Origin of the sequence: Leucobacter sp. CX169, assembly GCF_017161405.1 — a bacterium.
Classification (GTDB): domain Bacteria; phylum Actinomycetota; class Actinomycetes; order Actinomycetales; family Microbacteriaceae; genus Cx-87.
The window spans coordinates 1,437,774-1,492,352 of the sequence record NZ_CP071051.1 but is presented as its reverse complement, the minus strand read 5'-3'; the positions used below and the strand labels follow the sequence as shown (position 1 = coordinate 1,492,352).

The window sequence follows — 54,579 nt, the reverse complement described above, 5'->3', positions numbered from 1 at the left end:
GGCATTTCTCAAGAAGATACGTTTCGAAAGGTATGCGGTGCGTTCCAATCGTCGAATGAAATGGGTCGCGGCACCTGTAGCGCTCTCAGCAGCGCTCGTGCTCGCGGGCTGCACCCCCGAACAGCAGCGGGGATTCCTCCCCGGCTCTGAGGGTGTGACGAACCTAACTGATGGCATCACCGGCCTCTGGGTTACGTCATGGATCGTGCTGCTCCTGGTGGGTGTGATCACCTGGAGCCTGATCATCTGGGCAACAATCGCCTACCGGCGGCGCAAGGGCCAGACCGGACTCCCGGTCCAGCTGCGCTACAACATGCCGATCGAGACCTTCTTTACGGTCGTCCCCGTCATCCTGGTGTTGGGCTTCTTTGCCTTCACCGTGCAGGAGCAGGTGAAGATCGAGGCGCGTAACCCCGCTCCGGAGAACGTCGTCGAGGTATTCGGCAAGCGTTGGGCCTGGGACTTCAACTACGTGAACGACGATGTGTTCTTCTCGGGTGTTCAGGTCCAGACTGACGAGGCGGGTTCGGCTGAGGCCGACACCATGCCCGTCCTTTACCTCCCCGTAGACAAGACCACCGAGATCCGTCTTGAGTCGCGCGATGTCATTCACTCCTTCTGGGTGGTGGAATTCCTCTACAAGAAGGACATGGTTCCCGGTAAGACGAACTACATGTCGTTCACGCCGACGAAGACCGGCACCTACATGGGTAAGTGTGCCGAGCTGTGTGGCGAGTACCACTCGATGATGCTCTTCGAGGTCAAGGTTGTTGAGCAGGACGAGTACGACGCCTACATCAAGAGCCTCCGCGATGCAGGCAACGAAGGTCAGATGGGCGCGGACTTGAACCCCAACCAGAACCTGACCGGCGCCATTGTGTCGGAGACTGAAAGCCACGAGGGATAGTAGAGAAATGAAGAAGGGTAACGTTCTCGTTTCGTGGATCACCTCCACGGACCACAAGGTGATCGGATACATGTATCTGATCAGCTCGTTCATCTACTTCCTGATCGGTGGCCTCATGGCCCTGATCATCCGGGCGCAGCTGTTTGCCCCGGGTCTTGAGGTCGTTGCAACGAAGGAACAGTACAACCAGCTGTTCACCATGCACGGCACCATCATGCTGCTGATGTTTGCGACGCCGCTGTTTGCGGGCTTCGCGAACGTGATCATGCCGCTGCAGATTGGTGCTCCCGACGTCGCCTTCCCGCGACTGAACGCGTTCGCCTACTGGCTCTACAGCTTCGGTTCGCTGATCGCGATCGGCGGCTTCCTCACCCCGCAGGGCGCGGCCTCCTTCGGTTGGTTCGCCTACACCCCGCTGTCCGGAGCGACGTTCTCGCCCGGTGTGGGCGGCAACCTCTGGGTGCTCGGCCTCGGCCTGGGCGGTTTCGGTACGATCCTCGGTGGCGTGAACTTCATCACCACCATCATTACGATGCGCGCCCCGGGCATGACCATGTGGCGTATGTCGGTGTTCACCTGGAACACCCTGGTCACCTCGATCCTCGTCATTCTCGTGTTCCCCGTGCTCGCCGCAGCGTTCTTCGCTCTGGCTGCGGACCGAATCTTCGGTGCCCATAACTACGGCATTGAAACCGGTGGACCAATCCTGTGGCAACACTTGTTCTGGTTCTTCGGACACCCCGAGGTCTACATCATCGCGCTGCCGTTCTTCGGCATTGTGTCCGAGATTTTCCCAGTGTTCAGCCGCAAGCCGATCTTCGGCTACAAGACGCTGATCTACGCAACGATCTCGATTGCTGCGCTGTCGATGACGGTGTGGGCACACCACATGTACGTCACCGGATCCGTCCTGTTGCCCTTCTTCTCGCTGATGACGATGCTGATCGCGGTTCCGACCGGTGTGAAGATCTTCAACTGGCTGGGAACGATGTGGCGCGGCTCGCTCACGTTCGAAACCCCGATGCTCTGGTCGATCGGATTCCTGGTCACCTTCGTATTCGGCGGCTTGACCGGTGTCATCCTGGCTTCGCCGGTGCTTGACTTCCACATCTCCGACACGTACTTCGTGGTGGCGCACTTCCACTACGTGGTGTTCGGCACGGTCGTGTTCGCAATGTTCGCCGGCTTCTACTTCTGGTGGCCGAAGTGGACGGGCAAGATGCTCAACGAGCGCCTCGGCACGATTCACTTCTGGCTGCTGTTTGTCGGCTTCCACACCACGTTCCTCGTGCAGCACTGGCTCGGCGTCATTGCGATGCCTCGCCGCTACTACACGTACCTCCCCGAGGACAACGTGACCTGGATGAACCAGCTCTCGACCGTCGGTGCGATGATTCTCGGCGCTTCGATGATCCCGTTCCTGCTGAATGTGTACTTGACGCACCGCAACGGCACGAAGGTCACGGTCAACGACCCGTGGGGCTTTGGCCGCTCGCTCGAATGGGCAACGTCTTGCCCGCCGCCTCGTCACAACTTCACCTCGATCCCGCGCATTCGCACGGAATCGCCGGCGTTCGACCTCAACCACCCCGAGGTCAGTGGCATCAAGCAGGTCGGTCACGAAGAGAGCGAGCACACGCTCGCCGGTCAGAAGTAAGGCAACGGAGATCGAGTCATGAAGTCTAATATCGGTATCCTTCTGATCCTCACCGCGTACTTCGTCCTCATCGGAGCGGTGTACACGGTCTGGAGCATCCTCGCCACCGGCCACACCGAGTGGGCAGGCAGCACGGCGATCTTCCTCTCTGGCGCACTGACCGCCTTCATCGCGGGCTACCTCATGCTCGGTCAGAAGAAGGAGAAGTGGGACCTCGTTGAGGACCGTGTTGACTCCGACATCGACGACGGGGACCCTGAGCTCGGCGAGTTCAGCCCCTGGAGCTGGTGGCCGATTTCGCTGGCATTCGCTGCAGCACTGGTGTTCCTCGGCATTGCCATCGGGTTCCAGTTCTGGCTTGCCTTCCTGGCCCTCCCGCTCGTGATCGTGTCGGTTGTCGGCTGGATCTACGAGTACTACCGCGGACACTTCGCCCGCTAGGCATATGGGAATCTCAATTCGACGCGGCCAGCTCGAAGACGCCAAGGCGCTCTTCGAGCTGGCTCGCCAGTATCACTCGGGGCGCGAGCCGATCGGACGCGATGAGTTTGTCGTCGCGCTCGACAACGTGCTGCGCCACCGTGATCAAGAGACGAACGTGCTGTTTGTCGCCGTTGATGGTGAAGAGGTCGTAGGCTACTCGCTTTTGACCGTCTCACGTCTCTTGCACGCGTCAGGCCTCGCCGGTCACCTGCAGGAGATCGTGGTCAACGAGGCCGCTCGAGGGCACGGGATCGGCGATCGGCTGATTCAGGCGAACGAGCATTACTGCATGGGTCGCGGGGTGCGTCAGCTGTCGGCGTCCACCGCCCGCATGGGCTCGTTCTACAACCACCGAGGCTTTGCCCCGGTGGGAGAGCACTACCGCAAGGTCCTCGACCTCGGCTAGTACGCAAGATCTCTACGAAGGCCCCGGCTCGCGCCCACCGCGCGGATCGGGGCCTTCGTGTTTCCTCCCGCAGTCACTCCGACCCGCTCCCGTTGCAGCTCGCGGCAGTGTGTCGTCGTAGACCCTGACGGAGCAGCCTGCCGAGCAGCACGGGGGACTGATTGAGCTCGGAACCCGGCCCAATCCGCGGCGCGCGCCAATTCGAATGCGGCGGAACGGCGATCGGGCCGGTGTGAGTGGTGGTGGCTCGAGCTACTCGGCGAGGGAAGCACTCCCGGGCCGTGCATCCTTGCTCAGGTGCAGGATCGGGTACGGGCGTCCGTCTCCGTCGACTTCGCTGCGGCCGGTGCGCACGAAGCCCTGCCCGAGATAGAAGTTGAGCGCGCCGAGGTTCTGCTCGTTCACGTCGACCCGGGTCACGCCATACTGACTCGTGGCTTCGGAGAGGAGAGCCGTTCCGACGCCTGAGCCTCTCGCCTCGGCAGCGACGAAGAGCATTTCGAGGGTGCCCGGCGATATCCCGGCGAACCCCTGCGGCGCCCCGCCGCGCTCCAAGACGATGAGCGTCACGGCTGGCAGGTAGGTCGGGACGAGGTCGGCGTCGATGCGCGCGAAGTCGGCGTCGTCGAGGAAGTCGTGCGTCGCACGAACGGAGCTTCGCCAAATCTCTCGGAGTGCGGGGAACTCCGATGGGCCGCGGCTGGGACGAATCGTTGAGGTCTGGTCCTGACTGATGACGGGCATAGATTCATTCTCGCAGCGCGAGGCAGGACGTAAAAACGGATCGGGCCCCGCAGGAAGTAATTCCTGCGAGGCCCGATCCGTTGACGCGGGGGAGCGGACTAGTGTCCGTGGCCCTCCTGCTCGATTTCCTTCGGCGTAACCGGAGCGATCCGATCTTCGAAGAACCAGCGGCTCATGCCTGCGCGGAGTCGCTTCGAGAAGGGGATGCGGCCGTCCTGGTTCGGGCGGAGCATCAGCGGTGCGTAATCGTTGTAGCTCACGAGACGCCAGTTCTCGTACTCGTCGAGCTTCTTGTGCACCTCGACGAACTCGCCACCGGGGAGGCGAACGATCCGACCCGACTCGTAGCCGTGCAGAGCGATCGAACGATCCTTCTTCTGCAGGCCGAGGCAGATGCGCTTCGTGATCAAGTACGCGATGATCGGGCCGAAGATCAGCAGGAACTGCAGACCGTGGATCACGCCTTCCATCGAGAGCTGGAAGTGGGTCGCCATGAGGTCCGAGCTTGCGCCGGCCCACATTACTGCGTAGAACGTCACGCCTGCAGCGCCGATCGCGGTGCGGGTGGGAGCGTTGCGCGGGCGATCGAGCAGGTGGTGCTCGCGTTTGTCTCCCGTGACCCACGCCTCAATGAAGGGGTAGGCAGCGACGACGACCAGGAAGAGACCGATGATGATCAGCGGGATCAGCATGTTCCACGACCAGGTGTAGCCGAACCACTCGGTCTCGAGCCCCGGCGGAATCAGGCGGAGCATGCCATCGGCAAAGCCGATGTACCAGTCAGGCTGGGTGCCGGCCGAGACCGGTGAGGGGTCGTACGGTCCGTATGCCCAGATCGCGTTGATGCTCACGAACGAGGCGATCAGCATGATCACACCGAAGACGATGAAGAAGAACCCACCCGCCTTTGCCGCGTAGACCGGGAGGACCGGGAAGCCAACAACGTTCTGCTGCGTCTTTCCGGGGCCAGGGTACTGCGTGTGCTTGTGGATGACCACGAACACAAGGTGCAGCGCCACGAACAGGATCACCATGGCGGGCAGCAGCATGATGTGCAGCATGTATAGGCGACCGACGATGTCAGTGCCCGGGAACTCGCCGCCGAAGAAGAGGAACGAGAGCCAGGTGCCGACGACCGGCATCGACTTGATGATGCCGTCGATGATTCGGAGGCCGTTGCCCGAGAGCACGTCATCAGGAAGTGAGTAGCCGGTGAAGCCTTCAGCCATCGCGAGGACGAAGAGGACGAATCCGATGACCCAGTTCAGCTCGCGGGGCTTGCGGAATGCGCCGGTGAAGAAGATCCGGAGCATGTGCAGGCCGATGGAAGCGACGAAGAGCAGCGCAGCCCAGTGGTGGACCTGACGCATGAGCAGGCCGCCACGCACCGAGAACGAAATATCGAGCGTCGACGCCATGGCGCCGGACATCACGATGCCCTTCATCGGGACGTACGGACCGTTGTAGACCGTCTCGATCATGGTCGCCTGGAAGAACAGCGTCAGGAAGGTGCCCGAAAGCAGGATCACGACGAAGCTGTACAGTGCGACCTCGCCGAGGAGGAAGGACCAGTGGTCGGGGAAGACCTTGCGGCCGAACTCCTTGACAGCTACGCCGATCTTGGTGCGCTCGTCAATGTAGTTTGCGGCTGCCGAGGTGAAGCGGGAAGTGCCGCTTGCCTGGGTGGTGGTGGTATCGGTGCTCACTTGAGACGCTCCCAGTAGCTCGGGCCGACGGGTTCGTGGAAATCGCTCTGCGCGACGAGGTAGCCCTCGTCATCCACCGTGATGGGCAGCTGCGGCAGCGGACGCTTGGCGGGGCCGAAAACGACCTTCGCGCCGTCCGACACGTCGAACTGCGACTGGTGGCACGGGCACAGCAGGTGGTGCGTGTGCTGCTCGTAGAGCGCTACCGGGCAGCCGACGTGGGTGCAGACCTTGGAGTACGCGACGATGCCGTTGTAGGACCAGCTCTTCTTGTCCTCGGGCTCGTTGAGATCCTCGGGATCCAGACGCATCAGGAGAACGATGGCTTTCGCCTTCTCGTCGAGGATGTGGCCACCCTCATTCAGGTTCTCCGGGATGACGTGAAACACCGAGCCGATGGTGACGTCCGCCGCCTTGATGGCGATACCGGAGGGGTCGCGGGCAAGGCGTACACCCTTGTCCCACATCGTGTGCTTGAGGACCTCGACCGGATCGATGTCCTGCGGGGCAAGGCCGCGCAGGAGAACGACGCCCGGAATGGGGAAAGCCAGGAGCGCACCGATGAGGCTGTTGCGCACGAGCGAGCGACGGCTGAAGCCGGACTCTTCGTTCGCAAGCGTGAAGACCTCAGCGGCCTCCGCGCGGACCTCGGGGGAGCTCGGCACGGGGTGACGTTCGTCGACGGACTCGTGGTCCGCCATAACGGCCTTGCCCCAGTGCACCGCGCCGACGCCGAGGGCGAGCAGCGCGAGGGTCATGCCGGTACCGACCAGCATGGTGTGCAGGCGAATCGCCTCAAGCTCACCGGTCTCAATCGGGATGAACATGTACGCCAGAACGGCGGCCAAGCTACCCACGATCGAGACGTAGAACAGCGTGTAGACAACGCGCTCGGCGCTCTTGTCTTTCTTCGGATCGAGGTCCGTTACACGCTTACGGTGCGGGGGCAGCCCCGGGTTGACTGCGGCATCGGGGGAGATGACCGCGGTACCAACCGCGCTGTCACTCCCACCGTGGCGCTGAGCGGCGACAACGGCGCCTTCGCTACCGTTTTTCGCTTCCTCTGCCATGTTTCTCCTTGGTTACTGACTCTGTCGTCGTGCGTACGTGATCGGCGCTAGTTGGACTTCGCGGTCACCCAAACGGTGAACGCGATGATGATGCCCATACCGATGACCCAGATAAAGAGACCCTCAGAGACGGGGCCAAGAGATCCAAGCGTGAGGCCGCCGACGGACGGCTTCTGCTCGATGTACTGGAGGTACGTGATGATGTCGGACTTGTCCTGCGGCGTGAGGTTCGCGTCGTTGAACACCGGCATGTTCTGCGGGCCGGTGACCATGGCCTCGTAGACGTGCGTCGGAGCAACGCCCTGCAGCGACGGAGCAAATTTGCCCTGCGTCAGTGCGCCACCGGCAGCAGCAACGTTGTGGCACATCGCGCAGTTGATGCGGAACAGTTCGCCACCGGCAGCGGCATTGCCGTCTCCCTGCAGGTACTGGGTTTCGGGAAGGCCGGGTCCGGGAGCCAGCGAGGCGACGTACGCTGCGAGCTGCAGTGTCTGGTCCTCGGTGAACTGCTTCGGCTTGACCATGCCCTGCGGGCCTTGGAAGGCGAGCGGCATGCGGCCGGTGCCCACCTGGAAGTGCACCGATGCGGCGCCAGCACCAATCAGCGAGGGGCCCTCTTCGGTGCCCGCTGCGCCCATGCCGTGGCAGGTAGCGCAGTTTGCAGCGAAGAGCTTCTGGCCCTCGTCGATCGTGGACTGTGCGTTGAGGTCGATCTCAGCCGTAGCTGACGTCTGGCTGAAGCCTGCATATGCAGCTCCGGTGACCAGGAGGCCGACCGCGACGAGCGCGACGGTTGCGAGAGGATGCCGGCGACCCGACTTCCGGAGGTTCTTCTTGGCGCGAGCCATGATGTCGATACTCCTGACGCTACTTGATCATGTAGATGACGATGAACAGGCCGATCCACACGATGTCGACGAAGTGCCAGTAGTAGGACACGACGACGGCGCTGGTGGCCTCCTTGTGAGTGAAGTTCTTGACCGCGTACAGGCGACCGATCACCAAGAGGAAGGCGATCAGACCCAGCGACACGTGAATGCCGTGGAAGCCGGTGGTCATGTAGAACGCGGAGCCGTAGGCGTCGGAGTTCAGCGTGATGCCCTCCGACACGAAGGTTGCGTACTCCCACGCCTGGCCGGCGACGAAGATCGCACCCAGCACGAAGGTGAGGTAGAACCACTCGACGGTTCCCCAGTTGCGCATGCCACGACCCGTGGCGTGCGGCTGGTTCCGCTCGGCAGCGAACACGCCTGCCTGGCAGGCGAATGACGACGAGACCAGGATGAGCGTGTTGATCAGCGCAAACGTGAAGTTGTGCTTCTCAGTCTGGACTGCCCAGAGCTCAGGCGCCATGGCCCGCAGTGTGAAGTAAATGGCGAACAGGCCGGCGAAGAACATGACTTCGCTACCCAGCCAAACGATCGTGCCGACAGCGACGATGTTGGGCCGCTTGACCGAAGGCACGGCTGACTTGGTATTCATAGTGGTCGTTGACACCCTTCCATTATGGCTGAAAGTTCGGTGTGTGTTTCGCACCCGAGCGCGGCGTGGCCGAACTTCATCCCTGAGAACCTCACCAGACTACCGTGCTTCGCGACATTGGGCGTCCGCCTCGCGCCCCGGCGTGGTGCGGAAGGCTCGATATGATGGCGATTATGATTTCGGAACTGACTTGGCCTGTTGTGCTCACCACCTTGCTTGAGGGTGCAGACCTGAGTGTGGCGCAGGCGGAGTGGGCGATGTCAGAGATCATGACGGGCCAGGCATCCGGCGCCCAGATCGGTGGGTTCCTCACCGCGCTGAATGCAAAGGGAGTGACGGTCAACGAGATCGTCGGATTCCGCGATGCCATTCTCGAGGAGGCCGAGCCGATCGGCCTGGATCCGGTGGCGCTCGACATCGTTGGGACCGGTGGCGACCGGTTTGGCACGGTGAACATCTCAACGATGGCTTCGATTATCGCGGCAGCGGCGGGCGCACCGGTCGTGAAGCACGGCAACCGAGCCGCAAGCTCACAGTCTGGTTCGTCGGATGTCTTGACGGCGCTGGGGATCGACTTGGGTCTGGACGCGGCGTCTCTGCTGCAGGTCTACCGAGAGACCGGCATCGCGTTTGTGCACGCCGCGCGGTTCCTGCCCGGCTTCCGGCACGCAGGGCCGGCCCGCGCGGAGTTGGGCATCCCGACCGTGTTCAACTTCCTCGGCCCGCTCTGCAACCCTGTCCGGCCCGAAGCGTCGGCGGTGGGCGTGGCTGATGCCGAGCGTGCCCCATTGATCGCCGGCGTGTTTCAGCTTCGCGGCGCGGCGGCCCTCGTGTTCCGCGGCGACGACGGCCTCGATGAACTCACGACGACGGGTCACTCGCACATTTGGGAGGTCAGTCGCGGCGCGATGACTGAGCATGATCTTGACCCGCGCGACCTGGGGTTGAAGCGAGCCAAGATGCAAGACCTCCTGGGAGGAACGCCCGAAGAGAACGCTGCGGTGGTGCACCGCGTGTTCGCGGGGGAGCTCGGCCCCGTGCGCGACATTGTCCTGCTGAATGCCGCCGCCGGTCTCGTGGCCTTCGATCTTGTGGCTGATCCCGCGTCCGCTGAGCGCGGGATCCTTGAGCGCCTGCAGGAGAAGCTCAGCGTAACCGCTGACGCGATTGACTCGGGGAAGGCTGCTGCGAAGCTTGCGCTCTGGTCTACGTCTACTCAGCGCGCCGCCGCCGCCGCGCACTAGCCATGGCGAAGGCGCAGCAGAAGTCACCCACAACTCCGGCGACCCGCGCCCTCGACCAGCTGGGGTACCCGTATACAGTTCACACCTTTGTGCACGATCCTCGGGTCCGCAACTACGGTGACGAAGCGATCGCCGCTCTCGGCGTGCCCGCGCAGCGACTGTTTAAGACGCTGATCGTGCAGGTCGATGGACGACAGGCTGTTGCGATCCTGCCGGTGCCGCGCAGGATGCAGCCGCGAAAGGTTGCGCTCGCACTCGGGGCGAAGCAGGCAGAGCTTGCGGACCCGGTCGTTGCTGAGCGTCGGACTGGGTATGTACTGGGCGGGATGAGTCCCTTCGGGCAGCGTTCGAAGTTGCCGATGGTGGTCGACGCCTCGGTACTCGACGCTGAGACGGTGTTTGTCTCGGGCGGCCGACGGGGAGTCGACATCGAGCTTCGAAGTGCTGATCTGGTGTCAGGCTGTTCCGCCGTCGTCGCCGCAATTACGATGGGTGACACGGACGATCCTGTCTGAGTGGTGGGGGAGTGGAGGACCTCGTGAGGTTGACTTTCAGTGCATCTCGCACACTGCCGGCGTCCGCCGAGCGCGTGTGGGAGCTGCTCACCGAGCCAGAGCAGTTTGCGGTCTGGTTCGGCACTGACCAGGTCGCGGTTCCGCTTGATGAGCTCGAGATGGACGTTCGCCCCGGCGGGAAGATGCGAGCGACGATGCAACTTCCGGGTGGCGGTGAGATCCGGTGGCGGGGAGTGTACGTGGAGGTGCGTGCGCCGGAGTTTCTCTCCATGGGGCTCAGTGACCAATCGGACGACGATCTCGGCGTGCCCATCGAGTTCTCGTTGGACACGGTTGTTGGAGGCACTCGCCTCACGATCGTGCAGGATCGTGGCGGGTTTTCGGACGAGCAGGTCGAGCGGACGATCGCCGGGTACGGCTCATTCCTCGAAACAATGGACCGAATGCTCGCCAGCGGCTGATCCTCTCGCGCTTGCGACCGGGCCGAAGTAGTCTGGGCCTCCATCGAGTGGCAGGAGGCGCATCGTGGGCGTAGCGGGAATTGGCGGCATTTTCTTCAGGAGTGCGGATCCTGAGGCTCGGACTGCTTGGTATCGCACGCATCTGGGAATTGAGGCGGGTCATGGCGGGATCTGGCAGCAGGAGGCGGGGATGACTGTGTTCGCACCGTTCCCTAACAACTCTGACTACTTCGCGCCCGATCAAGCATTCATGCTCAATCTCCGCGTGACTGGCCTGGAAGAGATGGCGGCGCGACTTGAGGCTTCGGGCATTCCCGTTGAGCGCCGCGAGGAATGGAACACTGCCGAATACGGCAATTTTGCGCGCATTCATGACCCGGAAGGTCTGCCGATTGAACTATGGGAGCCGCCTACTGCCGCTCCTGCCTAGGGGAGATGAGTGAGCCTGCGGAGGGTTGGTCGGCGGGGCAACTGGCTCAGTGAGGTCGCTAGTTATAAAAGCTATAAAGGTTCGCCGCGGAGCCGGGGGTCGCGACAGCGCAAGCTCTTCGCGTGCGGTGGGTCCACTTGTGTGACAGTCGGATTCGACCACGCGGCGATTCCGTGTGGGTGAACGAGTGGCCTCGGTTGCACAATGTCAACGCTGGTTGCTGGGTCGGGAAGCGGCGCGAAAGCCTCAAGCTGACATAATATAGATTATCAGCGTCGCCCATGGCGTCCATCGACCGGTACGTCGAACGGTATCTTCGCAAGCGTGCAGCGCAGCAATCATTCATGCAACGAGTCCAGGTCACGCGAACCTCGGTTGATCCACGCACCGGCGAAATCCGGGAGCGTAAACGATGGATCAAGCGCCGCAAGCAGCACTACACCGGCGGCTCAGGCTTCCTCGTCGTCAATGACGGCAGCGCGGCAGCACGCGACGTCGAACGCCTTGTCCGCTGGTGGCTGGTCGAATCCGGACACGAGCTCGAAGAATTCACGATGTACGACAAGTTGCACGCAAAGCATGACGAAGTACGGGCTGACCTGGGAGAATAGCATTCTCGCGCAGCACGGTACTCCGTTCGGCTCCCTCTTTCGCTACATCGACATCTGGGTGATCTCTCCCCTGGTCGAGCCGCTGCATTGGCGGCATCACCCGCATGAACGCGTCTTCGAGCCATTCCACCGCTGCGGCTGCCTCCGCTGGCGCGCGCTCATCGTCGCACTGCTGCACCTCGACCGCGAGTAAAAGGCCGGCTACTTCTACACAAAGGCCGGCTACACCCCTAGCGATCGCCAAAAGGCCGGCTACTCCCCCGCATCCCGAGGCAAACAGCCGCTTGCGGCTGTGCGGCAGCGCCTTTGTCGGTGGTCCCCACTAGGATGCGCGCGAAATGCGTAAACCCCCGGTCAGCTGATGTTTCTTCCCAGCATTTTCGCAGCCGCGCGAGTGGCGCTGGGCTTGTTATATAGCGCATACTCGTGGGTAGCTCGTCACCCACTGATATGTGACTTTCAAAGGAGAAACCCTCATGGCAATTGCTCGCACCGTCCGCCCGCTCGTGCTCATCTATGGCACCGTCGAAACCTCCCGCGAGCTTCGCAAGAAGCCCGAGAACGGCGGCGACATCTACGCCACCGAGTTCACCGTCAAGCAGCCCGGCGGCGCGCTCTTGTCCTATTCGATCTACGCCAACAGCAGCGCCCCGCACCCGAAGATCGGCAGCTTTGTTGCCGCCGAATGCTCCATTGAGGAGTCGCGCAACTTTGGTGCATCCCTCTCTTACGAGCGCCCCGGCGAGAACGCGCTCGATCTGATCGCTTCGACCCTCACCGCGGCCAAGTAGTCATGCCAGACGAAATGATTCTTGGCGGCTTCGCGATGGTCGCGTTCACGCTCGTGCTCTACGGCGTCGCGATCCTGCTGCTAGCGCTCTCGATCCGTGCGGACCGGAAGCGTTCGCTGGCTCGATCCACTGCCCCGGTGTTGCCGGTGATGCCCTCGGTGGCGTCCCCTGATCGGTCGCGCGGTCTCTAGTGGATCCCGCTGATGCGCCTGTTGCGGTGGCTGATCGCGCTATTGCGCTTGCTGAGACTGGTCTTGTCGTTGGTGTCATCGGTATTGCGCTGATCGTGTTCCTGCTCGCTGTGATTGCGGTGCGTCACCTGTGATCGAGGTTGCTCTCTCGTTCGTCGCCGTGCTCGGAGTAATCCGGGCCTGGCAAGTCTTCCGGGCGGTGATTGATTCGTGAGTACCACGGATGCACTCGCCTGGGTGCTCTCCGCGCTTGCGGCGGGCGTGGTCGTCGGTCTTCTGGCCGTCATTACAAAGGTTGGGAGGTGAATATGTACAAGCTCGTAGGAGAAACGATCGATCTCGGCGCTGCCCTCGGCACCGCTGCGACGAGCATCACGACCCAGGTCAGCGCGGCTCTGCCCGCCGCTCTGGGTGTCGGTGCCGCGATCATCGCGGTCACCGTCGGCTGGAAGATCTTCAAGCGCTTCGTGCGCGGCTAGGTCGCTGGCTGCTGCGGGGGGTTCGGGCTTCGGCTCGGCCCCTCGCTCTGTCCCACAGTGTTGTTGGAAAGGGAGTGCGTTGTGCGTCGTGTGCTGATGATGATGCTGGTGGCTGGCCTGGTTATGGTCGGTCCGGCGTCCGCTGCGTCCGCGACGCAGGGCCCTGCTGCGCGGGTAGCTGTTGAGGATATCCCCCGGAACCCGCTCGGTAATCTGCGCGATTACATGTTGACGGTGACCAAGCAGTTTCTTGGAATCCCGAACCCGGGTTCTGACGTGGTGAACCCCCGAGATTTGGCCTATGCGCGGGCAAAGGTGCAGGGCGCGTCACCCGCAAAGCTCGCGAAGTGGATGGAGTACTCCATGCTCAACTCGCCGACTAATGCCGCCATGACAGCGCAGGATTACTTCGACAGGAACCATGATTGGCAGACTCCGATCACCACTGACCCCAAGACCGGGGAGAAAAAACTCAAGGTCCAGGCAACGAAGCCGGGCAACTTTAAGAAGCTCGCCAACGGGTCTATTCAGGTCATCGCTGCTTCCACATTTATCCCCGTGATCGGTAACGCTGGAAGTAATCTTGTCGGCGGCTGGATGGGTTTTGAAGACGTCAACAGCGAGTGGTGCGAGGCAACCGCTGATCCGCAGGGGTTCTTTGACACTGCTTTTTCCTCAGTATTTGGCCTCCTGTCAGGTCGTGACTGCTCGATGTTTGGCCTCGCGGACGATTACACGCCCAACGGGGATGTAGACGGTAAGCAGTGGGGCGATATGACGCTGGGCGCGGTCAAGATCGGATACTTCGGTTCCGCGCTGAAAGACGGACGTACTTACTACTGCTACACGCAGAATCAAAACTTGCCCGCTGGTAAGTACTTTTTCGATAAGAACGGCAAAGGCAAAGGTGCCTCGATTTGGCATACGACGGGCACGCCGGGGAGCACCATTTGTAAGACTGCGTTCCCGGCCTATACGGGAGACAAGTACGCTTATTCACCGATTGATGCGGTGTTCGCACAGATCACTGACCCGTCGAGTTGGTACGTGGCGGCAAGCGCGGGGGTGCCCGAGGCCGATCGACAGACGATGGTCGAGAATGAGCAGGATCCCGAGCGTGTTCTCGAGTGCGTCATCACGATGACGGATGGCACCGTCGTTAAGTCTGAGGGAGGGTCCTACCGGGAGTCTGATGGTCAGATCTCGCCTCCCGCATGCCCCGCGGTTCCAGAGGGCAAGGTTCCCGACTCAATTAGCGTTGGTGAGAAAGACGGTCAGAAGCTTTACGACGAGCCGGTGACGCCCGAGTACAAGGATTGGGCTACCAAGTATCCGGAGTGCGGCGAGGGTGCCTGCCTCCTGGATTTGTCGGTCAAGAGCGGCACCAAGTTGGGTGTTTCGTGCTTCACGATCCCGGAGCCGTGTGTTGATTGGTGGACCGACCCTAACCGCGCTGACAACTTTCAGTGCACCTACGGTGCCCACGCCCTCGATGACGAAGAATGCGCCGTGTACGCGGGCATCTTCAAGCCGGGCCGGGTCCAGGTCGGCGCCCCCTATTCTGACCCGATGACGGGCGAATGGAACGGCGGGTCGTCTGCCCCTCGGCTCGACGGCCAGGCCATGAGCCAGGGCATTCAGAACCCCGCGTCGACGCGTGCGTGCACCGGGCTGAATACCACCGGGTTTGATCCGGTCGCGTTCGTGATGCGTCCCGTGCAGTGCGCGCTGGAATGGGCGTTCGTGCCCCGTCCGCTTGTGGTTGAGGTGGAGCTATCTGGCGGCGAGGTCGCGTGGGAGAAAAAACCACCTGCGGTCATCGCTGGGATTGTCGGTAACTTCTCGCTTGCTCCATCGGCGTCCGGATGCAGCAAGTCTGTGACGATTTTCAGCGGCCAGTTTCAGCAGTCGATTACGCCCATCGACGCGTGCGCGGGTAGCACCCTCGCGCCTGTAGCGACGATTTCGCGCGTAGTGACGAGCGCGGGCATGGTTGTGCTCGTGATCGTCGTGTTGCGGCGTCAGGTGGCCGGCATGATCGGGTACGGGTCGGGCCAATGATCCTCGAATGGTTGGTCAAGGTTGCCGTTGGTCTGTGGCAGTGGATCGCAGACCTGTTCCCGGATTGGGATGCACCCGCCGAGCTCACGAATGCTGACGGGATGATTGGCCAGATTTTCGCGCTCGGCACGGGACTTGAGCCGTGGGTGAACTGGTCCTTGATCGGCGTTCTCGGTGCAATCCCGTTAGCGGTTTGGGTAATTGGTATGACGGTAAAGATGGTGCGTGTGCTGCTTGCTCATGTCCCGTTCATTGGAGGAAACGGCTGATGATTTCAAAGCATGGTCTGGCGGAGCTCGATGAGCTGTTTGAGTTGCCGGTGGAGGCTGCCACGGCAGCCACCCGGCAGGGTGGCGTAGTGGCGGCCGTTCCGGCAACTCCACGGCTGCTCGTACCCGAAAACCCCGCATTGAGCACAAAGGGCATTCTGCGGCGTCGGAGTGCACCGATCATGGGTTACGTCGGCCTCAACGGGCAGGGCAAGACGTTTTCGATGATCCGCGATTCGCTTCTGTCGCTAGCGATCGGTCGCCGGGTGCTTTCGACCGTGACGATCCTCGACCCCGCGACAGGTGAGCCGCACCCAAATTTTGAGCGGTTCACTTCCTGGGAGCAGCTGCACGATTTCCGCGACGGCGACGTGCTCCTGGACGAAATCACCGGCATCATGGATGCCCGCGACTCGGGCATGCCGAAGCACGTTCGGCGGTTGCTGCCGCAGATGCGTCGCGCTAACGTCATGGTCCGCTGGACTGGCATTGACTTCGACAACACGGACCGCCGCCTGCGGCAGCTCTCCCAAGCTGTCGTGCGCTGCCGGGGTCACTTCCCGAATTCCAAGCTGGTGCGGGGTGAGGGTGTGCGGGACGCGGTCTCGATGTGGGCGCCGAATCGGGCGTTTGTGCTGACTACGTTCGATGCTCAGACGCTTACCGATTCGGGCGACGCTCGCGCGTTGACCGAGGATTCCGAACGAAAGCGCCGCGCCAAGGTTTTGAACCGCGAATTTGTGTGGGGTCCCAAGGACCTCACGTTTCAGTGCTACAACACGCTGGACTCGGTTTCAGCGGTCGATAATTCGTGCCGAGTGTGTGGGGGTAAGCCGGTGGAGAAGACTTGCCGGGGGCACTAGCGGCGGCGCAGCCGTTCGCGGGTCGCGTCACGGTCGGCGTCTTTTGCCTCGGAAAGTGCCTGGTTGTGGCGCTTCATCCAACCCACCTTGAAGCCCGCTTCGTAGCCCTCGATGCGTCCTTGCTTTCGCCCGGTAATTCGTCCGCCGATGATTCCCGCAATCGGAAGAACCACGACTACGGCAAGTGCGAGAAGAAACATTTCCACGGTGGGGGTCATGTTCGCGATTCTATGACTAGGCTGAGGGCAAAGAGAAACGCCCGCCGGTTCAGGGCGAGCGTTTCAGATACCGACATAGGAGGTCGGCAGAGTTGAGTCTAACGCTCTCGCGCATCGTCAGCACGGAGGACATTCGTTCCGCTGTCTCGGCGATCCCGAAGACCGCGCAGACTTGGCAGGGTGCCGAGGGTCCGCGCCTCGAGATGACATTCGCCGCGGGCATGGTTCGCCTGTCGCGTCGTGATCGCTCGCTTGCGGAAAAGGCACATGAGCGCCGAGTGGCTGCACGGTTCAAAGAAACCGGGGATCTCCGCTCTGCACTCGCGTATTCTCCTGGTATGACCGGAACCCTTCGCGCGGAGATTGTCGCGTTCACTCGCCAGGCCCGCTCTCGCATGGTTCGGACATTGTGCACGCTCGATTTCGCGCCGTTGTTCCTTGAGGGCCACCAGCCCGCGATGGTCACCTTAACGCTGCCCGGCGCCTGGGAAGTTATCGCACCGGACGCACGTACGTTCAAGACGGTCATAAAGCGCTTCAAGGATCGATTCGAGTACTCCTGGGGACGCTCGATTGTTGGTGTTTGGAAGATGGAGTTTCAGCGGCGGGGTGCTCCCCACCTCCACATCCTTATGACTCCCCCGGCTGGCCGCGCTCGCGGTACCGGCGAGACCTTCAAAGAGTGGCTGGGGCTCGCCTGGGCTGGCGCTTGCAAGACTGCTGAGCTGCTCGGCCCGATTGAGGCAGAGAAGCACGTCAACGCGGGAACGGGTATCGATTACGACCGGCACGGCCAGTGGGCCGACGCTAAGCGCATCGCGATCTACTACGCCAAGCACGGCCTGTTCGAGGCCAAGGAGTACCAGAACCAGGCCCCCGCCCTCTGGGTCGAGCAAGGGTCTGTAGGTCGCTTCTGGGGCTACTGGGGCCTCAAGTCGTCGGGCAGCACGATCGACCTGGACATGCGCAAGGTCCGCCACGATCCCTCCCCCGCAGATGCAGTCGAATCCGTGATTGAAAAGTGCGCTGCAGCGGGTATCGAAGTGACTGACGCTGTCAAATCGTTTGCTGAATCGCGAGTAAACGACGGATTATCAGCGTAATGAGGTTGCGGGTGTGTTGAAGGCAAGAGCTCGGGTTCTGCGTGCGATTCCGCAATCACGCAAGCACTTGTAGTGATCTCGGAACGCCTTCACGTGGACCGTCACGATGGCGACGACAGGCCGTTGCAACTTCAGCTCAAGAGATCAATTCGACCTGCGGCCAGTCGGTTTCGTTCACGAGGTGAAGCTATGGGCCAGACGCTAACCGACGAGTGCTCTCGTCGCCTGCACGAGCACCGACTCGACTGGCCGAAAATACGCCCACCGACCTCGCTGTTCGCGCGTAACCAGTCCTGCCTCCACGAGTTGTTTCATGTGGTGAGAAACCGTTGGCTGCGAGAGGCCCACTGGTTCCGTGAGATCGCAGACGCACATCTCCCCCATGGCGCTCGCGGAGATCAACGAAAGTAGCTTCACGCGTGTTGGGTCGCCGAGCGCCTTGAATACCTTTGCGAGCTGGTGTGCGGTTGCATCGTCGACAACCCGGTCGAACTGGGGTGCGCAGCAGCTCGCATTCGCGGCGTCTGTGGTGGCGGTGCTCGTGAGGCTCATGGCTTCCATTCTGCACCCTATATTGACAGTTGTCGATACGATGGGCAGAATTGGCACATTGATAAACGTCGATAGATGGAGATTGGGATGCACCCAGTAGTCGTGATCGGTGCCGGACCGCAGGGACTGGCCGCCGCCGCACACCTTCTCGAGCGCGGGATCGAGCCGCTCGTATTTGAGGCAGGGAGCGGGCCCGCCTTCGCGGTGTCGGAGTGGGCCCATGTGCGTCTCTTCTCGCCGTGGCCCGAGCTCATTGATGCTGCCAGCCAGCGCCTCTTGGCTCGGTCTGGTTGGAAAGCCCCGACCGAGGGCTACCCGACGGGCGCGCAGTGGATCTCCGAGTACCTGGCGCCGCTCGCTGCAGCGCTGGGTGATCGCGTGCACTATGGCGCGCGCGTGGTGGGTATTAGCCGGAAGGGACGCGATCGTTCGGTAGATGCCGGCCGTGCGGATCAGCCGTTCACCGTTCACCTTGAGCATGCCGACGGAACGGGTGAGCGACTCGAGGCAGGCTCAGTTATCGACGCCTCCGGGACGTGGGGCACGCCAAGCCCCGCAGGTGCGGACGGCCTGTCGTCGCGCGGTGAGCGGCAGGCCGCTGCACGAGGCATGCTCAGCTATCAGATCCCGACGATGGAGCGTGTTCGGGCCCTTGCGGGGCGCCATGTCGTTGTCGTGGGAAATGGCGCATCGGCAAAGACGGCGATCACCCAGCTCGCCCGTGTGGTGAAGCAGGAGCCGTCCACACGCGTGAGCTGGGTGCTTCGGCGCGGTGTCGTCGGCAACACCTTTGGCGGAGGGGCAGCGGACGAACTCCCCGAACGCGGTGCGCTTGGCGCGCTTGCGCAACAAGCGGTCACCGCCGGTCAGGTGACGCTCGTCACCGGATTCCGCACCGAATCGGTGCTCGTCGACGATGCGCGAGCCACTCTCGTAGCCGAGGATGACAGAACGCTTGACCCTGCAGACCAGGTCGTCGTCCTCACCGGTTTCCGTCCGGATCTCTCCTTCCTGTCCGAAGTTCGACTCGGACTTGACCTTCGGCTCGAGGCACCCGCGAAGGTTGCCGAAGAAGTGGACCCCAACTTGCACTCCTGCGGCTCGGTTCGCGCGACCGGAGCTGCCGACCTCGCGCACCCGGAGGCGGGACTGTTCATCGTCGGAGCAAAATCCTACGGACGCGCACCGACGTTCCTGGCGCTAACCGGGTTTGAGCAAGTACGCAGTGTCGCGGCGGAGCTCGCCGGCGACCATGAAGCGGCGCGGCGCGTCGACCTTGTCCTCCCCGACACCGGTGTGTGTGGCGGCGCAGGCGTGTTTGATGCCCCGGAGAACACGAGCACGGCGGATTCCTGTTGCGCCCCCTCCCCCGCCGTGCTGACGAACGCGTGCAGCAATTGAGTCGGGGGCGCCTGCTCATCGTTGGCGGCGGCCAGTCCGGACTCAGCGCTGCCCGCGTCGGTCGTGAACAGGGTTGGGAGCCAGTTGTCCTCGAGGCCGGCGCTTCGCCGGTCGGATCATGGCCGGCTTACTATGACGGGCTCACGTTGTTCTCGCCCGCCCAATACAGCGGGTTTCCCGGGTTCCCCTTTCCCGGCGATTCCACTCGCTATCCCCGTCGGGACGAGGTTGTTGAGTTCCTCAAGGATTACGCGTCTTGGCTCGATGTCGACATCCGAACCGGTTCCCGTGTCGCCACAGTCTCGGCGGATACCGATGGGTTCACCGTCACGCTGACGGATGGCAGCACGATCGCTGGAGACGCACTCGTCGCGGCCAGCGGCTCCTTCTCGAACCCGTCCATTCCGACTCTTCCCGGAAGCGAGTTGTTCGAAGGCAGCATGTTGCATGTTTCCGAGTACCGGGTTCCAGAGGCCTTTGCAGGTCAGCGCGTCATTGTCGTAGGCGCGGGCAACTCGGCTGTACAGGTCGGCCATGAACTCACACAACATTCTCGAGTCACTGTCGCGACACGAGACAAGTTCCGGTTTCTCCCGCAGGTCATCGCTGGTCGGGACCTACATTTCTGGCTGCTCGGACTCCGGTTTGACCTGCTGCCGAAGGCCCTGCTGAAACGAGTGCTGCGCGGCACACCTGTCATTGATCGGGGAACGTACCGTGCCGCATTGGACTCGAACGAGCTCAGCCATCTCGCGATGTTTACCGCGTTCACTCCTGACGGGGTGATCTGGGCGGACGGCAGCCGCGAGCAGGTGGACACGGTGATCTTTGCCACTGGTTATCGGCCGCACCTCCCCTACCTGCAGCAGATGGGCGCTCTCGATGACATTGGCCGCCCGCTTGAACGCCATGGCATTTCAACCACTCATCCCCGCTTGGCGTATCTCGGTCTCGAACTGCAGCGATCATTCTCCTCGAACACGATTCGAGGGGTGCACCACGATGCGGAGTATGTGGTGAGCGCGCTGGGCCGGGGAACGCATCGGCCCAGCGGTCTAGTCATTCAGGAAGCAATGAGGTTATCAGTGCTTCGATCCTCGTCTTGATCTCGTCGCGGATCGGGCGTACGGATTCGATCCCCTGGCCCGCAGGATCCTCGAGTACCCAGTCCTCGTACCGTTTCCCGGGGAAGAACGGGCAGGCGTCCCCGCAACCCATCGTGATGACGACGTCTGAAGCTTGCACTGCCTCGGTCGTCAGCACCTTGGGCTGCTCGGTCGTGATGTCGATGCCTTCCTCAAGCATCGCTTCAACCGCGGTGGGGTTGATGTGTTCGGCGGGCATTGACCCGGCGGAGCGAACCTCAATGGCATCGCCGGCGAGGTGCCGGAGATACCCGGCGGCCATCTGGGAGCGACCAGCATTGTGGACGCAGACGAACAGGACGGACGGTTGGGAAGTAGTCATAATGGGGCTCTCTTGTTAGTCGATGGCCAGAGTGGTGAGAAGGTGCTTCACGCGGGCGGCGATGTCGTCGCGGATCGCTTCGGCGCCGTCACGTGAGGCGAGCGCGGGATCTCCCACGACCCAGTCTTCGTAGCGCACGCCCGGAATGACCGGACACACGTCGCCACATCCCATCGTGATCACGACGTCCGCCGCGCGGACCGCATCATCGGTGAGTGGCTTTGGAAATGCTTCATCCGCGGGATTGCCACTATCGATCTCGGCGAGGAGCGAACGAACGTGCGGGTGCACGTCGGCCGCCGGCGCGGATCCTGCCGAGCGTGCGACGACTCTCCCCTTCGCGTACTGATTGACGAGGGCGGCCGCGAGCTGCGACCGACCCGCATTCGCGACACACACAAACAGCACCTGCGGCACGGAGGATGCAGGGTCTCGAGCCAGGTCCGCCAGGCGCTGCCGCGCGAACCGTTCGGTCAATGGGATCATGTGCTGCGTGAGTTTGGCCGAGCGGACAAGTCCGGCGTACGACTCGCGGACGATCGCGACAACGAGATCGCGGCCAAGCCCAGTGAGCTCGTTTGCGAGCTCGGAGGCGAGACGAGTCACTCGAGCGTCCATCGTGCGGAGCGCCTCTGCCCGGACGGCAGGATCCTCCTCATCGACCTGCGGCGCATCCGGCGTAAACGAATCGAGCAGCGACGTCACCGCGCTCTTTCGCGCCGGCGTGATCCGGTACCACACCCAGGTTCCGCGCCGCTCGGACAGCAGCAGTCCGGCGTCTCTGAGTGTTTTCAAGTGGTGGGAGACGGTCGGTTGAGATACGTCGGTGAGCTCGGCCAGGTCGCAGACACACGACTCGCCGCGAGGGTCAGTCGCGATGGCCGAGAGCATCCTCAAGCGCAACGGGTCAGCGATCGCCTTCAGTGTCCCGGCAACAGCGGTTGCCGCGGTGAGGCCCATCGCATGCTCGACCGCTGGCGCGCACACTTCTTCAACGGTTTCAGCGAACGGTGTCGTCATGATGTCCTCGATTCAGTGGCGTACGGATCGGTGTGGAACCACGCACGCGCTGCCCAGAGTGAAACGTAGACAAGTCCCACCAAGATCGGTACCTCAATCAGCGGCCCCACAACACCGGCGAGAGCTTGTCCACTTGCCGCGCCGAAGGTACCGATGGCGACCGCGATCGCCAGCTCAAAGTTGTTGCCGGCGGCGGTGAAGGCAAGTGCCGTAGAACGGGCATAGCCGAGTTCGAGGCCTTTCCCAAGGAGGAGACCGGCGAACCACATCAGAGCGAAGTAGACCAGCAACGGAAGCGCGATCCGTGCGACGTCGAGAGGGTTCGCAACGATTGCGTTTCCCTGCAAGGCGAACAGCAGCACGATCGTGAAGAGCAGTCCGTATAGTGCCCAGGGGCCGATCTTCGGGAGGAAGGTGCCCTCATACCAGTCGCGGCCCTTACGCTTCTCGCCGATCCAGCGGGAGGCGAAACCCGCGACAAGTGGCACACCAAGGAATACCAGCACGTTGAGCGCGATTTGCCAGACCGACACTTCGAGGCCTTGAGTGTCGAGTCCGAGCCAGCCGGGAAGCACCGTGAGATAGAACCAGCCGAGCAGCGCGAACGCGAATACCTGGAACACCGAGTTGATCGCGATCAGCACCGCTGTCGCCTCACGGTCGCCGCAGGCGAGGTCGTTCCAGATGACGACCATCGCGATGCAGCGAGCGAGCCCCACGATGATGAGACCGGTACGGTACTCGGGGAGATCTGGCAGGAACAGCCAGGCGAGCGCGAACATCACTGCAGGGCCGGCCACCCAGTTCAGCAGCAATGACGAGATAAGCAGGCGCTTGTCTCCCGTTACGGCCGCGACCTTGTCATATCGGACCTTTGCCAGGACCGGGTACATCATGACGAGCAGGCCGAGCCCGATCGGTATCGAGATACCACCGACCTCAAGACTTGCGAGGATCCCGGAGAGCGCAGGCACGAAGCGGCCCAGCAGGATCCCTGAGACCATCGCGAGGCCGATCCAGAGGGGCAGCCATTTGTCGAGCGTGGACATCCGCTTCGGGGCGAACCGAACCGGGGAGGATTTCAGTGCCGTGTTCACGAAAGCAGCTCCTCGATCTTGGCGGCGTAAACCGGCTTGGGATGCGCGCCAATCAGCACGTCGACCCGCTCCCCAGCGCGATAGAAACCGAGTGTCGGAATCGAGCTCACGCCAGCCGCTGTTACTGTCGCGGGGTTCGTGTCGGCGTCGACCTTCACGATCTTGATTCGGCCGGCGTATTCCTCGGCCAGCTGATCCAGGATTGGGGCGATCGCTTTGCAGGGCCCGCACCATGCGGCCCAAATGTCTACGATGACGGGCAGCGCAGACTCGAGCACCTCCCTTCTGAATGTGGCATCGGTGACGTGGATGATGCTCATGCGGAGGCCTCCAAGATCAATGACGCGGCACGGTCGGCCGTCGTGAGGTTTGAGAGATAGTGCTGCGCATCTTGCGCTGCGGCGCAACCGGTGCCCGCCGCGGTAATCGCCTGCCGGTAGGTGTGGTCTACCAAGTCACCCGCAGCGAACACGCCGGGCAGGTTGGTGCGAGTTGAGGGGTGGGCGACAAGAACGTAACCATCCGGATCAATGTCGACTTGCTCGGCTACAAGCTCAGAGCGGGGGTCGTGGCCAATTGCCACGAATAGGCCAGTGACTTCGAGCGTCCGATCTGCACCGGTAACAGTGTCGCGTAGCTTCAGGCCGGTGACTGATTCCTCACCGATGATGGCGGCAACTTCGCTATTCCAGGCGACGTCAATCTTGGGTTCTGCGAGCACTCGCTCGGCCATGATCTTCGAGGCACGGAACTCGTCGCGCCGGTGCACGAGCGTGACCTTCGCGGCGAAGCGCGTCAAGAACAGTGCCTCTTCCATCGCCGAGTCGCCACCGCCGATGACTGCGACGTGCTTGTCACGGAAGAAGAAGCCATCGCAGGTTGCGCACCAGGAAACGCCATGACCCGACAGTCGATCCTCATTGGGGAGCCCGAGCTTTCGATAGGCCGAGCCCATTGCGAGGACGACCGCAGGAGCTTGAAACACGTCCCCGCCGCCGGTGCGAATCGTCTTCACCGGCTCGTTGAGTTCAAGGCTCGTAGCGTCGTCGTAGAAGATTCGTGCGCCGAAGCGCTCGGCCTGCGCGTGCATCGATTCCATGAGGTCCGGTCCTTGCACGCCGTCGACGAAACCGGGGAAGTTCTCCACCTCCGTGGTCGTCATCAACGCACCGCCGGCGGTCACTGATCCAGCGAGAACGACCGGAGCGAGTCCTGCACGGGCGGCATACACCGCAGCGGTGTAGCCGGCAGGTCCGGACCCAACGATGACGAGTTCAACATTTTGTATCGACATGTGTCTATATTGACAATCATGGATGCAGATTGCAAATGAACAGTTCGCGACGCCTCTGCCGGGGAGCGGCCCGCTCCGGTTGCAGCGGCGGGTTCCTGCGGGTGGGCTACTGTGCGTCAGCGCCGACGTACGCCGCGAGGTGTTGCGCCGTCAGCGTTTCCTGCTCGCGCACGAGCTCCTGTGGCGTCCCAGAAAACACGATGTTGCCGCCGTCGTGGCCGGCCCCCGGCCCCAGGTCGATGATCCAGTCGGCGTGCGCCATGACCGCCTGGTGGTGTTCGACGACGATGACGCTCTTGCCGGATTCCACGAGGCGGTCCAGCACGCCGAGCAATTGTTCGACATCAGCGAGGTGCAGGCCGGTCGTTGGCTCGTCGAGCACGAAGATCCCGCCGGCCTCACCGAGGTGGGTCGCGAGCTTTAAACGCTGACGTTCACCGCCGGACAACGTCGTGAGCGGCTGCCCGATCGTCAGATATCCGAGCCCGACGTCGGCGAGCCTGGCGAGGACCTTGTGGGCGGCGGGAATGCGCGACTCCCCCTCAGCGAAAAACTTCTCCGCGTCTGCGACAGACAGTGACAGCACCTCACTGATGTTGAGCTCCCCCAGCCGATAGTCGAGCACCTCGGCCTGGAACCGCTTCCCGCCGCACTCCTCGCAGACCGACGCGACGCCGGCCATCATGGCGAGGTCGGTGTAGATGACGCCGGCGCCGGAACACGCCGGGCACGCACCCTCCGAGTTCGCGCTAAAGAGTGCCGGACGCACGCTATTTGCCTTTGCGAAGGCCTTGCGGATGGGCTCGAGCATGCCAGTGTACGTCGCCGGGTTGCTCCGCCGGGAGCCCTTGATCGCACTCTGGTCAATCAGCACGACATCGTCTCGGCCGGCGATCGATCCATTGATCAATGAGCTCTTTCCCGAGCCCGCGACGCCGGTGAGTACGGTCAGGATGCCGAGTGGAATATCGACGTCCACATCCTTGAGGTTGTGCGTGTCTGCGCCGCGGACTTCCAGGGCACCGACTGGCGTGCGGGTCACGGTCTTGAGGGTCGCTCGATCATCGAGATGGCGGCCGGTGAGGGTTCCGCTTGAGCGGAGTCCATCGACGCTTCCTTCGTAAACGATCTCTCCCCCGGCGGTCCCGGCCCGTGGCCCCAGGTCGACGACATGATCCGCAATCACGATCACTTCGGGCTTGTGCTCGACGACGATCACCGTATTGCCCTTGTCACGAAGCCGCAGGAGGAGGCCGTTCATGCGCGAGATATCGTGCGGGTGTAGACCAATCGTCGGTTCGTCAAAGACGTACGTCACGTCGGTGAGCGACGATCCCAGGTGGCGGATCATCTTGGTGCGCTGCGCTTCTCCCCCGGACAGCGTGCCCGACGGGCGATCGAGGCTCAGGTAGCCCAGGCCGATCTCTACGAACGAATCAAGGGTCGCGGACAGTGCCTCAAGTAGCGGTGCGACGGACGGCTCATCGAGCCCGCGAATCCATCCCGCGAGGTCGCTGACCTGCATCGCGCACGCGTCAGCGATGCTGACCTCCCCGATCTTGGAGTTGCGTGTCGCCTCGGCGAGTCGAGTCCCGGCGCACTCCGGGCAGGTCGTGAAGGTGATTGCCCGCTCGACGAACGCGCGCACGTGCGGTTGCAGTGACTCGACGTCCTTGCTCAGCATGGACTTCTGCATCTTCGGGATGATGCCCTCGAAGGTCACGTTGATTCCGTCGACCTTGATCTTGGACGGCTCCTTGTAGAGCAGGTCGTGTAGCTGCTTCTTGGAGAAGTCTCGAATGGGCCTGTCCATCGGGAAAAAGCCTGATCCCGAGAAAATACGTCCGTACCAGCCATCCATGCTGTACCCGGGAATGCGTAGCGCGCCCTCGCTGAGGGACTTGCTGTCGTCGAAAAGCGCGGTGAGGTCGAAATCGGTGACCGAGCCCATGCCTTCACAGCGCGGGCACATGCCTCCGGTGCGGTTGTACGTTGTCTTGACGGCCTGCGATTTTCCCTCGCCCTTGTCGACCGTGATCGCCCCCGAGGCGCGCACGCTGGGGACATTGAACGAATAGGCCTGGGCAGACCCGAGTGGCGGCTTCGCTAGACGACTAAAGATGATGCGGAGCATTGCGTTGACGTCGGTGACTGTTCCGAGAGTCGACCGCGGGTTCGAGCCAATACGTTCTTGGTCGACGATAATCGCGGTCGTCAGCCCCTCAAGCAGGTCGACGTCGGGCCGCGACAGGGTGGGCATGAAGCCTGGGTCTGATGCAGGAACTGGTGACAGTTCTAGTTAGGCCGCGAGGGCCAGGTCGTTGTTCATGATGGTCTCGAACTCGATCGGCGTCAAACGGCCCAGACGGACCTGGCGACGCCTGCGGTGATAGGTCCGCTCGATCCAGGTCACGATCGCGATGCGTAGCTGTTCGCGCGTGGCCCAGGAACGTCGGTTCAGGACGTTTTTCTGCAGCAGGCTGAAGAACGATTCCATTGCCGCGTTGTCGCCGCAGGAAGCGACTCTGCCCATCGATCCGACGAGATTATGGACGGCAAGTTCGCGGCGCAGTTTCCTGCTTCGGAATTGCGATCCTCTGTCTGAATGGACGATACAGCCGTTCACGTTTCCGCGCATCCGGACGGCGTTGCGGACAGCTCGGACCGCGAGTGATGCCTTCATTCTCGAGTCGATCGAGTAACCCACGATCCGACCGCTGAAGGCGTCTTTGACCGCGCAAAGATAGAGCCGACCTTCGCTCGTTTTGTGTTCCGTAATGTCGGTCAGCCAGAGCTGGTTCGGCCGGGACGCCACGAACCGGTGACGCTCACGCCCGTGCTCGTCGATGACGACGCAGAGATCGTCGTGAACGGCGGGGCCAGACTTCTTGCCGTTCTTGCTCCGCTTCTTCCCGAACACACTCCACCAGCCATTCGATGATGCGATCCGCCACGCGGTCCGATCCGACATCGCCTGGCCCTCCTCGCGGGCCTCGTCGGCGAGGAGCCGATACCCGAACTCCGGGTCGTCGCGGTGCGCGTCGAACAGCGCGTTCGCCCGATACGCCTCCTCGAGCTCCCGGCTTGTCACAGGATCACGTAGCCAGCGGTAGTAGGGCTGGCGAGCGAGCTTCAAGACCCGGCACGACACCACGACAGGGATTCCGTCGGCGGCGAGCTCGCTCACGAGCGGGTACATCATTTTCCCGGCAGATGAGCCTGGGACAGATACGCGGTCGCGCGACGCAGCACCTCGACCTCCTGCTCGAGGAGGCGATTGCGCTTACGGAGCTCGCGCAGCTCGGCGGAATCCTGCTTCGTCTCACCCGGCTGTTCGCCGGCTTCGATGCGGGCTTGACGCATCCACTTGTCGAGAGTTCCGACATGGACGCCGAAGTCCTTCGCGATCTGCGCGAGGGAGACGTCTGGGTCGCGGTTCTGCGCGACCCGGACGACGTCGTCGCGGAACTCCTTGGGGAACGGCTTGGGCATGATGACATCCTTCCAGGCCAGCCCTCTCGGCTAGCCATGTTTGATGTCACCAGTTCCTGCATCAGACCCCCTTGCACGAACGCGCTATACGTCTCGTTGATCATGCGCTGAGACTCCGCCGCGATGGTTCCGAACACCAGCGAACTCTTGCCCGAGCCAGAGACTCCGGTAAACACCGTCAGCCGGCGCTTCGGGATCTGGACGCTCACGTTTTTGAGGTTGTTCGTCCGTGCACCGACGACCCGAATGAGGTCGTGCCGATCAGCTGCGTGGGAGGAATCGGGGGTGCCTGCGCCGGTGGTAGCCATAGTGGCTAGCTTACGGCTGTGCGTCCCAGCATGAGGAAGGAACGTGCCACCAGGAGGGAGCCGCCGGCCCCAGCAACCTCGCCCGCGAGCAGCAGCAATTGCGAACGCTCGAGCCCTGATGGCGTCACAAACAAGGCAATGCCGACGAGGAGCAGACCGCCCAGCAGTGCGAGACCGCCAAACGTGACCAGGAACAGGCTGGCGACTCCAGAAGCCGGCCGGGTGGCTGCCGCTCGGGGCGCGAGAAGCGTTGCCACGGCGAACACTGCGATTGTCAGCGCGAGTGCGCCGATAATATCGCTGGGTCGGTGCCAGCCATAGGCCAGCAACTGCCACGAGGCGGCTGAGAGTACGAACGCCCCGATTACGGCTACTAGGCCCCGAAGGCGGGTCGGCACGGCGAGAATGAGCCCGCCGAGCAGTGCCGCGAAAACGGTCATGTGCCCGCTGGGGAATGTATTCGGAGCGTCGAGCTCAAACAGGCCGGGTCGGTCGAGAACGCGCAGCTTCAGGATCTGGGATGCGAGGATCGCCGCACCCGGCGCAAGGGTGGCGAGTGCCGCGCGACGCATGCCATGTGCCGCCAGCGCGACTCCACCGACGAGGATGAGCGCAACCAGCGCTGCCGGCGCTGACACGAGGTTCAGCGGCGCAGGCGGGTCGGTCGAGAACGTTGCGGCGCCGAGCGCGCTCGCCTCGGCTGCCTGGCCGATCGTGCTCTGCACCGCGAGCACGTACGCGCCCGCTCCCCCGATGCCGGCAACCAACGCGACGGCGAACGCGCGTACGCGAACTCGTCGGCTGCTCGAAGGCGCCAGCGTTGTGCTCACTCGGGGCACCCTTCAGGTTCTGTGGTCATCGAGTTTCGAGCGTAGCGCTGGCGCATGTTCTCGCCCTGAGTGCGGACTTGGAGCTCGCTCCGAACCACCCAGGTAACGATTTGGCTACGCAGAAAACCCCTGATCGGAGCGTCGTCTCTCCGAAAATTCCGCGGAAATCCGGAGTTCTCACTTTGCTCCCCGACAGGCCAGTTGTTAGCGTGGGGCGTGGCTTCACCGCCACACCACCAGTCCGCGACACTGCGCCGATGTTGACATCGGAACGCGTCGTATGGGCGCAATGGACGAACCAGCTCCCATAGCCGGTTCTGCCGTGCAAGTGGAATCCGGATGACCATGCGCGAGATCCGTGCATCCCGGATGACCCGCACAGCGAGTTCCCGTTGCTCCCCGGGCGAAACACTGCAGCAAGGCCTCGTTTGGCGTTCTTGCTAAGGAAAACACGTGACCCTGGATACCCATGCCCAGGCGGGCACAAGTACCGCCATTTCTGCACCACCCACTCCAATCGATGAGCTCGGTCAACCGATTCCGGCCGTAGCAGTCACCGGACTCTTCAAAGTCTTCGGGAAGCGCCCGAAGGAAGCGGTCCGGCGCCTGCGCACCGGTGTCGCCCGAGAGGATCTCGGCGCTCTCGGTACTGCCGCGGTCATCGACGCATCGTTCTCCGTCAAACCGGGCGAGATATTCGTCGTGATGGGTCTGAGCGGATCAGGGAAATCCACCCTCATTCGAACGCTGAACGGGCTGAATGAATCGAGCGCTGGTTCCATTCGAGTGTTCGGAACCGAGGTTGTCGGCCTCGGCGCCCGCGAGCTGCGGGAACTCCGCCAGCAGCGCGTCTCGATGGTCTTTCAACACTTCGCCCTGCTCCCCCACCGCACGGTCCTCGACAACGCCGCATACGCCCTCGAGGTGCAAGGGGTGGCGCTCGCCGAGCGCCACGATCGTGCGCGTCGCGTCATTGAGCGCGTGGGCCTGTCCGGTTGGGAAGATCACCTCCCCGGCGAACTGTCCGGTGGAATGCGTCAGCGCGTTGGCCTCGCGCGGGCCCTCACCGCCGACACCGACATCCTGCTGATGGACGAGGCGTTCTCCGCGCTTGACCCGCTCATTCGCCGCGAAATGCAAGAGCAGCTCGTCGAACTGCAGCAGGAGCTGGGAAAGACGATTATCTTCATCACCCACGACCTCAACGAGGCAATGTTTCTCGGTGATCGCATCGCAGTCATGCGCGACGGACGCATTGTGCAAGTGGGAACTCCGAACGATATTCTGACCGATCCTGCCAACGACTACGTTGCTCAGTTTGTGCAGGACGTCGATCGCGCACGCGTGCTGACCGCTGGGGACGTGATGGAACCGCCTCGCGCCGTGGTGCCCGCGACTGCCGGCCCACGGGCCGCGCTTCGAATTATGCGCGACCTCCAGACCTCAGCGTGCTTCGTCACGAGCGGGCGCCGGCTCGTCGGCGTCGTTCGCGATAGCGACATGCTGCGGCAGGTGCGCGAGGGCGAGGCCGGCCACATGCGGCTCGTTCGAAAGGCGCCAGCGGTCGTCAGCCCCGGCGACTTCCTCGCAGAACTGTTTGAGCTTGCGGCCGAGAATTCGCTGCCGGTCGCCGTTGTTGACGAGGACGGACGTTTCGTCGGGGTGATCCCCCGCGTCACGTTGCTCGCCTCCCTCGCGAACGTATCCACGCACACGAGCGAAATCGACATCGTCGAACCCGCGGCGACGATCTCGCCTGCCATCATCACCGAGACACTGCGAGAAACCGAAGCGCAGATGCTGACGCCGCTCGAGGGAGACGCACGATGAATGACTTCCGAATTCCGCTCGGTACCTGGGCAGAGACCGCGATCGATGCCGTCATCGACTTCGCTCAGCCATTCTTCACACTGCTGCGCACGATATTCCTGGGCATCTACGATGCCGTCGCGTGGGTGCTCCTGAATCCGCCGTTCTGGGCAGTCTTGCTCGTGCTCGTCGCGTTGGCCTTCTTCCTCAGGGGATGGAAGTTCGCGCTCGGCACCGCCCTGAGCTTCGCGCTTATTGTGGGCGTCGGGCAGTGGGAGAACGCGATGGCAACGCTCGCCCTCGTACTGGTCGCAAGCGGCATAGCCGTGCTGATCAGCGTGCCGCTCGGCATTCTGGCTGCCCGAAACGACGTCGCCTCTCGCATCATCCGGCCGATCCTGGACTTTCTGCAGACCATGCCGGCATTTGTGTACCTCATCCCCGCGCTCATCCTCTTCCGAGTCGGCGTGGTCCCCGGCATCGTGGCGACGGTTCTGTTCGCGATGGCGCCCGGCGTTCGATTCACCGAGCTCGGCATTCGAGGGGTCGACCGTGAGGTCGTCGAAGCTGGCACGGCGTTCGGCGCGAGTTCTGGCAGGATCCTGCGCCAGATTCAGTTCCCACTGGCGTTGCCCAGCATCATGGCGGGGATCAACCAGGTCATCATGCTTGCGCTGTCGATGGTCGTCATCGCCGGCATGGTCGGTGCGGGCGGCCTGGGCGGAGATATCGTGCGCAGCCTCACGAGCCTGAACGTCGGGCTGGGCTTTGAAGCCGGACTCTCCGTCGTGATCTTGGCCATAGTCCTTGATCGCATGACGGCGTCGCTGGGCGATCGAGTCGGCAACATCAGCCGACGTGCGCCAGTCAAGCCGCCCGCTGCGAACGCAGTAGCCACGACCACCACAGCCTGAAATCCACACTGAAAGGAACAGAATGAAAATCACGAAGTTCACGAAGTTTGCCGCGATTGGCGCCATCGGCGCGCTGGCGATGACCGGTTGTGCGGCGGCTGCGCCCACCGGAGCCCAAGACCAGGCTGAGCCCATCAAGATCGCCGTCTTCAACGGCTGGGACGAGGGCGTCGCCGTCAGTGAGTTGTGGAAGGCGGTGCTTGAGGAGAAAGGCATTCCCGTCGAGCTTGAGTACGCCGATGCTGCCCCCGTCTTCGAGGGCCTCTCAACCGGCGACTACGACGTCACGATGGACGTCTGGCTGCCGCTCACCCACGCAGACTATCTCGAGCGGTACGGCGATGACATCGAGAAGATCGGCGTCTGGAACGACGAAGCCGCGCTCACGATCGCGGTGAACGAGGACTCCCCGATCACCTCGCTCGAGGAGCTCGCTGCCAACGCGAAGACGTTCGGCAACCGGATCGTGGGGATCGAACCGGGTGCGGGCCTCACGACCGCGACGCAGGAATCGGTTATTCCTCAGTACGGCCTCGAGGATATGGAGTACGTCACTTCGTCGACGCCGGCCATGCTGAGCGAGCTCAAGGCCGCGACGAAGAACAACGAGGACATTGTCGTGACACTGTGGCGCCCGCACTGGGCCTACGACGCGTTCCCGATGCGTGACCTCGAAGACCCGAAGGGTGCACTCGGCGACGCTGAGGAGCTGAACATCTTCGGCAGCAGCGCCTTCTCGGCCGACCACCCGGAGGTGGCGGGGTGGTTGGAAGGCTTCACCATGGACTCGGAGCTACTCTTCTCGCTCGAGAACGCCATGTTCAACGAGGCTGATACCGACAACTACGGCGAGATCGTTGCGACCTGGATCAGCGAGAACCGCGAGTGGGTTGACACCCTGACTCCGTAGTCAGCTCGCGGCATTCGCCGCGGTGCGCTGTGGACCGGCGCCGGGGACGAGAGTCACCGGTGCCGGTTTCGTGCACCCGCCTGCACGCCCCAGAGCACGACTGCCGCGGCGGTCGCGACGTTCAACGAATCGACGCCGTGTGCCATCGGGATCGTCACGACCGTGTCCGCGGCCGCGAGCGCGCGCGGGCTGAGCCCCTGCCCCTCGGTGCCAAAGAGCAGCGCAAGTCGCTCAGGGCTGTCGTTCACAAAATCGGCGAGGTCCACGGCGTCATCGCTCAAGGCAAGCGCCGCGACCGTGTATCCAGCGTCTCGTAGCAGCGGACTCGCCTCGTTCCACAAGGGCAGGCGCGCCCACGGCACCTGCAGCACCGCGCCCATCGAGACGCGAATGGACCGGCGATACAGCGGATCGGCGCAGCGCGGGCTGAGCAGCACGGCGTCCGCGCCCAGGGCAGCGACGGAGCGAAAAATCGCGCCAACATTGGTGTGATCGACGAGGTCCTCGAGAATCACCACGCGCCGAGACGAGGCGAGAAGATCCGCCACTGAACGCTCGTCTGGACGGTGCATCGAGGCGAGCGCCCCGCGGTGCATATGAAACCCGGTGAGCTCCTCGAGCTGCGCGGACTCCCCTACGAACACCGGGACATCGGGGAACGCCTCGAGCAAGGGTGCGACCTGCGGAATCCACTCTTCGAGCAGGAGGAGCGACCTCGGCTGGTGCCCCGCCCTGAGCGCCCGCTCAATGACCTTCGGCGACTCCGCGAGGTACAGGCCCTCCGCGGGTTCGCGCACGCGGCGCAGCTTGACGTCGGTGAGGCTCGTGTAGTCGGCCAGCTCTGGGCGGTGCAGGTCGGCGATGCGCTCGATTCTCATACAGCGGCCTCGTGCGTCTCAGTTGCAGCATCGGGCTGGGCAGGATCCGCCTGAGCCATGAATTCCGTGACCCACTCCGCTGCGTCTCCTACTGCCTCGTAATGGACGAGGTGTCCGACTCCGGGAGAGATCTTGAGCTCAGCCCCGGGGACCCGTCGTTGCAGCTCGAGCTGCGCGCGAAGTGGGGTGAGATCGTCCCGGTCACCCGTGATGAGCAACGTGGGCATGGTGAATGCGTCGGAAAACTCGCCGACCGTATGCGAGACGGAGGCGCGAAAGGCCTCGAGCAGCGTGCGCTTGTCAGAAAACTCGCTGAAATACTGATTGTGCTGCTCGTGAATCCAGTTGCGCAGCTCGGGATCTCGGGTCTTCGCCATGGTTTCGCTCATCACACGGACCATCAGGCGGTTGGCGAGGAGGGCATGCCCCGCGCGCTCGGGAAGCGCGTCGCCGAGCCGGTAGTACGCGATCGCGCCCTGGGTGAGGATCCTGCGTGGCCCCTCGAGGGCCGGCGTAGAAATTGGGTTGATCAGGATGAGCCGGCGCGGGGCGAGGCCGCTCGCGACTGCGGCGGACACGACGAGCGACCCGAAGGAGTGGCCCAGTACCGAACTTCCCTCAGGCGCGACTGCGTCAGAGAACGCGCGTAGCCACTCCGCGTAGGTCTCGAGCGTGTGCTCGCGTCCGGGAAGCGCTGGGCTGCGCCCGAAACCGGGAAGGTCGGGGACGATGACGCGCGCGCCCCGCAGGCGCTCGGCGATCCCCTGGAGCCCGTGATGATCGCCGCGGAAACCGTGCACGAGCACGAGCGGTTCCCCCGCTGGTTCGCCATACTCCCAAGCGAAGGTGGGGGCGCCGAGGACGTCGATCTCAATCTCGCGGGGGCTACTCACTCGCCGATTCTATCGAGGAGCGTCGCGCCGCGGCTGTGGGCGCCCCGGTGCTGTGGGCGGTGCCGGATAGCATCGAAGTATGTTGAAAGGAACGCGATGACCGCGAAGCTGCCCCTGTGGGCCGAACGATTGGCCGTATTCGACACCGAGACGACCGGGATCTCTCCCGAGCACTCCCGAGTGGTCAGCGCGACGGTGGCGCTTTTGGGTGCAAATGGCGAAGTGCTTGAGCGCTACGACTGGCTGCTTGACCCGGGAGTAGATATTCCCGCGAGCGCGGCCGAAATCCACGGCATCACGACCGAGGTCGCGCGTGCCAACGGCACCGATGCAGCGGTGGGAATCGCCCAGATCGTGGCCCAGCTTGCCTCGATGGGTGAACGCGGTTTCCCGATTGTCGCGTACAACGCCCCGTTTGACCTCACGCTGGTGCGCGCCGAGGCCGCGCGTCACAGCGTCGCCTGGCCGGCGGCCCTCGCCCCGGTGCTTGATCCCCTCGTGATCGACAAGCAGGTCGATCGATACCGCAAGGGAAAGCGTACGTTGACGGCCGCCGCGGAGCACTACGGCGTGTCGCTCGAGGCTGCGCACGACGCGGGAGAGGACGCAATTGCCGCGGGGCGGGTGCTCCAAGCCATCGCTACCCGCTATGCCGCGGACCTCCCCGAAGAGCTCACCGCGCTCCACGACGCGCAGGTGACGTGGGCCGCCACGCAGGCGGCCGGGCTGCAGGAATACCTGCGGCGGGTGAAAGATCCAGCGGCGGTGGTCGAGGGCGGCTGGCCTCTTCGTTAAGGGAAGGTCGGCGGCCGGGCGGACGTCGCCTGGCCGCCGCGGGGTTGGCGATTCTCCCCTGTCGTACCGAGCCTCGAAAGCAACAAACGGGCGGCCCCCGAAGGGAACCGCCCGTTTGCGAAACCTGCTGGCTTTAGGCGCCGAAGCCTTTGAAACGCTCGTTGAACTTCTCGATGCGGCCGGCCGAGTCCATGATGCGCTGCTTGCCCGTGTAGAACGGGTGCGACTCGCTGGAGATCTCGACGTCGATCAGCGGGTAGGTCTCGCCGTCGAGCTCGATGGTCTTGCTGCTGCCCAGGGTCGAGCGGGTCAGGAACGTTGCGCCCGATGCGAGGTCGCGGAAGACGATCGCGTTGTATTCGGGGTGAGTTTCGGTCTTCATCGGGATCCTTCGAGTTGTGACTGCGTGATGGAGCTGAGGTGCGCGGCGCGCACGGAAGTCTTGAAGCGCACGGGCGCCAAATACAGAGTTTAGCAGATTACGCGAGCAAATTAGTCGCGCGCCACGGCCGAGTATCGACCGTTGCTCATCGTCAGGGCAAAAGGCAGACCGAATGTCGCCTCAAGCGTGTCGGCGGTGAGGGCTTCGGACAGCGGGCCGTTCGCGGTGACGATCCCGTCACGAAGCATGAGCACGTGCGTGAAGCCCGGCGGAATCTCCTCAACGTGGTGAGTCACCATCACCATGGCCGGTGAACTCGGCGACTGGGCAAAGCCAGACAACGCTTGCATCAGTCGTTCGCGCGACCCCAGGTCGAGGCTGGCGCTCGGCTCGTCGAGGAGCAGAAGCTCGGGGTCGGTCATGACGGCGCGCGCGATCATCGCGCGCTTGCGCTCGCCATCGCTGAGCGTGCCGAACGTGCGATCGGTGAGGTGCAGCAGGTCCCACTCGGCCAACACGCGCTCGGCCTGTCGCAGGTCGAGGCTGTCGTACTGCTCGTTCCAGCGGCCCGAGACCGAGTACGCGGCGGTGAGGACGACATCACGCACCGACTCATTTGCGGGGATGAGCCGCGCGTGGGCCGACGAGGCGAAGCCGATTCGGTTGCGGAGCTCGAACACGTCCACCTTGCCGAGGCGCTCGTCGAGTACGTCGACGGTGCCCCGCGTGGGGAAGGTCTGGGCGGTCGCCATTCCGAGCGCGGTCGTCTTGCCTGCACCATTCGGGCCCAGCACGACCCAACGTTCGTCGCTATTCACCGTCCAGTTCAGTCCGTCGAGGATGGCTCTGCCGTCGCGAATAAAGGAGACGTCGGTGAAACGCAGCACTGTGACCATGGGTTTCAGCTTAGCGCCGAGCGCGTGTGTGGGTGCCGTGTGCCGCGAGGTGGGTCGCGGAGATCCCTAGACTGGAAGGCATGACTTCACCGGCAGCCGTGCGCCCCCTCGTCGTCCTTGACTGCGACTCGACCACCATCCAGGACGAGGTAATTGAACTCCTCGCCGAGTCCGCCGGCACGCGCGCCGAGGTGGCGGAGGTGACCGAGCGTGCGATGCGCGGCGAGCTTGACTTTGCCGAGAGCCTGCGTGAGCGCGTGGCGACGCTGGCCGGAACACCCGACACCGTCTTTGCCGAGGCCTACCGCAAGGTGCGTAAGAGCGCGGGCATCGACGCGCTGGTCGCCGAGGTGCACGCGCGGGGAGGCCTGGTGGGTGTGGTCTCGGGAGGCTTCCACGAGGTGCTCGACCCGCTCGCCGCCGATCTTGGCCTGGACCATTGGCGGGCCAACCGGCTCGAGGTGACCGACGGCCGCCTGACGGGGCGAGTGAGCGGACCCATCGTCGACGCTGAGGCGAAGGCCGCGGCGCTGACTGAGTGGGCCAGCGCCGCGAACATTCCGCTCAGCGCGACGGTGGCGATCGGTGACGGCGCGAACGACCTCGCCATGATGGCCGTCGCGGGGCTTTCAGTCGCCTACAACGCGAAGCCGATCGTGCGCGAGCGCGCCGATGTCGAGGTTGAGAATGATCTCTCGCTCGTCATCCCGCTGCTCGATCGCCTGAGCAACTCTTAGGAACTGTTGGCGTGGGGCTAATGCCCCATTCCGAGGCCGCCGTCCACGGGAATGACCGCGCCGGAGATGTATCCGGCCTGGTCGCTTGCGAGCCACGATGCCGTGTTGGCGATCTCCGAGACCTGGCCGAACCGCCCCGCCGGAATCGAAGCGAGATACTGCTTCTGCTGCGCCTCGGGAAGTGCTGCGGTCATGTCCGTCTCGATGAAGCCCGGCGCGATGACGTTGGCGGTGATTCCGCGGCTGCCGAGCTCGCGCGTGAGCGAACGCGCAAAGCCGACCAGCGCTGCTTTTGAGGACGCGTAATTGATCTGCCCTGCCGAGCCGTAGAGGCCGACGACGCTTGAGATCAGGATGACGCGCCCGAAGCGCTGCTTCAGAAGCCCCTTTGCCGCGCGCTTCACGACGCGGAACGTGCCCGTCAGGTTCGTGTCAATGACGCTGGTGAACTCTTCCTCCGACATGCGCAGCAGCAGCGTGTCCTTGGTGATGCCAGCGTTCGCGACGACGACCTCAACGGGGCCATACTCCGCTTCGATTTGCGTGAAGGCAGCATCGATCGATGCGGCATCCGACATATCCGCGCTGACCGTGAGGGTGCCCTCGGGGCCAGACCCTGAGCGGGCGGTGACCGCGACGCGATGCCCGTCGGCCAGGAGGCGCTCGGCGATCGCGAAACCGATGCCGCGGTTGCCGCCAGTCACTACGACGGTGCGCGGGGTCTGATCTGCCAGCTGCGTCATGAGGGTCCTTCCGATGCGTGATCCCGGGGCGCGTGCCGCGAGAGGTGGCCTCCAGCCTACCGAACGGCAGGTACTCATTCGGGCAGAGCACAGCGGCACCGCGTAGGCTGTGGTCGAGAGAAATGGGGACATGCGCCGATGGTTGAACGCGCAGAAACCGGTGGCGCCGCCAGTAGCGGCGCACGGTTCACTGGAGGCACGTCCCGGCGACCTCACGCCTCGGACGCCCCGACCGAGTACCTCGTCACTTCCGTCGGCGAAACGCCCGCAGAGGAGCGCTCGCGGCGCATGCGCTCCTACTACGTCGCGATGAGTCTGCGACTGCTGTGCGTCGCCTCGCTCGCGTTCGTGCGCGGCTGGTGGATCATCATTCCCGCCCTCGGCGCGATCCTGCTCCCGTACTTTGCCGTCATGATTGGCAACGCGATCGGCAGCCGAGAGGGCTCGGCGCCGGCAGAGATGACGCCGCAGGCGCTCACCGGAGTGCCCGGCGAACCTCCCGAGCCCGGCGAGGCGGCAGGGCCGCTCCTCATCGTGGTCGATGCCCCTGCGGAGCGCCGATCGAGCGCACGGAGCGAGACGCCGTCCCCTCCCCCGACACACGTGCCCACTGAAAGCATGCCCGAACCCGGTGAGGCTGCCCGATGAGCGCCCTCGGGATGCTCGGTGGCGAGGTAGACGGCGGTGTGCGGTGCTCGCGCGCTGGGTGCCGAGACCGTGCTGACTGGGCGATCGAATGGCGCAACCCCAAGATTCACTCGCAGGATCGCCGCAAGACGTGGCTCGCCTGCGAGGCACACCGTTCAGTGCTCGAGGAGTTTCTCGCTGCACGAGACTTTCCCCTGCATGTAGTTCCCGTGTCCGCACTCGACAGCGCGTCGACCGGTACGGATCTGAAGGAGCACGACGCGTGAACGTCACCCAGGCACCCGAGGCGCCACTCGAGACCGAGTCCCCTGACGGGCCGATTGGCTGGTCGTTTCTCGGCTCGAGGCGATGGCTCGGGTACTTCGCGATGCTGCTGTTGTTCTCGGTCATCTGCGTGCTGCTGGGCAACTGGCAGTTCGAGCGCCGCGCAGAAGCGCGCGACGAGATCAACCGCATCGACCAGAACTACGATGCCGCCGCGGTCCCGATCGCAGACGCGCTCCCCGACCCCGCCGGGTACGACGAGAACGCGAATAAGTGGCTCACGGTCGAGACGACGGGCCACTACCTCGACGAGTACTTCCTGGCACGTAACCGCCCCAATCAGCAGCTCGTCGGGACGAACCTGCTCGTCCCGTTTGAGACCGAGGACGGAACGATCCTGTTTGTGGATCGCGGCTGGCTTGCGCCGGGCAGCGACCCGCAGACTCCCGAGTCCGTGCCGGCCTCGCCCGAGGGAACGGTCACCCTGCACGCGCGCCTGCGCGGCAGCGAGCCGCTCACCGACGGGCGGGAAACCGCCGGACGCACGGTCCCGAGCATCCACCTTCCCGAGCTCGCCCGCCTCGTCGACGCGCCGAGCTACACCGGCGCCTATGGGGTGCTCGTCTCTGAGTCGCCCGAAGCGGAACACGGCGCGCTTCCTCCGCGCCCCGAGCGCGATGAAGGCCCCCACCTTTCCTACGCGTTGCAGTGGTACGTGTTCATCATCATCGCCGCGACGGGCGTTGGGTACGCCGCGCGCCAGGAGTACCGCACCCTCAACGCTGGCAGCGCCGCCGTTCGCCGAGACGACGAACGTCTCGCTGAGCGCAAGCGTCGCCGGGGCCCGAGTGACGCAGACGAAGAAGACGCCCTGCTCGATCACTGAGCCGATGAGGACACAGCGTCAGGCAGGGCGTCTTAGCGCTCACACCGTTTCTAGGCGAGCTCGATGAGGTCCAGGTAGTCCTTTGCCCAGTGGTCCTCAGTGCCCTCGGGCATGATGAGCACGCGCTCGGGGTTCAGCGCCTCCACGGCACCAGAGTCGTGGCTGACGAGCACGACGGCTCCGCTGAAGTGCGCGAGGGCATCCAGGATCTCTTCGCGGCTGGCCGGGTCGAGGTTGTTCGTGGGCTCGTCAAGCAGCAGCACGTTCGCGCTTGACACGACGAGCATCGCGAGCGCGAGACGGGTCTTCTCGCCACCGGACAGCACACCGGCCGGCTTGTGCACATCATCGCCGGTGAACAGGAACGAACCCAGCACGCGGCGGGCCTCAGTCTCAGTCAGGTGCTGCGACACACCCACCATGTTGTGCAACACACTGGCTTTGACGTCGAGCGTCTCGTGCTCCTGCGCGTAGTAGCCGACCTTCAGGCCGTTGCCGGCGATGATCTCACCGGTGTCGGCCTCGTCAACGCCTGCCAGAATACGCAGCAGGGTCGTCTTGCCCGCGCCGTTCAGGCCCAGGATCACGACCTTCGAGCCACGGTCGATCGCCAGGTCGACGCCGGCGAAAATCTCGAGCGAGCCGTAAGACTTGGAGAGACCGCGTCCCATGAGCGGGGTCTTGCCGCAGGGCGACGGGTCCGGGAAACGGAGCTTGGCGACCCGCTCGACCTGGCGCACCTCTTCGAGGCTCGACAGCATCTTCTCGGCGCGCGCGACCATCTGGTGAGCGGAGGCCGCCTTCGAGGCCTTCGCGCCGAAGCGCGCGGCCTGATCCTGCAGCGCAGTCGCCTTCTTTTCGACGTTCGTGCGTTCCTTGCGGCGACGCTCCTCGTCGCTGGCGCGCTGACGCAGGTACAGCTTCCAGTTCATGTTGTAGACGTCGATGACCTGGCGGTTTCCGTCGAGGTAGAAGACCCGGTTCACGGTGTCCCCCACGAGCTCAATATCGTGGCTGATCACGATGACGCCGCCGCGATAGCTCTTCAGGAACTCGCGCAACCAGACGATTGAATCGGCGTCGAGGTGGTTGGTGGGCTCATCGAGGATCATCGTGTCGGCGTCCGAGAAGAGGATGCGCGCGAGCTCGATACGGCGGCGCTGGCCGCCCGAGAGGGTCGAGAGCGGCTGGTCCAGGATCCGGTCCGGCAGGCTGAGGTTATTCGCGATGGACGCGGCCTCTGCCTCGGCGGCGTACCCACCGAGCGTCTGGAAGCGATCGGTCAGGTTACCGAAGCGCTTCATGCCCTTCTCGGACACGGCGTGGTCGTCCGACGCCATGTCGAGGGTGGCCTGCGTCATCTGCTCGGAGATCGTGCCGAGGCCGCGCGCGTCGAGGATGCGGTTGCGTGCAATCTGCGTGGGGTCGCCGGTGCGCGGATCCTGCGGGAGGAAGCCGAGCTCACCGTTGACCTTGACCGAGCCTTCTGCGGGCTCGAGCTCGCCGGAGAGCGTGCGCGTCAGGGTCGTCTTTCCGGCGCCGTTACGCCCCACGAGTCCGATCTTGTCGCCGGGGTTGACGCGGAACTCGACACCCGACATCAGGCGGCGTGCGCCGACGTCAATGGCGAGATTCTCGACGGTAATCACTGATGAACTCCTTGTGAGCGCTCTACTGATGCGTTAAACCAACGGGCAAAGTCGAAATCGAGCAGACGCGACTCCTGGCATGAGGGTCCTCCCCCGCCGGCAGCGCCGAATCCGGGTGGACAACCGCCCCAGTCTACTCGATGACGCTGCGTGGTGGCTGCGCGTGCCGTGAGCTGCGCGAATGCGGTCTAGCTCGAACGGGGTGATTCGGTGACTGGCCACGCTCCGGAGGGGATGCCCGCTTGCTGCAGGGCGGTTACCACGGCATCGACGTGCTTGGTGAAGTGAGGGGCGGCGAAGTTGCCCGCGGGCAGCAGCGGCTTGGAGTCGATGCGGAAGAAGATCCCGGTTGCGTCCGAACCTATCTCTGAGACCGTGACTCTCGCGGGCATCGACTTCTTCCAGAAACCTGGAATGAGGGCGATTGGCAAGAAATCAGCGGACACCTGGCCGGCGATGTTGAGGGCGAGCGAGCCCCATCGCAGTTGTACCGGGAGCGTGTGCGGCGCGGAATCCAACTTGTAGCCACTCTGCACAAGGGAGCCAATAATGACCGCCAGCGCAGCGTCGGTCGTTGCGCCGGCGTGCACGGTGCGCCCGAACTCTAGCGAATTGACCATTGCTGCTACAGACTCCAGGAAGAGGCAATGCTGCGCTCAGTTGCGACGTATCGTTCCTGCGCCGCGGCTGCCGCGTCGCTTGCGGAATCAAGTAGCCCACGCATCTCGTTCAAGCCGGTGCTCCACCGGCGGTGTGCGTCTGCATACGCGAGCTGGGCGTCACCGGACCAAGCGACAGCGAGTACGGCAGAGCGCGACTCAAGGGCAGCAAGCTCGGCCGCTATCTCGCTCGCCGCAACGCGAAGCGTCGCCACAGCAGCCTCAAGGGAAGACGAATCTACGTTGAGCATGGGTCACCTACACCGTTCCGAATCGCTGCTGGAAATCGCGAACTCGCTGCTGCATCTGCTCGAGCATCTCCTCTGCCTCAGCGCGCGGCGAGGCCTCATCAGGGTCTTCCTCTGTGAGCCTATCCATTCGCTCATTGAGCTGATCGATGTTCCCACGCAGGAGCTTCCGCACGCGCACCGCTTCCGCGGACGTATCTTCGCCCCGCAAAACCTCATTGAGCGTGGTCTGATTCAGATCGATCCGGCTCTGGAGTACTTGCCAGTCTCTCCCGCGCGCTCCACTTCGATTGAGCTTGGCGGTCTCCTCGTTGGCCCGCTCCTGCTCACTCCGCTGCTCCGCAAGCTGCTCGGCGAGTGAGGCCGAGAGTGCGTGCAGTGAATCGATTGCCGCCCGCATGCGCTCCTGCGCGTCTTCGAAGTTCACGCGCGCACCGCCCGTGTCACAACGCTATTCACCAGATCCTCGGCCATGAACGCAGCCTGCGCGATCTTCTCCCGTGCAGCGATGAACTCGTTGATCGCGTCCATCAATGCGTTGATCGCCATGTTGATGCCTTTGACGATCATCAGCACCTGCCGAATCTGGGTCATTGCCGTGATGGTCGCCGTGATCCAGCCGGCGACTGGAACAGTGAGCTGGGGAATGATGAGCAGCACGATCGTCTCGATCAAGCCAATCGCTGATGCGACCGCTGCGCAGGCGAGCCGCGCGGCGGTGACGACAAGATCGACCATGCCCGAGACTGCATCGTAGGCGTAGCTCAGGGCCACAGTGGCGGCGCTCATCGCTGCCATCACCAGTTGGTAGGCGTTCGCCGCATCTCCGACCCAGCCGCTTGTTTGTCCGGGAAGTCCCGAGAAGTTGCCAGCGGTCTCCATGAGATTTTGGCCGCCATGGCCCCACGCGGCCGAGGCGCGGCCGATGGCTTGCCAATCGCCGCCGAACGGCTTCAGGACATACTCTTCGAGCACGCTGTAGCCCAAAATTTGGTCGAGCACCCAATCAATTGAACCGAGGATCAGGCCGGCATTCCAGCGGAGCTCTTCGACGAAGTTGTCCGTTTTCGTCTCCGGCGCGACGAGATAGCTACTGGGATCCGAGCGCTCGACCACTCCCCCGCGACCGGTCATATGAGAGAGCCGATCGACCGTCGTAGCTACGGTGTGGGAGACAAGATCCGCTCCCTCGGAGGCAGAATCAGCCGCGGTCAGGATGTAGTCGAAGTCGAGTGGCTTCGCGGAGCGAGACGTGCCGTAGTCCGCGTCCGCGCTGGAGACTGCCCCACCCAATCGGGGGAAGTCTGAAGGAGAAACCGGAAAAGGTGAAGCGCCCGTGCCCAGCTGGCGCAGGAGCGCATTTGCTTCGGCATACGCTTCACGATCTGCATCGAGGTAGGAGTTGAGCGACGCGCGCGTGTTCTGGCCGGCCCAGCGTGACGCATCGCCGATCAGCGTGGCGCCGTATTTTCCGGCATCAACCACCAGGCCGTTGACCGGGTGCAGCAGTTGCAACAGAAAGCCGAACGAGGACGCCTCCAACCGGCACTGCGCATCCAGGTACTGCTTCAGTTTCTCGCTGTGTACTCGCTGACGATCGAGGAGCTCAGCCGCCATGCTGAGTTGCGTGTAATCCACTGAAAACGTTGCCATTCAGAAGCTCCCCAAAGCCCTTCGTTCGATTAAGCCTATCGTCCCAAAGGAGTGGGGCGGGCTCCGCCTCTCGGCAGAACCCGCCCCACTCTGAAGCCCACTGGGCTGTTAGATGCTGAAGCCCAACCGCTTCGCGGGGCGCTCGCTATTGATTGCCCACTGGGCAATCAAATGCTAAAACCGAGCGCCCTCATCATGTCGCGGCCGTCATCTGTGATGCGCTGCGGCGTCCACGGCGGCATCCACACCCAGTTGATGCGGAAGGCTGTGACGAGTCCGTCCAGCGACTCGGCGATATCGGCCTCGATCACGTCGGTCAGCGGGCAGCCGGCGCTCGTGAGCGTCATGCTGATGACCAGCGCGTCGTGCTCCTCGTCGAAGGCGAGATCGTAGATCAGGCCAAGGTCGACGATGTTCACACCGAGCTCGGGGTCAGAGACCTCCTTGAGTGCCTCGAGCGCCTGCTCGCGGAACTCCGGGTCGATCGTCAACGTCGTCATGATTAGGCCTGCGCGTCCTCGGTCAGGAAGCGGTCGTAGCCCTCCGACTCGAGACGATCTGCGAGCTCGGGGCCACCCTGCTCAGCGATCTTGCCGTTCACAAACACGTGCACGAAGTCCGGCTTGATGTAGCGGAGAATGCGCGTGTAGTGCGTGATGAGCAGCAGGCCGAGACCGGTGCTGTCCTTGGCGCGGTTGACGCCCTCAGAAACGATCTTCAGCGCGTCGACGTCGAGGCCCGAGTCGGTCTCGTCGAGGACACCGAACTTCGGCGTGAGGAGCTCCATCTGCAGGATCTCGTTGCGCTTCTTCTCGCCGCCCGAGAAGCCCTCGTTGACGTTGCGCTCCGCGAAGGACGAGTCCATGCGGAGGTTCTCCATGGCGCCGCGAACCTGCTTCATCCAGCCACGGATCGCGGGCGCTTCGCCCTCGATGGCCGTCTTGGCGGTGCGCAGGAAGTTGGCGTTGGTGACGCCCGGGATCTCGACCGGGTACTGCATTGCGAGGAAGAGCCCCGCCTTGGCGCGCTCGTCAACGCTCATCTCGGTGACCTCTTCGCCGTCGAGCAGAATCGATCCGCTGTCAACGATGTAGCGAGGGTGGCCGGCGATCGTGTACGCGAGCGTCGACTTGCCCGAGCCGTTGGGGCCCATGACGGCGTGCGTCTCGCCCTGCTTGATCGTGAGGTCGACGCCGCGCAGGATCTGCTTCATTCCCTGATCGGTCTCAACGCTGACGTGCAGGTCCTTGATCTCAAGAACGGAACTCATGTGGTGATCTCTTTCGTAACAGTGGGGTCAATGTACACGTATCCGTCTTCGATCTCGACGACGTACACGGGAACCGGCTCGTAGGCCGGCAGGTTCTGCGGGACGCCGGTGCGCAGCGAGAACGCCGAGCCGTGGGCCCAGCACTCGAGCGTGTCACCCTCGATGAATCCCTCAGACAGGCTGATCTGGCCGTGCGAACAGGTGTCCCCGATCGCGTGCACCTCACCCTGATTGTCGAGCACTACCGCGATGTCGACTCCGCCGAGCTCAACCTTGATGGGTTGATCCTGCACGAGGTCGGCAACCGGCAGCACTTGGGTGCGCGCCATCTAGTACACGCCCTCTTCGAGCTCCGCCTCGATTGCTGCCTGCAGGCGCGCCTCCGTTGCGGGGTGACCGATCTGGTTGATGACCTCGAGCAGGAAGCCACGCACGACGAGCTTGCGTGCCTCCTCCTCCGAGATGCCACGGCTCATGAGGTAGAACAGGTGCTCATCGTCGAACCGGCCGGTGGCGCTGGCGTGGCCGGCACCCTCGATGTCTCCGGTCTCGATTTCCAGATTCGGAATCGAGTCCGCACGGGTGCCCGGTGAGAGCACAAGGTTGCGGTTCTGCTCGTAGCTGTCGGTGCCCTCGGCGCTGCGCCGGATCAGCACATCGCCGATCCAGACGGTGCGCGCTCCTTCGCCCTGCAACGCGCCCTTGTAGGTGACGCGGCTGCGCGTGTGCGGCGAGAGGTGGTCGACGTAGACCTGCTGCTCGAGGTGCTGACCGGCGTCGGCGAAGTACGCGCCGAGTGCCTCGATGCCAGCTCCCTCGTGATCGAGGTGGAACGACGGATTCAGGCGAACGGTCTCGCCGCCCAGCGACACCACGATGTGGGTCAGCTCAGCGTTGCGGCCAATCGTGGCGTAGTGGCTCGACAGGTGCGTTGCCGCGTCGCCCCACTGCTGCACCGAAACCACGGTGAGCTTGGACTCGTCGCCCAGCACGATCTCGACGTTCTCCGAGAGCAGGGCTTCGCCCGTGTGCTCGAGGATGACGAGGCCGCGCGAGAACGGCGTCGACTCGATGACGAGGTGCGCCGCGCGAGCGGCGGTCCCGAGTGAGTCTCGGGTCACCACGACGGTGCTCTCCTCTTCACCGCTCACGGTGATGAGCAGAGCCTCGCCGAACGCCGACCAAGCAGCGGCTGCGCCGCGCTCCTCCGGGGTGCCGGCGCGGCCGATACGGGCGTCATCGCGAGCAATCCATTCGTGCGAGATGCCCTCGGCCTCGGAAACGGTCACCGGGGTGCGGCTTCCGTCAAGCTCACCGTTCAGGAGCGCGTCGAGCTTCTTGATGGGGCTGAACTTCCAGTTCGCCTCGCGACCCGTAACGATCGGGAAGTCTGCAACATCGGTCGAGGTGAATCGCTCGGAACGCGTCTGCACGGGCACCTTGCGATCCCATCCGCCGTCCGAGTGCGCCTTCAGGCCGTGCTGTGCGGTCTCGGCGGTCGTATCAACGATCGTCATTATCCGACGGATCCTTCCATGCCCATCTCGATGAGCTTGTTCAGTTCGAGGGCGTATTCCATGGGGAGCTCGCGGGCGATCGGCTCGATGAAGCCACGGACGATCATTGCCATGCCTTCTTCTTCCGTCATTCCGCGGCTCATGAGGTAGAAGAGCTGGTCTTCGCTCACACGCGAAACCGTCGCCTCGTGCCCGAGCACCGCGTCGTCCGTGCGAATGTCGATCGCCGGATAGGTGTCAGAGCGAGAGATGCGGTCAACGAGCAATGCGTCACAGACCACCGAGTTGGCGGCGTGGTGCGCGCCAGCTTCAATGCGGATCTCGCCGCGATAGCCGGTGCGGCCGCCGCCACGCGCGATCGACTTCGACAGGATCGAAGACGTCGTGTGCGGGGCGAGGTGCACCATCTTGGCGCCCGCGTCCTGGTGCTGGCCGGGGCCGGCAAAGGCGACCGAGAGCGTCTCGCCCTTGGCGTGCTCGCCGGTGAGGTAGATCGAGGGGTACTTCATGGTGACCTTCGAGCCGATGTTGCCATCGACCCACTCCATGATGGCGCCCTCTTCAGCAATCGCGCGCTTCGTGACCAAGTTGTAGACGTTCGTCGACCAGTTCTGGATCGTGGTGTAGCGAACGCGAGCGTTCTTCTTCACGATGATCTCCACGACCGCCGAGTGCAGCGAGTCAGAGCTGTAGATCGGGGCCGTGCAGCCCTCGATGTAGTGCACGTAGCTGCCCTCGTCGGCGATGATCAGCGTGCGCTCGAACTGGCCCATGTTCTCCGTGTTGATACGGAAGTACGCCTGCAGCGGGATCTCGACGTGGACACCCTTCGGGACGTACACGAACGAGCCACCCGACCACACAGCGGTGTTCAGGGCCGCGAACTTGTTGTCGCCCGACGGAATGACGCTGCCGAAGTACTCCTGGAAGATCTCGGGGTGCTCGCGCAGCGCGGTGTCGGTGTCGAGGAAGAGCACGCCCTGCTCCTCCAGATCCTCGCGGATCTGGTGATAGACGACCTCGGACTCGTACTGAGCCGCAACGCCGGCAACGAGGCGCTGACGCTCCGCCTCGGGGATGCCGAGCTTTTCGTACGTGTTCTTAATCTCGTCCGGGAGTTCCTCCCAGGTCGTCGCCTGCTTCTCAGTCGAACGAACGAAGTACTTGATGTTGTCGAAGTCAATCCCCGACAGGTCCGCACCCCAAGTGGGCATCGGCTTCCGGCCGAAGATCTGCAGCGCCTTCATGCGACGCTCGAGCATCCACGCCGGCTCGTCTTTCAAGGCGGAGATGTTCTTCACGACGGCATCGCTGAGTCCGCGTTTCGCGGTGGCACCAGCGATATCCGAGTCGTGCCAACCAAATTCGTATGTGCCCAAACCTTCGAGTTCAGGACGATCAATCAGAACGTCTGGCATCCTCTTCCCTCTTCTGGATCTCGCTGGGGGGAGCAACCCGCACTGAGTCGGAGGGATCCGACCCAGCTCGGCGCGTAGCGCACACCGGGTTCTCCGCAACAGTGCAGTAATCTAAACAACGGCCGGACACGCGAATTTCTTCCCTTCGGAAGGAACGGGTCATCGAGCCACTGCCACAGCTTCCCATTCTACAGAATTCCCGCGAAAAAGGGAGGGTCTGCCGTGCGCGTCTTTTTACGCGTTCAGATTGGCCCGTCGCGCCTAAGGAGCAATCGTGCCTGATGCCACCGTCCGCCCCACACCCGCCACCTCGGCGCACGAACCTGCTCCCCGGCTCCCCCGCCGCATCAGGATCCTGGCGTGGTGGGTGTTCGTCACCCAGGTCCTCATTGTGGCCACCGGTGGGGCCGTGCGACTGACCGGATCGGGCCTCGGCTGCGACACCTGGCCGAAATGCACCGCGGACTCGTTCGTGCACAACCCGGCAATGGGCATTCATTCCTACATTGAGTTCGGGAACCGGACGCTCTTCTTCCTGCTCGAAATCGTGGCCATTCTCGCGCTCATCGCGCTCTGGAAGTTCCGGAAGGCACGCCCCGACCTCTTCTGGCTAGTCGTTGTCCCGACCCTCAGCATCCCGATCCAGGCAGTCCTGGGTGGGATCACGGTGCTGTCGGACCTGAACCCGTATGTCGTCGGCGTGCACTTCCTCGTGAGCGTCGTCCTCGTCATGCTCGCCGCGCTCCTCGTGAAGCGCGCGTACGAGCCGGGCGGCCCGCGCGCACTGGCGGTCTCCGCGCCCCTGTTGCAGAACGCCTGGATCGCCACCATTGTCGGCATGATTACGGTCGTGGTCGGCACGCTCCTCACCGGATCGGGCCCCCACGCCGGCGACGGCGGCGCTGCGCGCAACGGACTCGACTCTGCCGTGGTGCAGACGCTTCACGTTGCGCCCGCCTACGCGACGCTTTTCTTCACCGCGCTGGTCTGCTTCCTGGCGTACCAGGAGCGTGCGCACTCAGTGCAGCGTTTTGCGGGTTGGGCGCTCGTGGTTATGGCCCTCCAAATCATGGTCGGCATCGCGCAGGCCCGCCTGGCGCTCCCTCCGCTGCTCGTGGGCATCCATATGGTGCTCGCCTGCCTGCTCGCCTCGGCCCTGTTCCTCATGCTCGTCGAGACGCGCCAGCGGGTGCGAGTGACGATCGTCGCCTAGCACGCTGGCTCGTCCAGGCGAGGGTGGGTGGCCGTTGGGCTACCCACCCTCGCCTCGTTGCGCATCCCATGGGCGCGAACTCGCAACCGTCGCGAGTTCCCTCGGCGCCACGGAGATCTCGGAAGCGGACCGGCGAAGGGAACTGAGTCAGCTCCGAGTGCCGAACGCAGTGATGGCTGTCGAGCTGACGCTCCGAGCGCTGCGGAGCGGTGACCCAGAAACAGAACAGGCGCCTCCCGAAGGGAGACGCCTGGATCCTGCGCAGACGGCTAGAAGGGCAGTAGCGGGTCGATCGCGATCGCGAGGAACAGCACCGACAGGTACGTGATCGAGCCGTGGAAAAGCTGCATCGGCTTGCCCTCGGCACCGCGAATCGCGCTGCTGTAGAGCCGATGCGCCGCGACGATGAAGTAGCCGCCCGCGAGCAACGCCACGGCCGTGTACGTCCAGCCCATGTCCGCGACGGGGATCAACAGCAACGAGCTGACGACCGTCGCCCAGGTGTAGAGGATGATCTGCAGGCCGACCGTAATGCGGCCGCGGACGACGCCGAGCATCGGCACACCCGCCGCGGCGTAGTCGTCGCGGTACCGCATGGAGAGCGGCCAGTAGTGCGGCGGTGTCCAGAGGAAGATGATGAGGAAGAGGATGAACGGCGGCCACGAGAGGCTCTCGGTGACGGCGGCCCAGCCGATGAGCACGGGGAAGCAGCCGGCCAGGCCGCCCCAGATGATGTTCTGCTCACTGTGGCGCTTGAGAATCAGCGTGTACAAGACGACATAGAACAGGATCGCGGCGAGCGAGAGTGCGGCGGCGAGCCAGTTCGTGGTGAGCCAGAGCCACACGATCGAGGCGATGCCGAGCACCCACGCGAAGATGAGCGCGTTGCGGTCCGAGATTTCCCCCGTGACGAGCGGACGCTTGCTGGTCCGCTTCATCAAGCGGTCCATGTCGCGATCGATGTAGCAGTTGAACGCGCCTGCCGAGCCGGCGCTCATCGCGCCGCCAATCAGCGTCGCCAAAACGAGCCAGAGGCTTGGCAGCGCGTGCGCCGCAAGAATCATGGCCGGAACCGTCACCACCAGCAGCAACTCGACCACTCGTGGTTTCGTTAAAGCGACATACGCTTTCACGCGACGCACGAGTGTCGAGGAAGTCGAAGCGGAGGGACGACGCGGGGACAAGGTCTCGGATGACATCGCGAAACAGTCTACGCCAGGCGAGGGATGCGCAACCTGAGCGCATGCGCGCGTCGACAGGGGCGTCGAGGGCGCCATGCACGGTAGTCTGGTTTGCGGTGAACTTCGGGGGCAGACCGAGCTCGGGCAGCCCCCTCCCCCAACACGTCCGGAGAGGCTGACGAATTGTCGAACGAACTGCACTGGGATGAACGCGACGACCGAGCGGTAGATACCGCTCGTGTGCTCGCTGCTGACGCTGTCGAAAGCGTCGGCAATGGACATCCTGGGACCGCCATTAGCCTCGCACCGGTCTCGTACCTGCTGCACCAGAAGGTCATGCGCCACGACCCGAGCGATACCGACTGGATCGGCCGCGACCGCTTCATCCTGTCGGTGGGCCACTCGTCGCTGACGCAGTATGTCCAGTTGTACCTCGGTGGCTACGGCCTCGAGCTTGATGATCTGAAGGCGCTGCGCCGCTGGGGCTCGAAGACCCCGGGTCACCCCGAGTACGGCCACACGCGCGGCGTGGAGATTACGACCGGACCGCTCGGCCAGGGCCTCGCCTCTGCCGTCGGCTTCGCCTATGCCGCACGGTACGAGCGCGGCCTGTTCGACCCCGAGGCAGCGCCCGGGACGAGCCCGTTCGATCACCATATCTACGTGGTCGCCGGCGATGGAGACCTCCAGGAGGGCGTGACCGCCGAGGCGTCGTCGCTCGCCGGGCACCAGGAGCTCGGCAACCTCATTGCGATCTACGACAGCAACCAGATCTCGATCGAGGACGACACCGATATCTCGTTCTCCGAGGACGTCGCGAAGCGCTACGAAGCCTACGGCTGGCAGGTGCTGCACGTCGATTGGAAGCGCACCGGCGCCTACGTCGAGGACGTCCGCGAGCTGAACGCCGCGATCGAGGCCGCGAAGGCTGAGACGGGCAAGCCCTCGCTCATCATCCTGAGCACGATTATTGGGTGGCCGAGCCCGGGCAAGCAGAACACCGGCGGCATCCATGGCTCGAAGCTCGGAGCCGAAGAGCTCGCCGGGCTGAAGGTCGCCCTCGACTTCGACCCCGAGCAGCACTTCGTCGTCGAGCCCGAGGTCATCGCCCACACCCGTGAGGCACTGACCCGAGGCGCGCAGACGCGCGCCGAGTGGCAGGCTGGCTTTGACGCGTGGGCCGCGGCGAACCCCGAGCGCAAGGCGCTGTTCGACCGCATCGAGGCGCAGGAACTTCCCGCCGAGGCGGCCGCTGCGCTGCCGACCTTCACCCCCGGTGAGAGCGTCGCCACCCGCTCGGCGAGCGGCAAGGTACTCGCGGCCCTCGGCCCGATCATGCCCGAGCTCTGGGGTGGCTCCGCCGACCTCGCAGGATCGAACAATACGACCATCCCGAACGCGGCCTCGTTCGTGCCGGTGAACCACTCCACCTCGAGTTGGAGCGGCGATCCCTACGGCCGCGTGCTGCACTTCGGCATCCGCGAGCACGCCATGGGCGCGATCCTGAATGGTATTCAGCTGCACGGGAAGACCCGCAGCTACGGCGGCACCTTCCTCATCTTCAGCGACTACATGCGCCCCGCGGTCCGTCTCGCGGCGCTCATGAACGTGCCGAGCATCTTCGTCTGGACGCACGACTCGGTCGCCCTCGGCGAGGACGGTCCGACCCACCAGCCGATTGAGCAGCTTGCGACGCTGCGCGCGATTCCGAACCTCGCCATGGTGCGCCCCGCGGACGCGAACGAGGTGTCCGTTGCCTGGCACGAGATCCTGTCGCGCCACGCTGGTCCCACCGGCATCGCGCTAACCCGCCAGAACGTGCCGGTGCTGCCTCGCGGGGGCGACTTCGCCTCGGCCGAGGGTGCGCGCAAGGGCGCCTATGTGCTCGTCGATTCACCCACAGACTCGGTCGACGTGCTGTTGATCGCCACCGGTTCCGAGGTGCAGCTCGCGGTCGAGGCCCGCGAGCGTCTCGCCGCCGAGGGCGTGGGGGCCCGCGTCGTCTCGGCGCCTTGCCTCGAGTGGTTTGACGAGCAGACCGCCGAGTACCGCGAATCGGTGCTCCCCGCGGCCGTGACCGCACGCGTCAGCGTCGAGGCCGGGCTTGCCCTGACCTGGACAGGCATTGTCGGTGACCGCGGCCGCTCGGTGTCGATCGAGCACTTCGGTGCCTCGGCCGACTACGAGACGCTGTTCCGCGAGTTCGGCATCACGACCGACGCCGTTGTTGCCGCGGCCCGCGAGTCCATCGCGAGCTAGCTCGGCTCGTCGCCCACCGCGTCACGCAACGATTGATTCTCGATTCCGCTCAGCAAGAGGAGAAACACCATGAATGACTCCCCCACCGCACTGCTCAGCCGCGCTGGCGTCAGCATTTGGCTCGACGACCTGTCGCGCGAGCGGCTGGACAGTGGAAACCTTGTTGAGCTCATCGAGACGCGCGATGTGGTGGGCGTCACCACCAACCCGACGATCTTCGCTGGCGCATTTGCGAACGGTCAGGCCTACGCGGAGGGCGTCGCAGAGGCCCGCGCTGCGGGCATGAGTACCGAGGCGACGATCTTCGAGCTCATGTCCCGCGACGTTTCCGACGCGTGCGACGTGTTCCAGCCGATCTTCGAGCGGACACACGGCTACGACGGACGCGTCTCGATCGAGGTCGCTCCGTCGCTCGCTCGTGACACCGAGGGAACGGTCGCGCAGGCGAAAGAGTTGTGGGCACGGATCAACCGTCCCAACGCGATGATCAAGATCCCGGCAACCAAAGAGGGGCTGCCCGCGATCACTGCCGCGATCGCCGCCGGCATCAGCGTCAACGTCACCCTCATCTTCAGCCTGGAGCGCTACCGCGCCGTCACAAACGCATACCTCACGGGCCTCGAGCAGGCGCGCGCCGCGGGCATCCCGCTCGACGGCATCCACTCGGTCGCTTCGTTCTTCGTCTCGCGCGTCGATACCGAGGTGGACCGCCGTCTGAACGAGGTTGGCACGGACGAGGCGCTCGCCTTGCGCAGCGACGCGGGAATCGCCAACGCCCGCCTTGCATACGAGATCTTCTTGGAGTCCTTCGCGAGCGAACGGGCCCGGATGCTACTGGCTGCGGGCGCAAACTCGCAGCGGCCGCTGTGGGCGTCAACCGGTGTGAAGGATCCAAGCCTGCCCGACACGCGTTACGTCGTCGAGTTGGTCGCGGAGGGCGTCGTCAACACGATGCCCGCCGGCACCCTCGAGGCAACGGCCGACCACGGCGTGGTCCGGGGCGACACCATCTCAGGCACCTTCTCCGAGTCGAACGCGCACCTCAACGCTCTGGACGGCGTGGGCATCGACTACACCGAGGTGACCGATTTGCTGGAGGTCGAGGGCCTCGCCAAGTTCGACGCGTCATGGGACGAGCTGGTGGAGATGGTTGATACCGCGCTGAAGGGCGCACAGTGACTCCGGCGCCACTCGCGCTCACCCTGGCCGCGCCGGCCGCGGCAGACGAGGCTCTCGCCGCGCTGATCCGCGATCGCGTGGCAAGCCGCCTGTTCGCTGCGGACGACTCGCTCTGGGGGCCCGCGGCGCAGCCCGAGGCGTCTGTCCGTCTGGGCTGGGTCCGCCCGGCGGGCCTCGCCGGTTCCACCGAAGCACTCATCGACGATATTGAGGCGCTGCGCGACGAGCTCGCCTCCGCCGGCGTCGACCGCATCGTACTGAGCGGAATGGGCGGCTCGAGCCTGGCACCCGAGGTCATCACCCGCCGCTACGGCGTCCCCCTTATCGTCCTCGACTCGACGCACCCGGCCCGCGTGCGCGCAGCCCTCGGAACCGACCTGTCGCGCACCGCACTCGTCGTGAGCTCGAAGTCGGGATCGACGGTTG

General features: G+C 63.8%; 61 protein-coding genes and 2 pseudogenes (1 of these 63 cut by a window edge). 32 read left to right on the top strand and 31 right to left on the bottom strand.

Annotation, left to right across the window (positions count from 1 at the left end):
* Positions 1 to 55: 55 nt before the first annotated feature.
* The 4 genes from coxB to JW030_RS06755 are packed head-to-tail and all read left to right on the top strand — an operon-like array spanning position 56 to position 3,453.
* Positions 56 to 907, top strand: a complete 852-nt coding sequence (coxB, locus tag JW030_RS06770; protein ID WP_188046528.1) for a cytochrome c oxidase subunit II — start codon at positions 56 to 58, stop codon at positions 905 to 907.
* 7 nt (positions 908 to 914) lie between these two features.
* Complete coding sequence (gene ctaD / locus JW030_RS06765; RefSeq protein ID WP_188046527.1) at positions 915 to 2,564, top strand: cytochrome c oxidase subunit I; 1,650 nt, start codon at positions 915 to 917, stop codon at positions 2,562 to 2,564.
* A gap of 18 nt (positions 2,565 to 2,582) precedes the next feature.
* Entirely contained in the window at positions 2,583 to 3,005 is a 423-nt protein-coding gene (locus JW030_RS06760; RefSeq protein WP_188046526.1) for a cytochrome c oxidase subunit 4, read from the top strand.
* A gap of 4 nt (positions 3,006 to 3,009) precedes the next feature.
* Complete coding sequence (locus JW030_RS06755) at positions 3,010 to 3,453, top strand: GNAT family N-acetyltransferase (protein ID WP_188046525.1); 444 nt, start codon at positions 3,010 to 3,012, stop codon at positions 3,451 to 3,453.
* Between the two features lie 252 nt (positions 3,454 to 3,705).
* Here JW030_RS06755 and JW030_RS06750 read toward each other — a convergent pair whose 3' ends face one another.
* The 5 genes from JW030_RS06750 to JW030_RS06730 form a co-directional block, all read right to left on the bottom strand.
* The gene (locus JW030_RS06750) at positions 3,706 to 4,197 is read right to left on the bottom strand and encodes a GNAT family N-acetyltransferase (RefSeq protein WP_188046524.1); all 492 of its coding nucleotides are present in this window, start codon (positions 4,195 to 4,197) and stop codon (positions 3,706 to 3,708) included.
* 98 nt (positions 4,198 to 4,295) lie between these two features.
* The gene (locus JW030_RS06745; RefSeq protein WP_188046523.1) at positions 4,296 to 5,903 is read right to left on the bottom strand and encodes a cytochrome bc complex cytochrome b subunit; all 1,608 of its coding nucleotides are present in this window, start codon (positions 5,901 to 5,903) and stop codon (positions 4,296 to 4,298) included.
* Positions 5,900 to 6,973: a ubiquinol-cytochrome c reductase iron-sulfur subunit gene (locus JW030_RS06740; protein ID WP_188046522.1), complete on the bottom strand. Its 1,074-nt coding sequence runs from the start codon at positions 6,971 to 6,973 to the stop codon at positions 5,900 to 5,902. Before JW030_RS06740 ends, JW030_RS06745 begins: the two co-directional genes overlap by 4 nt.
* A 47-nt stretch (positions 6,974 to 7,020) precedes the next feature.
* Entirely contained in the window at positions 7,021 to 7,821 is an 801-nt protein-coding gene (locus JW030_RS06735) for a c-type cytochrome (RefSeq protein ID WP_188046521.1), read from the bottom strand.
* A 19-nt stretch (positions 7,822 to 7,840) separates the two neighbouring features.
* Positions 7,841 to 8,455: a heme-copper oxidase subunit III gene (locus JW030_RS06730; protein WP_188046520.1), complete on the bottom strand. Its 615-nt coding sequence runs from the start codon at positions 8,453 to 8,455 to the stop codon at positions 7,841 to 7,843.
* 173 nt (positions 8,456 to 8,628) lie between these two features.
* On the opposite strand from JW030_RS06730, the gene trpD reads away from it, so the two are divergent.
* The 12 genes from trpD (at position 8,629) to JW030_RS06670 (ending at position 16,370) form a co-directional block, all read left to right on the top strand.
* On the top strand, positions 8,629 to 9,699 hold the full coding sequence (trpD, locus tag JW030_RS06725) for an anthranilate phosphoribosyltransferase (RefSeq protein WP_188046566.1): 1,071 nt from the start codon (positions 8,629 to 8,631) through the stop codon (positions 9,697 to 9,699).
* 2 nt (positions 9,700 to 9,701) lie between these two features.
* The gene (locus JW030_RS06720; RefSeq protein ID WP_188046519.1) at positions 9,702 to 10,214 is read left to right on the top strand and encodes an aminoacyl-tRNA deacylase; all 513 of its coding nucleotides are present in this window, start codon (positions 9,702 to 9,704) and stop codon (positions 10,212 to 10,214) included.
* A gap of 29 nt (positions 10,215 to 10,243) precedes the next feature.
* Positions 10,244 to 10,675: an SRPBCC domain-containing protein gene (locus JW030_RS06715; protein ID WP_255499196.1), complete on the top strand. Its 432-nt coding sequence runs from the start codon at positions 10,244 to 10,246 to the stop codon at positions 10,673 to 10,675.
* A gap of 64 nt (positions 10,676 to 10,739) precedes the next feature.
* Positions 10,740 to 11,105 (top strand): VOC family protein, encoded by a 366-nt coding sequence (locus JW030_RS06710; protein ID WP_188046517.1) that lies wholly within the window; start codon positions 10,740 to 10,742, stop codon positions 11,103 to 11,105.
* A gap of 281 nt (positions 11,106 to 11,386) precedes the next feature.
* Positions 11,387 to 11,716, top strand: coding sequence for a hypothetical protein (locus JW030_RS06705; RefSeq protein WP_188046516.1), 330 nt, complete (start codon positions 11,387 to 11,389; stop codon positions 11,714 to 11,716).
* Positions 11,685 to 11,909, top strand: coding sequence for a hypothetical protein (locus tag JW030_RS06700; RefSeq protein ID WP_188046515.1), 225 nt, complete (start codon positions 11,685 to 11,687; stop codon positions 11,907 to 11,909). Before JW030_RS06705 ends, JW030_RS06700 begins: the two co-directional genes overlap by 32 nt.
* A gap of 283 nt (positions 11,910 to 12,192) precedes the next feature.
* Positions 12,193 to 12,507 (top strand): hypothetical protein, encoded by a 315-nt coding sequence (locus JW030_RS06695; protein WP_188046514.1) that lies wholly within the window; start codon positions 12,193 to 12,195, stop codon positions 12,505 to 12,507.
* A 2-nt stretch (positions 12,508 to 12,509) separates the two neighbouring features.
* Positions 12,510 to 12,698, top strand: coding sequence for a hypothetical protein (locus tag JW030_RS06690; protein ID WP_188046513.1), 189 nt, complete (start codon positions 12,510 to 12,512; stop codon positions 12,696 to 12,698).
* Between the two features lie 302 nt (positions 12,699 to 13,000).
* Positions 13,001 to 13,177 carry a hypothetical protein gene (locus tag JW030_RS06685; protein ID WP_206348520.1) on the top strand — a complete coding sequence of 59 codons (177 nt, stop codon included), beginning with the start codon at positions 13,001 to 13,003 and terminating at the stop codon, positions 13,175 to 13,177.
* Positions 13,178 to 13,258: 81 nt separating this feature from the next.
* The gene (locus JW030_RS06680) at positions 13,259 to 15,238 is read left to right on the top strand and encodes a hypothetical protein (protein ID WP_188046511.1); all 1,980 of its coding nucleotides are present in this window, start codon (positions 13,259 to 13,261) and stop codon (positions 15,236 to 15,238) included.
* Positions 15,235 to 15,507, top strand: a complete 273-nt coding sequence (locus JW030_RS06675) for a hypothetical protein (RefSeq protein ID WP_188046510.1) — start codon at positions 15,235 to 15,237, stop codon at positions 15,505 to 15,507. The genes JW030_RS06680 and JW030_RS06675 overlap by 4 nt, the downstream gene beginning before the upstream one ends.
* Positions 15,507 to 16,370, top strand: coding sequence for a hypothetical protein (locus JW030_RS06670; protein ID WP_188046509.1), 864 nt, complete (start codon positions 15,507 to 15,509; stop codon positions 16,368 to 16,370). The genes JW030_RS06675 and JW030_RS06670 overlap by 1 nt, the downstream gene beginning before the upstream one ends.
* Here JW030_RS06670 and JW030_RS06665 read toward each other — a convergent pair.
* Entirely contained in the window at positions 16,367 to 16,588 is a 222-nt protein-coding gene (locus tag JW030_RS06665; RefSeq protein WP_188046508.1) for a hypothetical protein, read from the bottom strand. The genes JW030_RS06670 and JW030_RS06665 overlap by 4 nt on opposite strands.
* A 203-nt stretch (positions 16,589 to 16,791) precedes the next feature.
* On the opposite strand from JW030_RS06665, the gene JW030_RS06660 reads away from it, so the two are divergent.
* Positions 16,792 to 17,691, top strand: a complete 900-nt coding sequence (locus JW030_RS06660; protein WP_206348518.1) for a hypothetical protein — start codon at positions 16,792 to 16,794, stop codon at positions 17,689 to 17,691.
* Positions 17,692 to 17,892: 201 nt separating this feature from the next.
* Here the strand turns inward: JW030_RS06660 and JW030_RS06655 are convergent, their stop codons facing one another.
* Complete coding sequence (locus JW030_RS06655) at positions 17,893 to 18,243, bottom strand: helix-turn-helix transcriptional regulator (RefSeq protein ID WP_206348516.1); 351 nt, start codon at positions 18,241 to 18,243, stop codon at positions 17,893 to 17,895.
* Between the two features lie 87 nt (positions 18,244 to 18,330).
* Between JW030_RS06655 and JW030_RS06650 the strand changes: the two genes are divergently transcribed.
* Positions 18,331 to 19,644: an NAD(P)-binding domain-containing protein gene (locus JW030_RS06650; RefSeq protein ID WP_370567045.1), complete on the top strand. Its 1,314-nt coding sequence runs from the start codon at positions 18,331 to 18,333 to the stop codon at positions 19,642 to 19,644.
* Positions 19,632 to 20,750 carry an NAD(P)/FAD-dependent oxidoreductase gene (locus JW030_RS06645; protein ID WP_241095351.1) on the top strand — a complete coding sequence of 373 codons (1,119 nt, stop codon included), beginning with the start codon at positions 19,632 to 19,634 and terminating at the stop codon, positions 20,748 to 20,750. Before JW030_RS06650 ends, JW030_RS06645 begins: the two co-directional genes overlap by 13 nt.
* Here the strand turns inward: JW030_RS06645 and JW030_RS06640 are convergent.
* The 9 genes and pseudogenes from JW030_RS06640 to JW030_RS06605 all read right to left on the bottom strand — a co-directional run bounded on the left by JW030_RS06640 (position 20,704) and on the right by JW030_RS06605 (position 29,152).
* Entirely contained in the window at positions 20,704 to 21,111 is a 408-nt protein-coding gene (locus tag JW030_RS06640; RefSeq protein ID WP_188046504.1) for an arsenate reductase ArsC, read from the bottom strand. The genes JW030_RS06645 and JW030_RS06640 overlap by 47 nt on opposite strands.
* A gap of 15 nt (positions 21,112 to 21,126) precedes the next feature.
* The gene (locus tag JW030_RS06635) at positions 21,127 to 22,131 is read right to left on the bottom strand and encodes a metalloregulator ArsR/SmtB family transcription factor (protein ID WP_241095594.1); all 1,005 of its coding nucleotides are present in this window, start codon (positions 22,129 to 22,131) and stop codon (positions 21,127 to 21,129) included.
* Positions 22,128 to 23,180, bottom strand: coding sequence for an ACR3 family arsenite efflux transporter (gene arsB / locus JW030_RS06630; RefSeq protein WP_188046563.1), 1,053 nt, complete (start codon positions 23,178 to 23,180; stop codon positions 22,128 to 22,130). Before arsB ends, JW030_RS06635 begins: the two co-directional genes overlap by 4 nt.
* A gap of 44 nt (positions 23,181 to 23,224) precedes the next feature.
* Positions 23,225 to 23,548, bottom strand: a complete 324-nt coding sequence (gene trxA / locus JW030_RS06625; protein WP_188046503.1) for a thioredoxin — start codon at positions 23,546 to 23,548, stop codon at positions 23,225 to 23,227.
* A complete protein-coding gene (gene trxB / locus JW030_RS06620; protein ID WP_188046502.1) occupies positions 23,545 to 24,522 on the bottom strand; it encodes a thioredoxin-disulfide reductase in 978 nt (325 codons plus the stop codon). Before trxB ends, trxA begins: the two co-directional genes overlap by 4 nt.
* A gap of 106 nt (positions 24,523 to 24,628) precedes the next feature.
* Positions 24,629 to 26,788: pseudogene (locus JW030_RS06615) on the bottom strand (ATP-binding cassette domain-containing protein); the annotation flags it as partial.
* 33 nt (positions 26,789 to 26,821) lie between these two features.
* Positions 26,822 to 28,014 (bottom strand): IS3 family transposase gene (locus tag JW030_RS06610; RefSeq protein WP_188046809.1). Its coding sequence is split into 2 segments (ribosomal slippage): positions 26,822 to 27,727 and positions 27,730 to 28,014, totalling 1,191 coding nucleotides; the frame shifts between segments, so codons are not numbered across the junction.
* 55 nt (positions 28,015 to 28,069) lie between these two features.
* Positions 28,070 to 28,322: pseudogene (locus tag JW030_RS13515) on the bottom strand (excinuclease ABC subunit UvrA); the annotation flags it as partial.
* A gap of 5 nt (positions 28,323 to 28,327) precedes the next feature.
* Positions 28,328 to 29,152, bottom strand: coding sequence for a phosphatase PAP2 family protein (locus JW030_RS06605; RefSeq protein ID WP_241095593.1), 825 nt, complete (start codon positions 29,150 to 29,152; stop codon positions 28,328 to 28,330).
* A 495-nt stretch (positions 29,153 to 29,647) separates the two neighbouring features.
* Between JW030_RS06605 and JW030_RS06600 the strand changes: the two genes are divergently transcribed.
* From JW030_RS06600 to JW030_RS06590, 3 genes are read left to right on the top strand one after another with little or no spacing between them, the layout of a single operon-like run.
* The gene (locus tag JW030_RS06600; RefSeq protein ID WP_370566926.1) at positions 29,648 to 30,982 is read left to right on the top strand and encodes a glycine betaine/L-proline ABC transporter ATP-binding protein; all 1,335 of its coding nucleotides are present in this window, start codon (positions 29,648 to 29,650) and stop codon (positions 30,980 to 30,982) included.
* Positions 30,979 to 31,875 (top strand): proline/glycine betaine ABC transporter permease, encoded by an 897-nt coding sequence (locus JW030_RS06595; RefSeq protein WP_188044748.1) that lies wholly within the window; start codon positions 30,979 to 30,981, stop codon positions 31,873 to 31,875. Before JW030_RS06600 ends, JW030_RS06595 begins: the two co-directional genes overlap by 4 nt.
* A 22-nt stretch (positions 31,876 to 31,897) precedes the next feature.
* Complete coding sequence (locus JW030_RS06590; protein ID WP_188044749.1) at positions 31,898 to 32,785, top strand: glycine betaine ABC transporter substrate-binding protein; 888 nt, start codon at positions 31,898 to 31,900, stop codon at positions 32,783 to 32,785.
* A gap of 53 nt (positions 32,786 to 32,838) precedes the next feature.
* On the opposite strand, the gene JW030_RS06585 is transcribed toward JW030_RS06590, so the two are convergent.
* On the bottom strand, positions 32,839 to 33,663 hold the full coding sequence (locus tag JW030_RS06585) for an RNA methyltransferase (protein ID WP_188044750.1): 825 nt from the start codon (positions 33,661 to 33,663) through the stop codon (positions 32,839 to 32,841).
* Positions 33,660 to 34,556, bottom strand: a complete 897-nt coding sequence (locus JW030_RS06580; RefSeq protein ID WP_241095592.1) for an alpha/beta fold hydrolase — start codon at positions 34,554 to 34,556, stop codon at positions 33,660 to 33,662. Before JW030_RS06580 ends, JW030_RS06585 begins: the two co-directional genes overlap by 4 nt.
* 96 nt (positions 34,557 to 34,652) lie before the next feature.
* Between JW030_RS06580 and JW030_RS06575 the strand changes: the two genes are divergently transcribed.
* Entirely contained in the window at positions 34,653 to 35,351 is a 699-nt protein-coding gene (locus tag JW030_RS06575; RefSeq protein ID WP_188044751.1) for an exonuclease domain-containing protein, read from the top strand.
* A gap of 133 nt (positions 35,352 to 35,484) precedes the next feature.
* Here JW030_RS06575 and JW030_RS06570 read toward each other — a convergent pair whose 3' ends face one another.
* Together JW030_RS06570 and JW030_RS06565 are read right to left on the bottom strand one after the other, a co-directional pair.
* Positions 35,485 to 35,733 (bottom strand): type B 50S ribosomal protein L31, encoded by a 249-nt coding sequence (locus JW030_RS06570; protein WP_188044752.1) that lies wholly within the window; start codon positions 35,731 to 35,733, stop codon positions 35,485 to 35,487.
* Positions 35,734 to 35,843: 110 nt separating this feature from the next.
* Entirely contained in the window at positions 35,844 to 36,629 is a 786-nt protein-coding gene (locus JW030_RS06565) for an ABC transporter ATP-binding protein (protein ID WP_188044753.1), read from the bottom strand.
* Positions 36,630 to 36,709: 80 nt separating this feature from the next.
* On the opposite strand from JW030_RS06565, the gene serB reads away from it, so the two are divergent.
* Positions 36,710 to 37,366, top strand: a complete 657-nt coding sequence (serB, locus tag JW030_RS06560) for a phosphoserine phosphatase SerB (protein ID WP_188044754.1) — start codon at positions 36,710 to 36,712, stop codon at positions 37,364 to 37,366.
* Between the two features lie 17 nt (positions 37,367 to 37,383).
* On the opposite strand, the gene fabG is transcribed toward serB, so the two are convergent.
* Complete coding sequence (gene fabG / locus JW030_RS06555) at positions 37,384 to 38,109, bottom strand: 3-oxoacyl-ACP reductase FabG (protein ID WP_188044755.1); 726 nt, start codon at positions 38,107 to 38,109, stop codon at positions 37,384 to 37,386.
* A gap of 138 nt (positions 38,110 to 38,247) precedes the next feature.
* Between fabG and JW030_RS06550 the strand changes: the two genes are divergently transcribed.
* The 3 genes from JW030_RS06550 to JW030_RS06540 are packed head-to-tail and all read left to right on the top strand — an operon-like array spanning position 38,248 to position 39,907.
* Positions 38,248 to 38,757, top strand: coding sequence for a DUF3099 domain-containing protein (locus JW030_RS06550; RefSeq protein ID WP_188044756.1), 510 nt, complete (start codon positions 38,248 to 38,250; stop codon positions 38,755 to 38,757).
* Positions 38,754 to 39,023: a hypothetical protein gene (locus tag JW030_RS06545; RefSeq protein ID WP_188044757.1), complete on the top strand. Its 270-nt coding sequence runs from the start codon at positions 38,754 to 38,756 to the stop codon at positions 39,021 to 39,023. Before JW030_RS06550 ends, JW030_RS06545 begins: the two co-directional genes overlap by 4 nt.
* Positions 39,020 to 39,907: an SURF1 family protein gene (locus JW030_RS06540; RefSeq protein WP_241095591.1), complete on the top strand. Its 888-nt coding sequence runs from the start codon at positions 39,020 to 39,022 to the stop codon at positions 39,905 to 39,907. Before JW030_RS06545 ends, JW030_RS06540 begins: the two co-directional genes overlap by 4 nt.
* Before the next feature lie 50 nt (positions 39,908 to 39,957).
* On the opposite strand, the gene JW030_RS06535 is transcribed toward JW030_RS06540, so the two are convergent.
* From JW030_RS06535 to JW030_RS06525, 3 genes are all read right to left on the bottom strand, one after another.
* On the bottom strand, positions 39,958 to 41,508 hold the full coding sequence (locus JW030_RS06535) for an ABC-F family ATP-binding cassette domain-containing protein (RefSeq protein WP_223159819.1): 1,551 nt from the start codon (positions 41,506 to 41,508) through the stop codon (positions 39,958 to 39,960).
* 236 nt (positions 41,509 to 41,744) lie between these two features.
* Positions 41,745 to 42,176, bottom strand: a complete 432-nt coding sequence (locus JW030_RS06530; protein ID WP_188044759.1) for a hypothetical protein — start codon at positions 42,174 to 42,176, stop codon at positions 41,745 to 41,747.
* Between the two features lie 5 nt (positions 42,177 to 42,181).
* On the bottom strand, positions 42,182 to 42,466 hold the full coding sequence (locus JW030_RS06525) for a WXG100 family type VII secretion target (protein WP_188044760.1): 285 nt from the start codon (positions 42,464 to 42,466) through the stop codon (positions 42,182 to 42,184).
* On the opposite strand from JW030_RS06525, the gene JW030_RS06520 reads away from it, so the two are divergent.
* Positions 42,465 to 42,824, top strand: coding sequence for a hypothetical protein (locus JW030_RS06520; protein ID WP_188044761.1), 360 nt, complete (start codon positions 42,465 to 42,467; stop codon positions 42,822 to 42,824). The genes JW030_RS06525 and JW030_RS06520 overlap by 2 nt on opposite strands.
* 62 nt (positions 42,825 to 42,886) lie before the next feature.
* Here JW030_RS06520 and JW030_RS06515 read toward each other — a convergent pair whose 3' ends face one another.
* From JW030_RS06515 to sufB, 6 genes are all read right to left on the bottom strand, one after another.
* Positions 42,887 to 44,116 (bottom strand): hypothetical protein, encoded by a 1,230-nt coding sequence (locus JW030_RS06515; protein WP_188044762.1) that lies wholly within the window; start codon positions 44,114 to 44,116, stop codon positions 42,887 to 42,889.
* Positions 44,117 to 44,283: 167 nt separating this feature from the next.
* Entirely contained in the window at positions 44,284 to 44,616 is a 333-nt protein-coding gene (locus JW030_RS06510) for a metal-sulfur cluster assembly factor (protein WP_188044763.1), read from the bottom strand.
* 2 nt (positions 44,617 to 44,618) lie between these two features.
* Positions 44,619 to 45,386, bottom strand: a complete 768-nt coding sequence (gene sufC / locus JW030_RS06505; protein WP_188044764.1) for a Fe-S cluster assembly ATPase SufC — start codon at positions 45,384 to 45,386, stop codon at positions 44,619 to 44,621.
* Positions 45,383 to 45,715 carry a non-heme iron oxygenase ferredoxin subunit gene (locus JW030_RS06500; RefSeq protein WP_188044765.1) on the bottom strand — a complete coding sequence of 111 codons (333 nt, stop codon included), beginning with the start codon at positions 45,713 to 45,715 and terminating at the stop codon, positions 45,383 to 45,385. The genes sufC and JW030_RS06500 overlap by 4 nt, the downstream gene beginning before the upstream one ends.
* Positions 45,716 to 46,903 carry a Fe-S cluster assembly protein SufD gene (sufD, locus tag JW030_RS06495; protein ID WP_188044766.1) on the bottom strand — a complete coding sequence of 396 codons (1,188 nt, stop codon included), beginning with the start codon at positions 46,901 to 46,903 and terminating at the stop codon, positions 45,716 to 45,718. It lies immediately after the preceding gene.
* A complete protein-coding gene (sufB, locus tag JW030_RS06490; protein WP_188044767.1) occupies positions 46,903 to 48,321 on the bottom strand; it encodes a Fe-S cluster assembly protein SufB in 1,419 nt (472 codons plus the stop codon). The genes sufD and sufB overlap by 1 nt, the downstream gene beginning before the upstream one ends.
* 274 nt (positions 48,322 to 48,595) lie before the next feature.
* On the opposite strand from sufB, the gene JW030_RS06485 reads away from it, so the two are divergent.
* Positions 48,596 to 49,534 (top strand): heme A synthase, encoded by a 939-nt coding sequence (locus tag JW030_RS06485; RefSeq protein WP_188044768.1) that lies wholly within the window; start codon positions 48,596 to 48,598, stop codon positions 49,532 to 49,534.
* 269 nt (positions 49,535 to 49,803) lie between these two features.
* Here JW030_RS06485 and JW030_RS06480 read toward each other — a convergent pair whose 3' ends face one another.
* Positions 49,804 to 50,733, bottom strand: a complete 930-nt coding sequence (locus tag JW030_RS06480; protein ID WP_188044769.1) for a heme o synthase — start codon at positions 50,731 to 50,733, stop codon at positions 49,804 to 49,806.
* Between the two features lie 165 nt (positions 50,734 to 50,898).
* Between JW030_RS06480 and tkt the strand changes: the two genes are divergently transcribed.
* From tkt to JW030_RS06465, 3 genes are all read left to right on the top strand, one after another.
* Positions 50,899 to 52,974 (top strand): transketolase, encoded by a 2,076-nt coding sequence (tkt, locus tag JW030_RS06475; protein ID WP_188044770.1) that lies wholly within the window; start codon positions 50,899 to 50,901, stop codon positions 52,972 to 52,974.
* A gap of 69 nt (positions 52,975 to 53,043) precedes the next feature.
* Positions 53,044 to 54,153, top strand: coding sequence for a transaldolase (gene tal / locus JW030_RS06470; protein WP_188044771.1), 1,110 nt, complete (start codon positions 53,044 to 53,046; stop codon positions 54,151 to 54,153).
* Positions 54,150 to 54,579 carry the start of a glucose-6-phosphate isomerase gene (locus tag JW030_RS06465; protein ID WP_188044772.1) on the top strand. Its footprint extends 1,229 nt past the window's final position, so the window shows 430 of its 1,659 coding nt (coding positions 1-430); it begins with the start codon at positions 54,150 to 54,152; its stop codon lies off the right edge, out of view. The genes tal and JW030_RS06465 overlap by 4 nt, the downstream gene beginning before the upstream one ends.

Bases quoted from the DNA above. Each gene is read 5' to 3' on its own strand.
- JW030_RS06550 (WP_188044756.1), top strand. From the start codon at position 38,248: ATGGTTGAACGCGCAGAAACCGGTGGCGCCGCCAGTAGCGGCGCACGG.
- JW030_RS06635 (WP_241095594.1), bottom strand. From the start codon at position 22,131: ATGACGACACCGTTCGCTGAAACCGTTGAAGAAGTGTGCGCGCCAGCG.
- JW030_RS06755 (WP_188046525.1), top strand. From the start codon at position 3,010: ATGGGAATCTCAATTCGACGCGGCCAGCTCGAAGACGCCAAGGCGCTC.
- tal (WP_188044771.1), top strand. From the start codon at position 53,044: ATGAATGACTCCCCCACCGCACTGCTCAGCCGCGCTGGCGTCAGCATT.
- trxA (WP_188046503.1), bottom strand. From the start codon at position 23,548: ATGAGCATCATCCACGTCACCGATGCCACATTCAGAAGGGAGGTGCTC.
- JW030_RS06675 (WP_188046510.1), top strand. From the start codon at position 15,235: ATGATCCTCGAATGGTTGGTCAAGGTTGCCGTTGGTCTGTGGCAGTGG.
- JW030_RS06585 (WP_188044750.1), bottom strand. From the start codon at position 33,663: ATGAGAATCGAGCGCATCGCCGACCTGCACCGCCCAGAGCTGGCCGAC.
- sufC (WP_188044764.1), bottom strand. From the start codon at position 45,386: ATGAGTTCCGTTCTTGAGATCAAGGACCTGCACGTCAGCGTTGAGACC.
- JW030_RS06575 (WP_188044751.1), top strand. From the start codon at position 34,653: ATGACCGCGAAGCTGCCCCTGTGGGCCGAACGATTGGCCGTATTCGAC.
- JW030_RS06595 (WP_188044748.1), top strand. From the start codon at position 30,979: ATGAATGACTTCCGAATTCCGCTCGGTACCTGGGCAGAGACCGCGATC.
- JW030_RS06660 (WP_206348518.1), top strand. From the start codon at position 16,792: ATGACATTCGCCGCGGGCATGGTTCGCCTGTCGCGTCGTGATCGCTCG.
- JW030_RS06695 (WP_188046514.1), top strand. From the start codon at position 12,193: ATGGCAATTGCTCGCACCGTCCGCCCGCTCGTGCTCATCTATGGCACC.
- JW030_RS06740 (WP_188046522.1), bottom strand. From the start codon at position 6,973: ATGGCAGAGGAAGCGAAAAACGGTAGCGAAGGCGCCGTTGTCGCCGCT.
- JW030_RS06590 (WP_188044749.1), top strand. From the start codon at position 31,898: ATGAAAATCACGAAGTTCACGAAGTTTGCCGCGATTGGCGCCATCGGC.
- JW030_RS06525 (WP_188044760.1), bottom strand. From the start codon at position 42,466: ATGCTCAACGTAGATTCGTCTTCCCTTGAGGCTGCTGTGGCGACGCTT.
- JW030_RS06500 (WP_188044765.1), bottom strand. From the start codon at position 45,715: ATGGCGCGCACCCAAGTGCTGCCGGTTGCCGACCTCGTGCAGGATCAA.
- JW030_RS06735 (WP_188046521.1), bottom strand. From the start codon at position 7,821: ATGGCTCGCGCCAAGAAGAACCTCCGGAAGTCGGGTCGCCGGCATCCT.
- trpD (WP_188046566.1), top strand. From the start codon at position 8,629: ATGATTTCGGAACTGACTTGGCCTGTTGTGCTCACCACCTTGCTTGAG.
- JW030_RS06670 (WP_188046509.1), top strand. From the start codon at position 15,507: ATGATTTCAAAGCATGGTCTGGCGGAGCTCGATGAGCTGTTTGAGTTG.
- JW030_RS06720 (WP_188046519.1), top strand. From the start codon at position 9,702: ATGGCGAAGGCGCAGCAGAAGTCACCCACAACTCCGGCGACCCGCGCC.
- arsB (WP_188046563.1), bottom strand. From the start codon at position 23,180: ATGTCCACGCTCGACAAATGGCTGCCCCTCTGGATCGGCCTCGCGATG.
- JW030_RS06565 (WP_188044753.1), bottom strand. From the start codon at position 36,629: ATGGTCACAGTGCTGCGTTTCACCGACGTCTCCTTTATTCGCGACGGC.
- sufB (WP_188044767.1), bottom strand. From the start codon at position 48,321: ATGCCAGACGTTCTGATTGATCGTCCTGAACTCGAAGGTTTGGGCACA.
- trxB (WP_188046502.1), bottom strand. From the start codon at position 24,522: ATGTCGATACAAAATGTTGAACTCGTCATCGTTGGGTCCGGACCTGCC.
- JW030_RS06705 (WP_188046516.1), top strand. From the start codon at position 11,387: ATGGCGTCCATCGACCGGTACGTCGAACGGTATCTTCGCAAGCGTGCA.
- JW030_RS06530 (WP_188044759.1), bottom strand. From the start codon at position 42,176: ATGGTCAATTCGCTAGAGTTCGGGCGCACCGTGCACGCCGGCGCAACG.
- JW030_RS06480 (WP_188044769.1), bottom strand. From the start codon at position 50,733: ATGTCATCCGAGACCTTGTCCCCGCGTCGTCCCTCCGCTTCGACTTCC.
- JW030_RS06650 (WP_370567045.1), top strand. From the start codon at position 18,331: ATGCACCCAGTAGTCGTGATCGGTGCCGGACCGCAGGGACTGGCCGCC.
- JW030_RS06750 (WP_188046524.1), bottom strand. From the start codon at position 4,197: ATGCCCGTCATCAGTCAGGACCAGACCTCAACGATTCGTCCCAGCCGC.
- JW030_RS06510 (WP_188044763.1), bottom strand. From the start codon at position 44,616: ATGACGACGTTGACGATCGACCCGGAGTTCCGCGAGCAGGCGCTCGAG.
- fabG (WP_188044755.1), bottom strand. From the start codon at position 38,109: ATGACGCAGCTGGCAGATCAGACCCCGCGCACCGTCGTAGTGACTGGC.
- JW030_RS06690 (WP_188046513.1), top strand. From the start codon at position 12,510: ATGCCAGACGAAATGATTCTTGGCGGCTTCGCGATGGTCGCGTTCACG.
- JW030_RS06515 (WP_188044762.1), bottom strand. From the start codon at position 44,116: ATGGCAACGTTTTCAGTGGATTACACGCAACTCAGCATGGCGGCTGAG.
- JW030_RS06665 (WP_188046508.1), bottom strand. From the start codon at position 16,588: ATGACCCCCACCGTGGAAATGTTTCTTCTCGCACTTGCCGTAGTCGTG.
- JW030_RS06535 (WP_223159819.1), bottom strand. From the start codon at position 41,508: ATGTCGGGTGTCGAGTTCCGCGTCAACCCCGGCGACAAGATCGGACTC.
- serB (WP_188044754.1), top strand. From the start codon at position 36,710: ATGACTTCACCGGCAGCCGTGCGCCCCCTCGTCGTCCTTGACTGCGAC.
- JW030_RS06700 (WP_188046515.1), top strand. From the start codon at position 11,685: ATGACGAAGTACGGGCTGACCTGGGAGAATAGCATTCTCGCGCAGCAC.
- JW030_RS06730 (WP_188046520.1), bottom strand. From the start codon at position 8,455: ATGAATACCAAGTCAGCCGTGCCTTCGGTCAAGCGGCCCAACATCGTC.
- JW030_RS06570 (WP_188044752.1), bottom strand. From the start codon at position 35,733: ATGAAGACCGAAACTCACCCCGAATACAACGCGATCGTCTTCCGCGAC.
- ctaD (WP_188046527.1), top strand. From the start codon at position 915: ATGAAGAAGGGTAACGTTCTCGTTTCGTGGATCACCTCCACGGACCAC.
- JW030_RS06520 (WP_188044761.1), top strand. From the start codon at position 42,465: ATGGGTCACCTACACCGTTCCGAATCGCTGCTGGAAATCGCGAACTCG.
- JW030_RS06760 (WP_188046526.1), top strand. From the start codon at position 2,583: ATGAAGTCTAATATCGGTATCCTTCTGATCCTCACCGCGTACTTCGTC.
- coxB (WP_188046528.1), top strand. From the start codon at position 56: ATGAAATGGGTCGCGGCACCTGTAGCGCTCTCAGCAGCGCTCGTGCTC.
- JW030_RS06655 (WP_206348516.1), bottom strand. From the start codon at position 18,243: ATGAGCCTCACGAGCACCGCCACCACAGACGCCGCGAATGCGAGCTGC.
- JW030_RS06640 (WP_188046504.1), bottom strand. From the start codon at position 21,111: ATGACTACTTCCCAACCGTCCGTCCTGTTCGTCTGCGTCCACAATGCT.
- sufD (WP_188044766.1), bottom strand. From the start codon at position 46,903: ATGACGATCGTTGATACGACCGCCGAGACCGCACAGCACGGCCTGAAG.
- JW030_RS06545 (WP_188044757.1), top strand. From the start codon at position 38,754: ATGAGCGCCCTCGGGATGCTCGGTGGCGAGGTAGACGGCGGTGTGCGG.